Raw genomic sequence first — 57,671 nt, 5'->3', positions numbered from 1 at the left:
GTACGATGAGCCGCGCTCGGCGATCAGGCCGAACAGGGTGTAGAAGGCCGCAGCGGTGGCGATCATGGCAAGGATGGCGAACAGCCGGCTGTGGCGGTCGCGGAACCACAGCGGCGCCAGCACCACGGTGATGACCAGGGCCAGCACCGCGCCACGGCTCTGGCTAAGCACCGCGAAGGCCCCCAGGCAGGCCAGCGCCACCAGCCAGGCCAACTGCAGGCCGCGATGACGCGGCGGTTGGTAAAGCAGCAGCAGCGCGGCAGCGCCAATCACATAAGCGCCCAGGATCGGGTGCGAAATCTCGCCGATCCCCCCCAGCCGTACCGGCAGCGGGTTGCCCTGCACACCATAGAAGTTGATGATCGAGATCAGCGCAGCGAGGCCCAGCAAGCCGCTGCCAAACGCCAACAAGTGGCGAATTCGCTGCTGACCGCGCTGCGCCAACAGCGGGAATGCCATCAGAAACACCAGGATATAAATCAGCCGCTTAATTTCCCGCCCGGGCTCCTCGGACGGCGACCAGGCCAAACTGATCCCGCTCCAGGCCAGCAACAGCAGCACGCTCGCCCACAAGGCCGGCTGGCGCCGCCAAGCCTCAGCCAGCACCTGCCGGGCAGACCACGCCAACAGCAACGTCGGCAACCACAAGAACAGCACCAGCCCTTGCTGGTACAGCTTATTGCTGGGCGCCAGCGCAATCGCCGCCAAGAACCAGACCAGACCCAATCCTAACCAGGCGCGCGCCCAGTTTTTTTCATACAACATCCTTTCCCCCGATGAATCAAAGACACCATCCATGGTGCTACCGCATTATTTTCGGCATTATTGCCGGTCATTTTGCTCGCCAGACGACAAGGCCCTATTCATGCAATGCTCCCGGCTCACCCAGGTCGAATTCGATCAGCTGACACTAGGCGCACAGGTGCTAGAGGCAGACAGCCATGGCGCCAAAGTCTACCTGCTCGAGAATGGTAATTTCCTCAAGGTTTTTCGTCGTAAGCGACTGATTTCATCTGCGCTGTTGCGCCCCTACTCCCAGCGCTTCGTCGACAACGCCGCGCGCCTGGCGCAATTGGGCATTCCTACCCTCGAGGTGATCAGCCAGCACAAGCTTGACCTGCCCGGCAGAACGGCGGTGCTGTACCGCCCGCTGCCTGGGCGCACGCTGCTGCAAATGTCGCGCGACGCTGACTTCAGCTGGGACACTTACCTGCCGCGGTTGATCGAATTGATCCGCCAACTGCACCGCAGCGGTGTCTACTTCCGCTCGTTGCACCTGGGCAATGTCGTGGTCACCCCCGACCAGCGCCTGGGCTTGATCGACGTGGCCGACATGCGCTTCCTGCGCCCGCCGCTGTCTGCACGCATGATTCGACGCAACGTGCAGCACATGGTGAACTACATTCAGCGGGAGAACCTGGGTGACCGGTTCCCCCTCGCCGACTTCGAGGCCGCCCTGCTGGCCCGCTGACACTCAACCGCGCAGCAGGCTTTGCGACCCGTTTTGGAAAGCCTGCCAGGCCTGCTCCGGCGCCAATGCCTGGCGTTGCCGGGCAGCCAGCGCCGTGGCGCCGGGCACGCTGCAGCGTTCTATCGCCGCGGCCCAGGCAGACTGGTCAGCAATCGGCAGGTAGCCACCGGTGTCCAGCAACTGCTCACGGAAGACCAACAGGTCGCTGCAGACCACCGGCACATCGGCCATCACCGCCTCTTGCACGACCAACCCCAAGCCTTCTGACCGCGAAGGCACCAGTAGCCAGTCAAACGCGCGGTAGAGCTGCTGTAGGTCTTCACGGTGACCGCACAGGTGCACACGCCCGGCCAGGCCCAACTCGTCGATGCGCGCTTGCAGCACAGCATGCAAGGGGCCTTCACCGATGATTGCGAGTTGCAAATCAGGCTTGTGGATAGCGGCCTTGGCAAACGCCTCGATCAGCATTTCAAAGCCTTTGCTTTCGACCAGCCGCCCCACTGCACCCAACACCTGCCCATTGCCGGGCTGCAACGCCAGCGCTTGCCGGGCCTGCTCGCGGCTCAACAGCGGCTCGACGAACGCCCGTGGGTCCAGCGCCATGCGCAGGGTCTGTACGGGCCTGCCGAGATCACGCTCAAGGGCTTCGGCAAGCGTATGGGAAACCGCCGCAATGCTCAGGCGCTCGGCGGGCAGCGTGCGCAACAAGCGGATGTCGCTTGCCGTCAGCCGTGTCTTGCCATGGAACAGCACCTTGGCGCGTACGTTGGGAATCTGCTGCAACAGCGGCAGCACCAGCCTGGCGACACCGACACCATCGAGCAGCACGATTTCGGCCTGGGCCTCGGCCAGCGCCTTGCGCAGCCGCATGCGCAGCCACGGGCGCAGCAGGCGCCACAGGTGCCGGCCCTTGAGCGCACGCGGTGGCATGTGCCACTCCCGGGTCGAACCGAGCCCACAGCAAAGCCCGCTGCCTAATAGCAGCCAGTTGCTGATCCTGGCATCCGGGCCCGCATGAGACAGCACCTGTCGATGAACCTTGTGGATGGACATGTACGGCGAACCGCCTGCCCACATCATATTGACGATGTTCATGGGGTTAGCGCCCCTCTCCCGCTCAAGTCAGGTGGGACTGCGACTTCATTGAACAAAAATGGTGATACCCATGCCGATTACGGCACCCGCCACCAGCGTCAATGCCAGCTTTATTCGATCACGTTGACGACGTTTGGCCTTGCGCTCTACTTCTACCGGCAAGGTCACGTGATTACCAAATCCTGTGTGCAATACTGCATCACCCTCCAAGGTGACCGCTGTCAGATTTAACTCTGAATAGCGACGGGAAAGCGCCTTTTCTCCAGCATAGGCGGCAAATGGTGCACAGCGCTGATAATCGCTCAGACGACGCAGACCGGGGTTGAGCGAAAACGCTTGCCAGTCGGCCTTCTCGGACAGCAATGGATAGCACGGCACGCCCGCGATCACCTGGCGATCGCCCAGGTGGATGTAGGGGCTGTGCACGGCCAGGTCGTGGGCATGGCTGCGCAGCCAGACCTGCAGCAGGTTGGGGCTGACCTCCAGGATGGCTCGGGAATCTTCGACAAAGCCCTGCCGATAGAAATGCCAGTCATCCTCGCAGTGGAAGATGTAGGGCGTCTTGACGTGGCTATAAGCCAGGTCGATCGACGGCAGCTGGCCCAGTTTTGGCCGATTGACGAACACCGTGCAGTGCGGTTTCCAGTGCTCCGGCACTGCCCCATGCACGGCCTCGTCACCTGAATCTTCGGTGATGAAGACTTCGCGAATGGGCGCGGTGTTGTAGCGATCGAAACTCTCAAGGGTATCTTTGAGCAGATCGAACCGCCCACAACTTGTCACGACCAGCGTGACGTCACTCTCATTTGAAAAGCGCACCGGACTCCCTCCGCATTGCGACAATCGACTTCCAGCGCCCGCTCCGTAGGCACGAAAGCTCTTTTTAAATACCCAGCTTCAGGCGTAGCCGCTGCCAGGCAGACAACGGCGGATGAGGCCTGAGCGCAGGGCGCATGTGGTCGACGATGCTACGTCCAACTTCACCGAAACTGAAACGGGAAACCGCCAGATGGCGGCCATTTTCTGCAATCCGCTGTGCCAGCGCAGGGTCGGCCCGCAAACGGCCAAGCTTTTCCTGGAGGGTCGGAATGCTGTCGTAGAACACCACGTTGTGCATGTCTTGCAGGCCCAGGGCGCGATTTTCTTCCTCGCCCTGGTCGAACGCCAGCAACACACAGCCACAGGCCATGGCTTCGAAGTTTTTGATCATGTACTCGCCCATGCCGACGTCGGCACTGACGAAGAAACGAATACGGTTGAGCGTGTTGCAGTAGTCCTCGCCCGACTTGGTACGGGTCACTACCAGGTTCTCGACCCGCCCCAGCTCGTCCAGCAGCGCCTTGCGTCCACTGTAGGCAACGCTGTTGGTGCTGCCCACGAACGCCAGTTCGATGTCGCGCTCACGCCCTTGGTCGGTCAGCAGGTGCTCATCGTAGCCTTTGGGCACGAATACCGCGTCAAAGCCTTCCTGGCGCAGGCGCTCACTGACCATGTAGCCCGAGCTGATCACCCGCGCCCACGGCAGCTTGCGGTAATGCGCGCTGAACTTGCCGGTGTACTTGCAGGGGATGTAGTTCTGGTAGGCGTCGTGCTCGAGGATGACCAGGTTAGGCACCGTCTGGATGAACGCCACCTGGCGGATCTCCTGCTTGAAGCGCAGGAAGAACACGATGCGGTCATAACGCTCCACCTGCACTTCACGCTTGAAGTAGCGGCGCAGGTTACGCTGGTCTTCACTGGTCAGCCAGCGCAGGTCACATTCGCAGTTGGCCGCGACGCCATCGTACAGGCGGTCGAGAATCGCCCGCTGTTCCTTCTGCACCAGAAATAAGACTTTCATTGCGTTCCTTGGGCGCTCAGCGCCATCGCGGTCAACCAGGGGGCGCGCCTACAGCTCACGCTGCCAGAACAGTTCATGTCGGCGCACGGCCTTGCGGAAGAATTCGTTCTCGCCATAGGGCGACGGCCGGCGCCCGGCCAGCCAGCGTTGCAACAGGCGGCGCAGGCGGCGCTTGAACGGCGCCGGGGGCTGCAGGTCGTGCATCATGCCCAGGGCCATGGCCTTGTCGTGTTGGGTCGGCAGGCCCAGCACCAGCGCGCACGGCGCCCACGGCTGGTCGGCACTCAGTTGCGGCGGCAAGGCCACACCGTCGCCGCTGTCACCCATTGGCCAGCGGTCGTTGTCATGCAGGTGGTTGGCATAGCACAGCAGCGTTTGCGGCTGCCACTCCAGGCCCTGCAAGGCTTCCAGCACGGCCGCCTGGGCACAGATATGGTCGGGGTGCGGGTCGAGTTGCGGGTGCGGCATGACCAGCACTTCGGGCTTGGCCATGGCCAGCAACGCGCGCAGGTCAGCCAGCAGGTTGTGCCAGGTCGGCGCACCATCACTGTCGGCGGGCAGCGCGAATGGGTTGAACTGGCGGAACGGGCGGATATCGGCCATGTCGGCCTCGCGTGAAGCGGCCGGCACATCCGGCGCGGCCTGCATGGCCGGCAGTTGCAGGCAGAAGTAGCCCAACTGCACACAGCGCGATTCCGGCACGCCCGCCCAGCGCGGCACGGCAATGCTGTCCCAGGCACGCAAACGGCCTTTGAGCCGCGCCGCCTCGGCTTTGCCCAGGCCCATCTGTTGATAGTGCTCGGCTTCGATTTCGCCGGCAGTCAGGGTGACCACCCAGGTTTCGTCGGCTTGGCTGTACAGGCCATAAGCTGCCAGCTCAGCGTCATCGGCATGGGGCGCAATGACCATCACGCGACGGCGCTGCAACTCGACGCTGGGGGTTATCCACAGGCGCGGTTCGCCCTGCAGCCGGCAATGGCGGCCACGCATACGCAGCGTACCGGCCTGGAGCGGCGCGGCCAGGCCGGTCAGGTTGAGGAAGCGAACCCCGTCGACACCGCGCTCGAACGCCTGCCGGTCCATCAGCTCATCCGCCAACAGTTCCACCCGCGGGTCGAGAAACCGCCCCAACCAGGTGCTCTTTACCCGCAGCTCCAGGACCAGGGTTTCGTCGCCTTGCAGCGCTGCGTCGGCCTTCAACAGGCCGTTTTGCAGGCTGGCCGAGGCTGCGCGGGCCTGCTCACCGAAGTTGTAGGCATAGTCCTCGGTGGGCGCGTAGAACAGGTGGTCCGCGAACCAGGCCTCGTGGGCGGCCCACACCAGCGGCAGCAACAACAGCGGCAGCCACCACCAGGTGAATACACCCAGCCCGATCAGCGCGAGCAGGCCTGCAAGCAGGCCCAGGCGCTTGTTGCGCCGGTGGCGCTTGAGCAACTGCTGCTTGCGGCTCACGCCTGGAACACCGGCACGGGGTTGCACCAGCGGTCCTTGTACTCGCGGTCGGCGCGACCGAACGAGAACCGCAGGGGTTTGTTACGCGCCCGGGCGTCTTCCCAGGCCGCCTGGGTATTCAGGAAGCTCAGCACGCTCCCGGGGCTGAACGCCTTGGTTTCCGGGTCGACACCGCCATTGACGTACTCGACGCTGATCCACTCAGGCGCTTCGACGCGATACACCAACTGAATCGCGATGGGCTTGTCGTCGAGCAACAGCACCGAACCGATCAACAGCTCGCGCAAACGCTCGAGCACCTCGTCAATGCGCTCGGCACCGGTGGCCGGGAAGCCCCAGCGACGCTGGAACAGGTCACGGTACATGGCGGCAATCTGGCCGGCGTCAAAGTCACTGATCGGCCGCACCACCCCGCCCGCTTCTTCCAGCAAACGCAACTCGCGGCGCTGGTTGTAGCGAAACTTCTTCGACAGGTCCTCGTGGGCACGGGCCATGGCCAACTGCTCGGTCTGCGCCTTGAGCCCGGTGAAGCGGCCCTGGTTCAGCTCGGACAGGTAACGCGCGGCATGGCGCAGTGGCGCGCCAGCATCGGCGGCGGCCGGCAGGATGATCTCGGCGTTGCCGAGGTCGAACAGGCCTTTCTTGCCCGCACGCTTGAGCACGTCCTTGGACAGCGCCAGGTGGCGCCCCCACGTCGGGATCGCTGCCTTCAGCTCGCCGCCTTGCAGCCACCCCAGGTAGCGCACGGGAATTTGCGCCAGCTCGGCCAACTGCTCGACCACCAGCGGGTGCGTAGCCACGCTGCCGCCAAAACGTGCCCAGGCTTCGGCATACGCGTTGGCGTCGATGACTTGCCAACCGCGTTCGCGGAAGGCTTGGATATGATTGAGCATCACGCCTGCGCCACCAGGGCACGCACCTGCGGCAACTGCCAGAAGGCCTCGCGCACCGCCGGGTCAGAAAAGCGCTGGTGCAGGCGTTGCAGCATGTGCTCGGCGCACGCTTCGCGCTGCTGCTCATCCAGCGTGGCCATGTGCTTCAGGCCTTGGGCCAGCTGCCCAGCGTCACCGAGCGGGAACAGCACACCCACACCTTCGACCACTTCGCGGGCACCGCCGCAGGCCGTGGCCAGCACCGGTACGCCCGCCACCATGGCTTCAAGCAGGACCATGCCGAACGGCTCGTGGTCCGAACTCAAGGCGAACACATCGAACGCGGTGAAATAACGGCGGGCATCCGGCACCTGGCCGAGGAAGTCCACTTGCGCGGCGATACCCAGCTCGGCAGCCAGTGCCTTGAGCTCGGCTTCCAGGCGGCCTTTGCCCAGTATCGCCAGGCGCGCGCCAGCAGGCAGCCCCGGCAGCGCCTGGGCAAAACCGCGCAACAGCGTGGCCTGGTCTTTGTCTGGGTGCAGGCGGCCGACGTTGCCGACGATCCACGCCTGAGGGTCGAGGCCAAGAGCCTCGCGCGCTGCATCCCGAGGCACCAATGCAGCCTGCAGGGCCTCGATGTCGATACGGTTGTACAGGGTCTGGATACGTTCAGCCGGCCATGCGGGCAGGCAGCGGCGCATGTCGTCCCGCACCGCGTCGGAAACGCCGAGCAGGCTCAGGCGCTTGCTGAACAGGTTGGCAAACAGCCGCCGCCCTTTGCGCTGATAGTCGCCAAAGGCGTGGTGCACACCGATCACCGGCAGGCCGGTGCCCAACAAGGCGACATAAATCGGCTTGAACCGGTGGGCGATGCAGAAACTGAAATGGCGCTCAGCCGCAATCCGCCGCAAAGCACGGATGGCGCCAAGCTTCAGCCCACGCACGGCCTTGGAGCTGAACTCCAGGAACAGCACCTCGTCCGACGCGCAGCCGGCCGCGACTTGCGGGTCGGCGGCGCCGGTGAGAAACACTGTGGTGACCTGGTAGCCACGCCCCTGAAACAGGCTGGCGTACTGACGGGCACAGTCCAGAAACGGCCCGTCATAGCCATGGCAGAACTGCAGGATGCGCGGTTCAGAGCGGCTGGTCATACGCGGCCGCGCCGTCCTTCACTACCAGGATGTCTTCCATGATCAGGTACTGCAGGTCCGAGCCGAAGAACATGTTCAGGGCATCGGTCGGCGAGCAGATCATCGGTTCACCCCGACGGTTCAGCGAAGTGTTCAGCGACACGCCGTTGCCGGTCAGGTTTTCCAGCGCCTTCATCATGTCGTAGTAACGCGGGTTGTATTCGCGCTTGAGCACCTGGGCACGCGAAGTGCCGTCCTCGTGGACCACCTCCGGTACGCGGGTTTTCCACTCTTCAGCCACTTCGAAGGTGAAGGTCATGAACGGCGCCGGGTGATCGACCTTGATCATCTGCGGGGCGACGGTGTCGAGCATCGACGGGCAGAAAGGTCTCCAGCGCTCGCGGAACTTGATCTGGTGGTTGATGCGGTCAGCCACACCTTCTACGCTCGGGCAGCCGATGATCGAACGACCACCCAGGGCGCGCGGGCCGAATTCCATGCGGCCCTGGAACCAGGCCACTGGGTTGCCGTCGACCATGATCTTGGCGATCTGCTCGGGCATATTGTCGAGCTTGCGCCACTTCGGCTGGTCCGGGTGACGGGCACAGGCGGCGATCACGTCCTCGTTGGAGTACGACGGGCCGAGGTAGACGTGTTCCATCTTCTCGACCGGCACGCCGCGTGCATGGGACACATAGGCCGCGGCACCCACCGCAGTACCGGCGTCACCGGAAGCAGGCTGAACAAAAAGCTCCTTCACATCCGGGCGAGCGATGATCTTCTGGTTGAGCTTGACGTTCAGCGCGCAGCCGCCGGCGAAGGCCAGCTTGCCGGTCTGCTTCAAGGTATCGCCCAGGTAATGGTCGATCATCTGCAGGGCCAGCTTCTCGAACAGCGCCTGCATGCTGGCGGCGTAGTGGATGTACGGCTCGTCGGCGATGTCGCCTTCGCGCTTGGGGCCCAGCCACTCGATCAGCTTCGGCGAGAAGTAGAAGCCCTTGCCCTTCTCTTTATAGCGGCGCAGGCCGATGACGTTGGCGTATTCGGTGTTGATCACCAGTTCGCCGTTCTCGAAGCTGGCCAGGCGCGAGAAGTCATATTTGCTGGCGTCGCCGTACGGCGCCATGCCCATGACCTTGAACTCGCCGTCGAGCATTTCGAAACCGAGGAACTCGGTGATCGCGCCATACAGGCCGCCCAGGGAGTCCGGGTCGAAGAATTCCTTGATCTTGTGGATCTTGCCGTTTTCGCCATAGCCGAAGAAGGTCGTGGCGTACTCGCCCTTACCGTCAATACCCAGGATCGCGGTCTTTTCCTTGAAACCCGAGCAGTGGTAGGCGCTGGAGGCGTGGGCCAGGTGGTGCTCGACCGGTTCGATCTTGACCTTTTTCGGGTCGAAGCCCAGTTGCTCCAGGCACCAGACGATCTTCTTGCGATAGCGCTTGTAGCGACGATTGCCCATCAGGATCGCGTCGAGGGCGCGGTCCGGGGCATACCAGTAGCGCTTGGCATAGTGCCAGCGTGCCTTGCCGAACAGGCTGATCGGGGCGAACGGAATGGCTACCACGTCGACGTCGGATGGCTTGATGCCTGCCTGCTCCAAGCAGAACTTCGCCGACTCGTAGGGCATGCGGTTCTTCGCATGCTTGTCACGCACGAAGCGCTCTTCTTCGGCGGCGGCAATCAGCTTGCCGTCAATGTACAGGGCCGCGGAAGGGTCATGGCTAAGGGCGCCGGACAGGCCAAGAATCGTCAATGCCAAGGGATTAGCCTCTTCTTTCGGTAGAGATGCGCCAGCGGCCTCGTGGGCGGATGGCGGCTAAAGGGCGAGATTATAACGCAAACGTCACCGACTGCGCGGTAGATGTGGGAGCGGCCTTGCGTCGCGAAAGGGCTGCGCAGCAGCCCCCCGATTTCGGCATTTTTACACGATTACCGGGGCCGCTGTGCGGCCCTTTCGCGACGCAAGGCCGCTCCCACAGGGCCGCACAGAATCTGCTTATTCGGCGATCAGCCAGTCCATCCGGTAGCTACCCGCCGTCTGTGCCAGCTCTTTGGCGAGCCAGGGCAGCAGTTCCTTCAGCTCTTCCTCCAGCCCCCACGGCGGGTTGGCAATGGCCAGGCCAGAGCCGTTGAGCCCCTGCGGGCTGTCTTGGTGGTGCACATACAACTCCACGCGCAGCAACTTGGGCGCGCCAGTGCTGGTGAGGTCCTGATAGAAGCGGGTCAGCGAGCGCTGGTCCTTGATCGGGTACCAAATGGCCGCGACGGTTTGGCGCATGCGGCCGATCGCCTCTTTCATCGAAGTGGTGCAGCGCTTGAGCTCATCGGCCTGCTCGAACGGCGGGTCGATCAGCATGATCGCGCGCTTTTCCTGCACCGGCAGCAGGGCGCGCGGCACATGCCAGCCCTCGCCCAGGTGAACGAAGACGCGTGGGTCTTTCTTCATGTTCTCTTTGAGCAGCGGCCCGTCTTCGGGGTGCTTCTCGTTGAGCAGGGCGCGGTCTTGCTGACGCATCAGGCGGCGGGCCAGCTCTGGCGAACCCGGGTAGTAACGCAACTCGCCATCGGCATTGAGGCGCTTGATGATGCGCAGGTAATCGCCTGCCATGGCCGGCAGGTCGTCGCGGTCCCACAACCGGGCAACGCCTTCGAGGTATTCACCGGTGCGGGTCGCCTGGTCGCCCTGCAAGTCATACAGGCCAAGGCCTGCGTGGGTATCGATATAGGCGAACGGCTGCTCCTTGCGCGACATCAGGGCGATGAGGCGGGTCAGCACGATGTGCTTGAGGACGTCGGCGTGGTTGCCGGCGTGGAAGGCGTGACGATAGTTCATGGCAACTCCTGCGGGGGTGGCAAGTTTACCTTGCCTTGCAGGCGGAGTCAGGCCTGGCTGTCGATCGGCGGCGCCTGCTTCGCGGGCGCCGCCTGTTCAACGGGTATTACTTGTCAGCGTGATACGCCGCATCAGCCGTTTCGAAGCGCTGAACCATCGCCGTCGACGGGCTACCCAGCTTGCTCACCACGACGATGGCGATGCTGGCGAAGAGGAAGCCTGGGATGATTTCGTACAGCCCAAGGGTGTCGAATTGCTTCCACAGGATCACGGTCAACGCACCCACCACGATACCGGCAAGGGCGCCGTTACGGGTCATGCCTTTCCACAGTACCGAGATCAGCACCACCGGACCAAAGGCCGCACCGAAGCCCGCCCAGGCGTAGGCCACCAGGCCCAGCACGCGGTTTTCCGGGTTGGCTGCCATGGCGATGGCAATCAGGGCAACCGCCAGCACCATCAGGCGGCCGACCCACACCAGCTCACGCTGGGAAGCACCCTTGCGCAGGAAGGCTTTGTAGAAGTCTTCGGTCAAGGCGCTGGAGCACACCAGCAGCTGGCAGCTCAAGGTGCTCATCACCGCCGCCAGGATGGCCGACAGCAACACGCCCGCAATCCATGGGTTGAACAGGATCTTCGCCAGCTCGATGAACACGCGCTCGTGGTTCTCGGTGACCGGGCCTGCAAGGTCCGGGTTGGCCGAGAAGTAGGCGATGCCGAAGAAGCCCACGGCACAGGTACCGGCCAGGCACAGGATCATCCACGTCATGGAAATGCGACGGGCCTTGGCGATCGACTTGACCGAGTCAGCGGCCATGAAGCGCGCCAGGATGTGCGGCTGGCCGAAGTAGCCCAGGCCCCAACCCATCAGCGAGATGATGCCGATGAAGGTGGCACCTTTGAACATGTCGAAGTTGGCCGGGTTCTGCGCTTCGATGGCCAGGAAGGTGGTGTCGAAGCCACCGGTCGAGATCAGCACGATCACCGGGGTGAGGATCAGTGCGAAAATCATCAGCGAAGCCTGCACGGTGTCAGTCCAGCTCACCGCCAGGAAGCCACCGACGAAGGTGTAGGCGATGGTGGCGGCAGCGCCAGCCCACAGGGCCGTCTCGTACGGCATGCCGAAGGTGCTTTCGAACAGACGCGCACCGGCGACGATGCCCGACGCGCAATAGATGGTGAAGAACACCAGGATGACGATGGCCGAGATGATCCGCAGCAGGCCGCTCTGGTCTTCGAAGCGGCTGGCGAAGTAGTCCGGCAGCGTCAAGGCATCGCCGTTGTGCTCGGTCTGCACCCGCAGGCGGCCCGCAACGAACAGCCAGTTCAGGTAGGCGCCGACGGTCAGGCCGATGGCGATCCAGGCTTCGGAAAGGCCGGAGAAGTAGATGGCGCCCGGCAGGCCCATCAACAGCCAGCCGCTCATGTCGGACGCACCGGCAGAGAGCGCGGTGACCACGCTGCCCAGGCTTCGACCGCCCAGGATGTAGTCGGAAAGGTTATTGGTGGCGCGATACGCGGCGAAGCCGATCAGTACCATCGCAGCGATATAGATCACAAAGGTGATCGTTAGTGGATTGCCCATGCGTGTGCCCTGGCGTTTGTTGTTATTTCATGCACAACCGCAACGTGGCGGTTGCACCCAGGTGGCGAATGCTATGCAACATCGCAAACAGGGTGCAACCCTTTTTCCGTTTCAAGTTGCACCTACTCATGCATTTTCAGTTAAAGCCTCGTTCTTGCTCCTTTTTGGAGCAAAAACGGGATTTTTCAGACTAAATCGCCCCAGAAACAACCTTTAATTAAGTGTAGGAATGTTCGCCGGACGAGTTGCACCTTTTCCGTAAAAAAATCGGGTTGCACCTGGTTGCACCTGAATTGCCCTACAGCTACTCTTGGCGTCAGCTTAGGCCACAGCCGTGGCAATAATGAGGATAAGAAATGGCGACGACCACCCTTGGGGTCAAACTCGATGACCCTACCCGTGAGCGACTCAAAGCAGCTGCGCAGTCCATCGACCGCACGCCGCATTGGTTGATCAAGCAAGCGATCTTCAATTACCTGGAGAAGCTCGAGGGTGGTGCCACCCTGACCGAACTCAACGGTCATGCCAGCAACCTGGTCGACGATGCTGGCGAAGTCCAGCCGGACCATGCTCACCAATGCTTCCTCGAATTCGCCGAGAGCATCCTGCCGCAATCGGTACTGCGCTCGGCCATCACCGCCGCTTACCGCCGCCCCGAGCAGGAAGTCATTCCGATGCTGCTGGAGCAAGCTCGCCTCAGCGCGCCCCTGGCAGAGGCCACCAACAAACTGGCGGCCGGCATCGCCGAAAAACTGCGCAACCAGAAGAGCGCTGGCGGCCGCGCAGGCATCGTCCAGGGCCTGCTGCAAGAGTTCTCGCTGTCGTCTCAGGAAGGCGTGGCGCTGATGTGCCTGGCAGAAGCCTTGCTGCGCATCCCAGACAAGGGCACCCGCGATGCGCTGATCCGCGACAAGATCAGCACCGGCAACTGGCAGCCGCACCTGGGCAACAGCCCATCGCTGTTCGTCAACGCCGCCACCTGGGGCCTGCTGCTGACCGGCAAGCTGGTGTCCACCCATAACGAATCCGGCCTCACCTCGTCGCTCACCCGTATCATCGGCAAAAGCGGCGAGCCGATGATCCGCAAGGGCGTCGACATGGCCATGCGCCTGATGGGCGAGCAGTTCGTCACCGGTGAAACCATCGCCGAAGCCCTGGCCAACGCCAGCCGTTTCGAGGCCAAGGGCTTCCGTTATTCCTACGACATGCTCGGCGAAGCCGCACTGACCGAGCACGACGCACAGAAGTACCTGGCATCCTACGAGCAAGCGATCCACTCGATCGGCAAAGCCTCGCATGGCCGCGGCATCTATGAAGGCCCGGGCATCTCGATCAAGCTGTCGGCCCTGCACCCGCGCTACAGCCGCGCCCAGTACGAGCGCGTGATGGAAGAGCTGTACCCGCGCCTGCTGTCGCTGACCCTGCTGGCCAAGCAATACGATATCGGCCTGAACATCGACGCCGAAGAAGCCGACCGCCTGGAGCTGTCGCTCGACCTGCTCGAGCGCCTGTGCTTCGAACCCTCGCTGGCAGGCTGGAACGGTATTGGCTTCGTCATCCAGGCCTACCAGAAGCGCTGCCCGTATGTGATCGACTATGTCATCGACCTGGCCAAGCGCAGCCGCCATCGCCTGATGATCCGCCTGGTGAAAGGCGCCTACTGGGACAGCGAAATCAAGCGCGCCCAGGTCGAAGGCCTGGAAGGCTACCCGGTCTACACCCGCAAGGTGTACACCGATGTGTCCTATGTCGCCTGCGCACGCAAACTGCTGGCCGTGCCCGAAGCCATCTACCCGCAGTTCGCCACCCACAACGCCCACACCCTGTCGGCCATCTACCACATCGCCGGCCAGAACTATTACCCCGGCCAGTACGAGTTCCAGTGCCTGCACGGCATGGGTGAGCCGCTGTACGAGCAAGTGGTCGGCAAGATTTCCGACGGCAAGCTGAACCGTCCGTGCCGCGTCTATGCACCGGTCGGCACCCACGAAACCCTGCTTGCGTACCTGGTTCGTCGCCTGTTGGAAAACGGCGCCAACACCTCGTTCGTCAACCGCATCGCCGACCACTCGATCTCCATCCAGGAGCTGGTTGCCGACCCGGTCGCCAGCATCGAGCGCATGGCCACCCAGGAAGGCGGCATCGGCCTGCCACACCCGCGCATCCCGTTGCCGCGCGACCTGTACGGCACTGAGCGGGCCAACTCGGCCGGTATCGACATGGCCAACGAACACCGCCTGGCGTCGCTGTCCTGCGCCATGCTGGCCACTGCCCACAACGACTGGAAAGCCACCCCGCTGCTGGCCTGCGCCGCCAGCGAATCGGCTGCTGTGCCGGTGCTGAACCCAGCGGACCACCGCGATGTGGTCGGCCACGTCCAGGAAGCCACGGTTGCCGACGTCGACAACGCCATCCAGTGCGCCCTCAACGCCGCACCGATCTGGCAGGCCACCCCACCCGCCGAGCGCGCAGCGATCCTTGAGCGCACCGCCGACCTGATGGAAGCCGAGATCCAGCCGCTGATGGGCCTGCTCATCCGCGAGGCGGGTAAAACCTTCGCCAACGCCATCGCCGAAGTGCGCGAGGCCGTGGACTTCCTGCGCTACTACGCGGTGCAGGCACGCAACGACTTCAGCAACGACGCCCACCGCCCATTGGGCCCAGTGGTGTGCATCAGCCCGTGGAACTTCCCGCTGGCAATCTTCAGCGGCCAGGTCGCCGCTGCACTCGCCGCAGGGAACCCGGTACTGGCCAAGCCCGCCGAGCAAACCCCGCTGATTGCCGCCCAGGCCGTGCGCCTGCTGCTGGAAGCCGGCATTCCGGAAGGCGTCCTGCAACTGCTGCCAGGCCGCGGCGAGACGGTCGGTGCCGGCCTGGTCGGTGACGAGCGCGTCAAAGGCGTGATGTTCACCGGTTCCACCGAAGTGGCCCGCCTGCTGCAACGTAACGTCGCCGGCCGCCTGGACAACCAGGGCCGCCCGATCCCGCTGATCGCCGAAACCGGCGGCCAGAACGCGATGATCGTCGACTCCTCGGCCCTGACCGAGCAGGTGGTGATCGACGTGGTGTCCTCGGCCTTCGACAGCGCCGGCCAGCGCTGCTCGGCACTGCGCGTGCTGTGCCTGCAGGAAGACTCCGCCGACCGTGTGATCGAGATGCTCAAGGGTGCCATGGCCGAAAGCCGCCTGGGCAACCCCGACCGCCTGGCCGTGGACATCGGCCCGGTGATCGACGCCGAAGCCAAGGCCGGCATCGAGAAGCACATCCAGGGCATGCGTGAAAAAGGCCGCTCGGTCTACCAGGTTGCCATCGCCGATGCGGCCGAGGTCAAACGCGGCACCTTCGTCATGCCAACCCTGATCGAGCTGGACAGCTTCGACGAACTCAAGCGCGAGATCTTCGGCCCAGTGCTGCACGTGGTGCGCTACAACCGCCGCAACCTCGACCAACTGATCGAGCAGATCAACAACTCCGGTTACGGCCTGACCCTCGGCGTGCACACCCGCATCGACGAGACCATCGCCAAAGTGGTGGAGAACGCCAACGCCGGCAACATGTACGTCAACCGCAACATCGTTGGCGCAGTGGTCGGCGTGCAACCGTTCGGCGGTGAAGGCCTGTCCGGTACCGGCCCGAAAGCCGGCGGCCCGCTGTACCTGTACCGCCTGCTGTCGACCCGCCCGGCCGACGCCATTGGCCGTCACTTCCAGCAGCAGGATGGCGAAGGCAAGCCTGACCGCACCCTGCACGAGCAGCTGATCAAGCCGCTGCACAGCCTCAAGGCCTGGGCCGAGAGCAACCAGCAGGCCGACCTGGCTGCGCTGTGCACCCAGTTTGCCGGCCAGTCGCAGAGCGGCATCGCCCGCCTGCTGCCAGGCCCGACCGGCGAGCGCAACAGCTACACCATCCTGCCGCGCGAGCACGTGCTGTGCCTGGCGGACAACGAAGCCGACCTGCTGGCGCAGTTTGCTGCCGTCTTGGCGGTTGGCAGCTCGGCGGTATGGGCTGACGGCGAACCGGGCAAAGCCCTGCGCGCCCGCCTGCCGAAAGAGCTGCAGGCCAAGGTCAAGCTGGTAGCGGATTGGAACAAGGATGAAGTGGCGTTCGACGCCGTGATCCACCATGGCGATTCGGACCAGCTGCGTAGCGTGTGCCAGCAAGTGGCCAAGCGTGCCGGGGCGATCGTCGGTGTGCACGGTCTGTCCAGCGGCGACCACCAGATTGCGCTGGAGCGGCTGGTGATCGAGCGGGCGGTGAGTGTGAATACTGCTGCTGCGGGGGGTAATGCGAGCCTGATGACCATCGGTTGATGGCTGCGGGTTGCTGAAGAAGAAGGAGAGCTTAGGCTCTCCTTTTTCAATTCTAAAGGTTTGAATTGGAATCGATTGCAGCCAATGGCAAGAGCTGGGTTGAGGGTATGTTTGCGAAATGGACTACAGAATAGGATGAAAATCTGAGAACTTGCCGGCTTGAGCTGACAAATCCCTCCCTTGACGGTAGAGTGGCTCAAGCACCTTTCAGCCAATACCGCCTCAATGGAGGTCGACATGACTGCCAAAGCCCCTACAAAGCCCAAGGCTGATAATCCGCACGTTGAAGCTGCCCAGCGCATCCTTCAGCTGGCACAGATTCTTGCTGGCAACCCTGCAGAGGCGAAAGCTTTCCGTGCCAGGACAGGTGTCTTCACTACCAAGGGCGAGCTTAAGGCGAACTACAGGTAGATGTATCAGCAGCTTCCCTCATTTGTCCTCGGGTTCCACGGATGTGATCGCAAGATCGGAGAGGCAGTCTTGGCTGGCGATCAGATTTCGCCAAGCATGAATGAATACGATTGGCTCGGTGAGGGTGCGTACTTTTGGGAGAGCAGCCCCGAGCGCGCTCTTAGCTATGCTCGCCTCATCAAACAATACAAACGTGGCCAAGGATCAATTAAAGAACCCTACGTGGTCGGGGCTGTTATTGACTTGGGGCTTTGCCTGAATCATACGGAAGAAGGGGCGCTTTATCCAGGCACTTCATTTCGACAGGAAACACACATTCAACTTTGTGTGCGTGAAATTAATTGCATTAAGGGGTACTTCCGCCCTCTGAACGTCGACGGCACCCTATTGCAACCTTGAACCAGGGTTATGCTCTGCCTCCCCAAACGCACTGTGCGAGCCGCAGGACTTAAAGCGATCACTGTTCATTTAAGTCTCTGCCTGTTCCATACCATCAATTGAATCAATCATGGTAGCCACCCCTTCGAGCCAATCCTAGACTCGCCCCAAGCCCGCTCAAGGACCGCCCCCATGCCCGAGACCCTGCTCAGCCCTCGCAACCTCGCCTTCGAGCTCTACGAAGTCCTCGACGCCGAAGCCCTCACCCAGCGCCCGCGCTTCGCCGAGCACAGCCGCGAAACCTTCGACGCGGCGCTGACCACTGCCCGTACCATCGCCGAAAAGTACTTTGCGCCGCACAACCGCAAGGCCGATGAAAACGAGCCGCGCTACGTGGACGGCCGCGCCGAGTTGATCCCCGAGGTGAAGCCGGCCGTGGACGCCTTCCTCGAAGCGGGCTTTCTCAACGCCAACCGCGACTTCGAAGTCGGCGGCATGCAGTTGCCCAGCCTGGTCTCACAGGCCTGCTTCGCACACTTCCAGGCCGCCAACGCTGGCACAACCGCCTACCCGTTCCTGACCATGGGCGCGGCCAACCTGATCGAAAGCTTCGGCACCGACGAACAAAAACGCCTGTTCCTGCAGCCAATGATCGACGGCCGCTACTTCGGCACCATGGCGTTGACCGAGCCGCATGCGGGCTCGTCCCTGGCCGATATCCGCACCCGCGCCGAACCTGCAGGCGATGGCAGCTACCGGCTCAAAGGCAACAAGATCTTCATCTCTGGCGGCGACCACGATCTGTCGGAAAACATCGTGCACATGGTGCTGGCCAAGCTGCCGGATGCGCCTCCCGGGGTGAAGGGCATCTCGCTGTTCATCGTGCCCAAGTACCGGGTGAACCCGGATGGCAGCCGTGGCGAGCGTAACGATGTGCTGCTGGCTGGCCTGTTCCACAAGATGGGTTGGCGCGGCACCACCTCGACGGCGTTGAACTTCGGCGACAACGGCCAGTGCATCGGCTACCTGGTCGGCCAGCCGCACCAGGGCCTGGCCTGCATGTTCCAGATGATGAACGAGGCGCGCATCGGCGTTGGCATGGGCGCGGTGATGCTCGGTTATGCCGGCTACCTGTACTCGCTGGACTACGCGCGCCAGCGGCCACAAGGGCGGTTGCCAGACAACAAGGACCCGCACAGCCCTGCCGTGCCGATCATCGGGCATACCGACGTCAAGCGCATGCTGCTGACGCAGAAGGCTTACGTTGAAGGCGCCTTCGACCTTGGCCTGTACGCCGCACGCCTGTTCGACGACACCCAGACAGCCGACGACGAGAGCACTCGGCAACACGCCCAGGCACTGCTCGACCTGTTGACCCCGATCGTCAAATCCTGGCCATCGACCTTCTGCCTCAAAGCCAATGAGTTAGCGATCCAGGTCCTCGGCGGCCATGGCTACACCCGCGAATACCCCGTTGAGCAGTATTACCGCGACAACCGCCTGAACCCGATTCACGAGGGCACTGAAGGCATCCAGTCGCTCGACCTGCTCGGCCGCAAGCTTGCGCAAAACGGCGGCGCGGGGCTCAAGCAACTGATCCGCCTGATCGCCAGCACAGCCGAGCGCGCCAGCCACCACCCTGGCCTCGACACCCTGCGCCAGCCGCTGGAGCAGTTGGTCAATCGCCTGCAGGCCGTCACCCTTTCCCTGCTGGGTGACATGGCCCAGGGCAACGTCAGCACCGCCCTGGGCAACTCGGCCCTGTACCTCAAGGCCTTCGGCCACTGCGTGGTCGGCTGGCGCTGGCTGGAACAGGCGATCCACGCCGAACTCGGCCTGCTCAAAGGCAACGCCGACGACCGTGACTTCTACCTCGGCAAGCTGCAGGCCGCGCGCTACTTCCTGACCTGGGAAGTACCGGGCTGCCACAATGAGCTGGCATTGCTCGAGGTACGCGACGACACCTGTATCACCATGCAAGACGGGTGGTTCTAGCGACCAGCGCAGTGCCGCGCTCACGAGCGTCTATCTGTCACCCGTGTCGCTCAGCGCATTGGCAGACGTGGCCGACCTGCGCGGCTGGCGGGTGATGGCGATACCTGCCGCGACCACCGCAATGCCCACATAGGTTGTCCAATGGATCACGTCCCCGAACATCAACGCCGCCCATAACAACGTCACCGGTGGCTCGAGGTAGACCAGTGCCGAGACGCGGGTCGCCGAGAGCTTTGTCAGCAATATCCACAGGCTCAGGTAGGCAATGAACGTGGAGAACAGGGTCAGCCATGCGACCGCCGCCCAGACCTGTGTGCTGGCAGGCACTTCGATCAACCCCAGTGGCAAGCCTGCAGCCGTGAGCAGCAGCAGTGTCGCAGTCGATTGCAGAAACAACGGCATCAGCAGACCGTCCTTGCTGTGGTCCGTCGCCATGATCGATTGCCGACGCTGATACAGCGTGGCGATGGACAACGTGATGGCGGCGATCAGCGGCAGGGCATACAGCCAGAGGCCAAGCTGGCTCGCAGACAGGCTGTACTCTGCAAAAATGATCATGCTGACGCCGGCGAACCCCACCCCAAGCCCGAGCCATTCCTGCCGACCACTGCGCTCATGCTGGCTGTTGTTGCTCATCGATGCCGTGATCAATGGCTGCAGCGCACAAATGATGGCGGCAATCCCCGCCGGTAACCCGCCCCGGATGGCGATGTAGACACTGACCAGATAGGCAAACTGAGCCAGGAAACCAATGACGGCGTTGTAGCGTATCTGCGCCCACGTAAGCGCACGCAGCCGATGCACGACAAAAGGCAGCAGGCAGATGCTGACCAGCAGAAACCGCCAGAACAGCAGATTGATGGCACCCGCGTCCTCCGTGCCCAGCCGGGCACCAATAAAGCCCGAACTCCAGGAAAGGACAAAGATGACTTGCAGCAGGATCAGGTATGGCGCACTGCTTGGCATGTTCACGCCCCTGTGTGATGCAATTGCGCGAACGTAATCGGCTCGATGCCTATTCTTGAAAACTGACGGGCTGCTGATCGCTGCAAGGCCCAGCGCAACCCCAACCATTTAGGGATCGTCGCAGGGATGCCATCGTCGGAGGCCAAGTGCCAAAACCGGTTGGAGTCGTCACCAAAGTAGGGACAATGAAAGGACAGCACCAACGACATGCGTCGCCCGCTGACCACCGGGCGCACACCGTGGAACAATCGGCTGCCATAAATGAACAAGGCATCGCCAGGTGCGTCCAGGCGCGCATTTTCGAAGGTACGGTGATCCAGCGCATCAAAGCTGTCGACAGTGCCGTTATGGAACAGGAATTCGCCCCCGCTGTATTCGCAGGCCCCCGACAGCACGATGTTCAGCACGTAATTGGTGCCGTCTGTGTGCCACATGCCGAGTTGCTGCTGTTGCTCGACAGGCTTGGGGTAGAAATAGTTGACCTGCGAGCGCGCATTGACCATGGGGTAAGGCACCAACGGCACGCCTGCAATGCGCGAGACAGCTAACAGGAATGAGCGGCTGCACATCATGTCGTTGATGAACGATGATAAAGCCGTCACCCCTCGCGTACGCCGCGAAATGATCCAGTCGCTGTCACCCGCCCCCTCCTCCAGACGGCTGCAGATGCCTTGCAAGGCCGCAACGCCCTCGGGCGTGAACAGCCGATGCACAACCGCCACCCCGGTGATGCTGTCCGCTGCGATTTTGGCGTGCGGGCTGTCGGCATACCCAAGCTGCCCAAGTGTTCGGGTGTCGCTGAGGACGGGCCCCTGCTGGCAAAGCAAATCGTCCGACCAGGGCAACTGCTCACTGAGGCAGATAGGCGATGGCCGCGGCGTACGCTTCAATGTCGACTTGAGCGCCAGCTTCACGCGCCCTACGCCGCGTTCGAACAGGGGTAAGGTGTCTGAAGGATTCATGATGTGTCTGTCCCCGTAGAGTCACTACTGAAGGTACTTCGCGATCTGGTAGCGCACCGAGCCATCACCGCTGGCGAACTCGTCCACCACACTGCAGTTGCAATGCCGGGCCCTGATGCGACGGAACTGTTCGGGCGTGTACTTGAGGCAGATGTTGGTCAGCAGGTACCCACGTTGCTGCAGACGCTGCACAGGTTGCAGGGTTACCGCGACATGGATGGGTTCATCCTGAATGCGTAGCGGTACGAGCATGGCTTCATGCTCGCCCGAGGGGATGAAGCCTTGTTGAAGCGCGACCATTTGGGAGAACTGGAGCATGCAGGGGTTGGCGTAGAACTTGAGGATGGTACTTTCCAGGCCTTCGTCGTAGACCTGCATTTCCGAAAGGATGTAGGTGGTGTTACCTGCAAGGCTACGAATCAGCCGCCCAGTGCTCACGGGCAGCTCGTTACCCTCCTGAAACCCAAGCAGGGTGATGAGTGTGAGTTCCTGATCGTGACGCAAATCCTCATGGGTTACGGTGCGGTAATCAGCGGCGATGTAATTGAAACTGCCATCCTCGCGCACGATGGGCCCCACGGCATCGCTCATCGCGGCTTGCGAGGTCTGGTTGATATCGATGGCGGTGTAGCGGATGGAGCTGGACGTCTCGACCATTCGCTTCAGCAAGCAGGCGCTCTTGATCGGCTCCGGGCCCAGCTCCACATAGTGCACGCGGCGCCCACTGCTCAGCGCTGCCAACCGCTCGGCAACGTCGCCGATGACGGCCTTTAGCGCCCCCTGCCCCTCTGCATCAGCACAGAGCCCGCTCTGACCTACGCCTTGCTCATTCAAAGCGCGCATAAGCAGAAATATTTCGTGGTTGAAACGGTGGTCGCTTTCAGGTCCCGGCTCAGGCTGGGCCAATGTCGAGTACTTCTCGTGGTTCTCGACAGTCCATAGTCGTGCGTGCTGGTAAGCGGGGTTGCGCACGAGTGCATCTACCACGAAGTCGTTCAGGCTCATCCGTATCATTCCATTGCAATTCAGGGGGCATGCGGGCTTCGACCCCACAGTAAGAGTGGGTATAAAGGCTGTACAGTTGATTAAATCGAAGCGCTGGTTCGATCCGAACAAATCAGGTGGCTCCATGGGCAAAGGCCTCGACATCGATGTACTGAGAACCTTCCAGGCAGTGGCCCGGCTAGGCCGTTTCAAGGCGGCGGCCGACTACGTCCACCGCAGCCCATCGGCGGTGACGACGCAGATCCAGAAGCTGGAGGGAAAGATCGGGCAACAATTGTTCACACGCAGTAACCAGTCGGTGGAGCTAACCCCTGCGGGCCGTCAGCTGATGGGCGAAGCGACACGTTTCTTGATGGCTCACGACAGGCTACTGGCCACGCTGTCGCCACAGCAGATGACCGGCAAGGTGCGCATAGGCGTACCCGACGGTTATGCCGCCAACCTCATGAGCGACTTTCTACCGGTGTTCGTCGCCAATAACCCGAAGCTGGAGTTGGAGGCTGTAGCGCGTTCCAGCGCAGAGCTCATCGACCTGTTTGCGCGACAGCGGCTGGACCTGGCTGTAGCGGTCAGCAGTGACGACTGGCAGCAAGGCGAGTGGCTTCGCTCGACGCAGCCGCGCTGGGCCGCAGCGCCTGGATTCAGCCATGCCCCCAATCGCCCCTTGCCGCTGGCACTGCAGTTGAAGGGTTGCCCGTACCGGGAGGCGGCCTTGCAGGCACTGAAAGCCCACGGCATTGCGTACCGTGTGCTGCTGGAAAGCGCCAACTGGCACGCGGTACTGGCCTGCATGAGAAGTGGCCTGGCCGTGGGCATTGTCGAAGGGCTGGATAGCGCCGATACCTCACTCGCGTACGTGGAAGGGCTGGGCTTGCCCGACCTCGAAAAGCACCACGTCTACTTGCTAACGGACACCTCACACCATGTCGCAGCGCATCTGAATGCTATGTTGAAGGCCGCCATCCAGAAAGTGGGCGTAACAACGCCGCCCCATTGCTGGGAAGGCGGTGGTTGAACGGCCCGCGTTATTTCCTGACCAGGGAAGTACCTGGCTGCCATAATGAGCTGGCATTGCTCGTGGCCCGTGACGATACGGGCCTGAGCATGCGAGTGGCGTGGTTCTAGGGGGAGCCACCACTGACTCGGAGGTTCCCGCATGTTCGATTCCAGCGCCCTGTTGCGCCAGCGCTTTGCTGGGCTGCGCAGCACGGCCGAGTTGTTTTCCCTGCGTCATGTGAAGCAGTCGTACCAGGCATTGTCTGTGCGCCGCAATGTGGCCGAGCCGCCGTTCTTCAGCCAGGACGAGGGCGCCATGCTCACCGTGCGGGTCAACGGCGTTGAGGCCTATGCGGCCACCGCCGACCTGTCCCAACAAGGCTTGCAGCAGGCGCTCGAACGCGCCGAAGCGCTGGCCCGGCAGATCGCCAGGCATAGCCTGCTGGACCTGCGCGACCAACCGGTGACCAGCGCACGCCACGACCATGTCTCGCCCAACTTCGACCAGCCCCTGCCCAACCTCGCCGATTGCCTGGGCCTGCTCGCCGCCGAGTCGGCCAGCGTGCCCCAGGACAACCGCCTGGTGGATTGGCAGGCCGGCCTGGACATCACCCTGGTTGAACAAACCTACCTCAACTCCGCCGGCGCCGAGCTGCGCCACGCCCAGCGCTTCCTGTTCCCAGGCCTGAGCGTGACGGCCAGTGACGGCCAAGACAGCCAGAGCCGCAGCCTGGGCCGGGACAACTTCGGCCAGCAGGGGGGCTTCGAGGTCATCGAGCGCTGTGGCCTGGTCGGCGCCGCCCGGCGGGTCGCCGACGAGGCGCTGCAACTGCTGCTGGCACCCAATACGCCCAGCGGCCCGCGTGACCTGCTGCTGATGCCCGACCAGATGATGCTGCAGATTCACGAGTCCATCGGCCACCCGCTGGAGATGGACCGCATTCTCGGCGACGAGCGCAACTACGCCGGCACCAGTTTCGTCAACGCCAGTGACTTCGGCCACCTGCAATACGGCTCGAAGCTGCTCAACGTGACCTTCGACCCGACCATCGGCGAAGAACTCGCCAGCTACAGCTACGACGATGACGGCACCCAGGCCAGCAAGCAGTTCCTGATCCGCGATGGCGTGCTGCTGCGCCCGTTGGGCGGCGCCCTGTCGCAGTTCCGCTCCGGCCTGGACGGCGTGGCCAACAGCCGTGCCTGTGGCTGGAACCGCGCACCGATCGACCGCATGGCCAACCTCAACATCGAGCCGGGCGACCGCTCGCTGGCGCAGATGGTCAAGGGCATCGAGCACGGCATCCTGATGCGCACCAACCGCTCCTGGTCCATCGACGATGCCCGCAACAAGTTCCAGTTCGGCTGCGAGTGGGGCCAATTGATCGAAAACGGCGAGCTCAAGGGCATCGTCAAGAACCCCAACTACCGCGGCATCTCGGCGCAGTTCTGGCGCAACTTGTCCGCCGTCGGCGACGCCAGCACCTTCCAGGTGCTCGGTACGCCCAATTGCGGCAAAGGCGAGCCCAACCAGGTGGTGCGGGTCGGCCATGCTTCGCCGGCCTGCGTGTTCAGCCAGATCGATGTCTTCGGAGGCGACGCCTGATGAGCGCCACACCCCAACACCGTTTCGAAAGCCTGCTTGGCGCCCTGCGCGATGCCCTGCAGCCGGGCGAACAGTTCACCTTTGGCTACAGCGCCGAGCAGTCACAGTTCGTGCGCTTCAACCACGCCAAGGTGCGCCAGGCCGGCGAGGTGAGCCAGGCCAGTGTGCAACTGCGCCTGATCTGCGATGGCCGCCAGGCCGAGCAGTTGATTACCCTGGGCGATGATGCCGTGCTGGACCGCGCGCGCCTGGCCGATGCCCTGGGCCAACTGCGTCAGACCTTGCCCCTGCTGGCCGTCGACCCCTACCTGCGCCTGGACGAAACCCCGTGGAACAGCCACAGCCAGCAAGACCACACGCTGCCGGAACTGGATGAAGTGCTGGCCTTGATCGAACGGGAAGCCGGCGACCTGGACCTGGTCGGCATCTACGCCGCCGGGCCGATCTGTCGCGGCTTCGCCAGCTCGTTCGGGGCCTTTGGCTGGCACCAGGCCAACAGTTTCAACATGGACTGGAGCCTGTTTCACAGCAACGGCCAGGCCGTGAAAGCCAACTATGCCGGGCAGGCCTGGAGCGCTGACGAGTTCGTCGCGCGCCTGCGCCAGGCCCGCGAGCAACTGGCGTTCCTGGGCCGCCCCGCCATCACCTTGAAACCGGGCAGTTACCGCGCCTACCTGGCGCCAGCGGCCATGGACGAGATCGCCGGCATGCTGTGCTGGGGCGGGTTTTCTGCGCAGGCCCTGGCCACTGGCAACAGCGCCCTGCAGCGCCTGTATAACGGCGATGCCCAGCTGAGCCCGCTGGTCAGCTTCGACGAGCAGGTCAGCGGTTCGCTGAGCCCGGCGTTTTCGGATGAGGGGTCACCCCGCCTCGATGTGCCGCTGATCCAGCAAGGCCAAGCCGTGCAGCGCCTGATCAGCGCACGCAGTGCGGCCGAGTTCGCGCTGGTGGCGAATGGCGCCGACAGCTACGAGTCGCCCTGCGCCTTGAGCCTGGCGGCGGGCAAACTGGCCAGTGAAGCAATCCTCGAACGGCTGGGCACCGGGCTGTATATCAGCAACTTGTGGTACCTGAACTACTCGGACCTGCCAGCAGCACGCATGACCGGCCTGACCCGTTTTGCCACCTTCTGGGTGGAGAATGGCGAGATTCAGGGGCCGGTAAGCACCATGCGCTTCGATGACAGCCTGTACAGTTTGCTGGGCAGCCAGCTGGAGGACCTGACGCGTGAGCGCGAGATGATCCTGTCTACCAGTACCTATGGAAAGCGCAGTACTGGGTCGAGTCATTTACCGGGAGCATTGGTCAAAGGCCTGACCCTGACATTGTGATAGGCATTACCGGCCCTTTCGCGGGGCAAGCCCGCTCCCACAGAGATGTCACCCCATTCGAGGGCAGTGGAGATCCTGTGGGAGCGGGCTTGCCCCGCGAAGAGGCCGGCACTGACAAACGAGGACGTCATGCCCGAACGCACCCCGCTGGACCCCGTCACCGCCCGCTGGATCCCCTGGGTCGTGGCCATCGCTTTCTTCATGCAGTCCCTGGACGGCACCATTCTCAACACCGCGCTGCCGGCCATGGCACGCTCGCTGGAAGAGGACCCGCTGCGCATGCAAGGCGTGATCATCGCCTACATGCTCACCGTGGCCTTGCTGATTCCCGCCTCCGGCTGGATCGCCGACCGCTTTGGCACCAAACGCATCTTCTTCAGCGCAATCCTGTTATTCAGCTTCGGCTCGCTGTTGTGCGCCGCCGCCAACAGCCTGGGCTTTCTGATCCTGGCACGCGTCGTTCAAGGCCTGGGCGGTGCGCTGATGCTGCCGGTCGGGCGGCTGGTGGTGTTGCGCGCCTACCCCCGCACTGAGCTGGTGCGGATCATGAGCTTCATCACCATCCCCGGCCTGCTCGGCCCCCTACTCGGCCCAACGGTCGGTGGCTGGCTGGTGGAAATCCTCAGCTGGCACTGGATCTTCCTGCTCAACCTGCCGGTCGGTGCCATCGGCTGTTATGCCGTGTGGAAGTTCATCCCTGACCTGCGCGGCGCCGAGCGCACCAGCTTCGATGGCCCAGGCTTCCTCTTGTTCGGCGCGGCGATGGTGCTGATCACCATCGCCATGGAAGGCCTGGGCGAGTTGCACTTGCCGCACTTGCGGGTGATGTTGCTGCTGTTCGCTGGCATGGCCTGCCTGGCCGCCTACTGGCTGCGGGCCGGGCGCGATCCCGAGCCGCTGTTCTCGCCCAGCCTGTTCCGCGTGCGCACCTTTGCCATCGGCATCCTCGGCAACCTGTTCGCGCGCCTGGGCAGCGGCGCCCTGCCCTTCCTCGTGCCCTTGCTGTTGCAGGTGGCACTGGGATATTCGCCAGCCCAGGCAGGCATGAGCATGATCCCGCTGGCTGCAGCGGCGATGCTGGCCAAGTCCATCGCCCGGCCGCTGATCGAGCGCTTCGGCTACCGCATCATCCTCACCGGCAATACCCTGCTGCTGGGCCTGCTGCTGGCCAGCCTCGGCCTGGTCGACGAGCAGACGCCCTACGCCGTGCTGCTGATACAACTGGGCCTGCTCGGCGCCGTGAACTCCATGCAGTTCACGGCCATGAACACGGTAACCCTGATCGACCTCGACGATGCCAGCGCCAGCAGCGGCAACAGCCTGCTGTCGGTGGTCGCGCAACTGGCGCTGAGCCTGGGTGTGGCTTGCGCCGGTGCATTGCTGGGCGGCTTCACGGCGGCCGGCAGCGCCGAGGGGGTGGAAAGCACCTTGGGCGCCTTCCAGCTGACCTTCGTGACCATCGGCATCATGGCCATGCTGGCCGCAGCGATCTTCCTGCAACTGGCGCCGACAGACGGAAGGCGTGCCCGTCGTCCGGAACAACACATGGAGTCGTAGGGCGAATGGCCATGAGGCTGGTAGACTGTGCGGCATTTTTCGCTTCGCCACACAGGCCCGCCTCGTGACCACCGAATCCACCGCCTTTGCCACCCTGCCGCTGTCCGCCGCCATGCTGGCCAACCTGGACGCCCTCGGCTATGCCTCGATGACGCCGATCCAGGCCCAGAGCCTGCCGGTCATCCTCAAGGGCCAGGACCTGATCGCCCAGGCCAAGACCGGCAGCGGCAAGACCGCTGCGTTCGGCATCGGCCTGCTGAACCCGATCAACCCGCGCTACTTCGGTTGCCAGGCGCTGGTCCTGTGCCCGACCCGCGAGCTCGCCGACCAGGTCGCCAAAGAGTTGCGCCGGCTGGCCCGCGCCGAAGACAACATCAAGATCCTGACCCTCTGCGGCGGCGTTTCGCTCGGCCCGCAGATCGCGTCGCTGGAGCATGGTGCGCACATCATCGTCGGCACCCCGGGGCGCATCCAGCAGCACCTGGACAAAGGCACCCTGGTACTCGACGGGCTCAATACGCTGATCCTGGACGAAGCTGACCGCATGCTCGACATGGGCTTCTTCGATGCCATCGCCAGCATCATCGGCAAGACCCCGGCCCGCCGCCAGACCCTGCTGTTCTCGGCCACCTACCCGTCCGGCATCAAGCAGCTTGCCGCAGACTTCATGCGCAACCCGCAGCAGGTCAAGGTCGAAAGCCTGCACACCGACAACCAGATCGAACAACGCTTCATCGAAATCGACGCGCAACAGCGCCTCGAAGCGGTGACTCGCGTGCTCGGCCACTATCGCCCGCAATCGTGCGTTGCGTTCTGCTTCACCAAGCAGCAGTGCGAAGACGTGGTCGCCCACCTCACGGCCAAAGGCATCGTCGCCCAGGCCCTGCACGGTGACCTCGAACAGCGCGACCGCGACCAAGTGCTGGCCATGTTCGCCAACCGCAGCAGCTCGGTGCTGGTGGCGACCGACGTGGCCGCGCGCGGCCTGGACATCGACGGCCTGGACATGGTGCTCAACGTCGAGCTGGCGCGTGACGCCGAGATCCACGTGCACCGTGTCGGCCGTACCGGCCGTGCCGGCGAGAAGGGCGTTGCGGTCAGCCTGGTGGCCCCGGCCGAAGGCCACCGCGCCCAGGCCATCGAAGCGCTGCAGAAGAGCCCGCTGCGCTGGGACCAGTTGGACAGCCTGAAAAATAAAGGCGGCGAGCCGATGCTGCCGGTGATGAGCACCTTGTGCATCGCTGCCGGGCGCAAGGACAAACTGCGCCCGGGTGACATCCTCGGCGCATTGACCGGCGATGCCGGCATCCCGGGCAAGCAGGTGGGCAAGATCGCCATCTTCGATTTCCAGGCCTTCGTGGCAGTGGAACGAGCACTGGCCAAGCAGGCGATGCAGCGCCTGAACAGCGGCAAGATCAAGGGCCGCGTTCTGAAAGTCCGCATCATTTAAAAAACTTTTGGGGCCGCTTTGCGGCCCTTTCGCGACACAAGGCCGCTCCTACACGGGTTACGCGATCCCCTGTAGGAGCGGCCTTGTGTCGCGAAAGGGCTGCAAGGCAGCCCCAGCAATCTTCAAGAGGTAACCCGTGCACACCACCGACGTGATCATCCTCGGCGCCGGCGCCGCCGGCCTGATGTGCGCCCAGCTCAGCGCCCGCCGTGGCCGCCGGGTACTGCTGCTCGACCACGCCAACAAGCCAGGCAAGAAAATCCTGATGTCCGGCGGCGGGCGCTGCAACTTCACCAACATGTACACCGAGCCAGCCAACTTCCTTTCGCACAACGCGCACTTCTGCAAGTCGGCGCTGGCCCGCTACACCCAGTGGGACTTCATCGAGTTGGTGGCCAAGCATGGCGTGCCGTATCACGAGAAGAAGCTCGGGCAGCTGTTCTGCGACAACAAAGCCAGCGACATCCTCAACATGCTCCTGGCCGAGTGCGACGAGGCCGGTGCCGAGTTGCGCATGGACACCAGCATCTCGCACATCGAGAAAACCGAAAACGGCTACCTGCTGCAAACCAGTGCCGGGCAGTTCGCCTGCCAGTCGCTGGTGATCGCCACCGGCGGCCTGTCGATCCCGACCCTGGGTGCTACCGGCTTCGGCTACCAGGTGGCGCGCCAGTTCGGCCACACCCTGCTGCCGACCCGCGCCGGGCTGGTGCCCTTCACCATCACCGAGCCCCAACTCAAGGCACTGTGCACTGAACTGTCGGGCACCTCGCTGGACTGCACGGCCAGCTGCAACGGCACCAGCTTCCGCGAGAACCTGCTGTTTACCCACCGCGGCCTGAGCGGCCCGGCGATTCTGCAGATCTCCTCGTTCTGGGAGGCCGGCGACACGGTGGAGATCAACCTGCTGCCGGACCGCGATGCACTGACCTGGCTGCAACAGCAGCAGGCCGAGCGCGCCAACGCGGAACTGAAGACGGTGCTTGGCGAGGTGTTCACCCGCAAGCTGGCCAACCTGTTGGCCGAGCAGTGGTTCGAATCGAAGCCGATGAAGCAGTACACCCCGGCAGAACTGGCCCAGATCGCCGAAAAACTGGCAGCCTGGCAGGTGGTACCGGCTGGCACCGAGGGCTATCGCACCGCCGAAGTGACGCTGGGCGGCGTGGACACCCGCGAGGTGTCGTCCAAGACCATGGAGTCGCTCAAAGCCCCGGGGCTGTACTTCATTGGCGAGGTGCTGGATGTCACCGGCCACCTGGGCGGTTTCAATTTCCAGTGGGCATGGGCATCGGCTAACGCTGCGGCGCAGTTCGTGTAGAGTAGAATCCATTCAGCAGCACGGAACGCTTCTTGCTGGTCCGTGCGGCACTGTATTCATTCGATCACAGCCCAAGGCCATCATGTCATCGAGCTCGTTCCGTCAGTCACTGCGTCGCCTGTGGGGCCAAGACAAGTTCAGCTACAGCATCAGGGTTACGGTCGCCCTTACCGGCAGCATGGCCTTGTGCTGGTACCAGGATGAAATGGCCCTGCTGATCCCCTTGTTCCTGGGCATCATCGCCAGCGCCCTGGCCGAAACCGACGACAGCTGGCAAGGCCGGCTCAGCGCGCTGGCGGTAACCCTGGTGTGTTTTGCCATCGCCGCGCTGTCGGTCGAGTTACTGTTCCCCTACCCTTGGATCTTCGCCGGCGCCCTGGCCCTGGCGGCCTTCGGCCTGACCATGCTCGGTGCACTGGGCGAGCGCTATGGTGCGATCGCTTCAGCCACGCTGATTCTGTCGGTGTACACCATGATCGGCGTGGACCAACGCGGCGGCCAGGTGAATGACTTCTGGCACGAGCCGATGCTGTTGGTGGCGGGCGCGGCCTGGTACGGCCTACTGTCGGTGCTGTGGCAAGCGTTGTTCTCCAATCAGCCGGTGCAGCAAAGCCTGGCCAAACTGTTTTTCGAGCTGGGGCGCTACCTCAAGCTGAAGGCCAACCTGTTCGAACCCATCCGCAACCTCGACCTGGAGGCCCGCCGCCTGGAGCTGGCCCAGCAGAATGGCAAGGTGGTCGCGGCGCTCAACGCTGCCAAGGAAATCATCCTGCACCGGGTCGGCAACAGCCAGCCAAATTCCAAGGTCAGCCGTTACCTGAAGCTGTACTTTCTGGCCCAGGACATTCACGAGCGCGTCAGCGCCTCGCATTACCCGTACAACGCCCTGGCCGAAGCGTTCTTCCACAGCGACGTGATGTTCCGCTGCCAGCGCCTGCTGCGTCATCAAGGCTCCGCCTGCCAAGACCTGGCGCGCTCGATCCGCTTGCGCCAGCCGTTCGTGCTCGACAGCCGGTTTGCCGACACCCTCGAAGACCTCAACGCCTCCCTGGAGCACTTGCGCAACCAGAACAACCCGGCCTGGCGTAGCCTGCTGCGGTCGTTGCGGGCATTGGCGGCCAACCTTGCCACCCTCGACCGCCTGCTGGGCGCCGCCAGCAACCCGGACAGCCTGGCCGATGCCAGTGACAGCAGCCTGCTCGACCGTTCGCCACGCTCGCTGAAGGATGTGTTGAGCCGCCTGCGCACCCAGCTCACGCCGACCTCGCTGCTGTTCCGCCACGCCCTGCGCCTGTCGCTGGCACTGTCGATCGGCTACGGCATGGTGCATTTGATTCACCCGACCCAGGGCTACTGGATCATCCTCACCACGCTGTTCGTCTGCCAGCCCAACTACGGCGCGACCCGGCGCAAGCTGGTGCAGCGGGTGTTCGGCACGGCCATCGGTTTGACGGTCGGCTGGGCCCTGTTCGACCTGTTCCCCAGCCCGATCATCCAGTCGATGTTCGCCGTGGTCGCCGGGGTGGTGTTCTTCGTCAACCGCACCACCCGGTACACCTTGGCAACTGCAGCGATCACCTTGATGGTGCTGTTCTGCTTCAACCAGATCGGCGACGGCTACGGCCTGTTCCTGCCGCGCCTGTTCGATACCCTGGTGGGCAGCCTGATCGCCATTCTGGCGGTGTTCCTGTTCCTGCCCGACTGGCAAGGCCGGCGCTTGAACAAGGCGCTGGCCAACACTTTGGCCTGCGCCAGCGTGTACCTGCGCCAGATCATGCAGCAGTATGCCCACGGCAAACGCGACGACCTCGCCTACCGCCTGGCCCGCCGCAATGCCCACAACGCCGATGCGGCGCTGTCGACCACGCTGGCCAACATGCTCATGGAGCCGGGGCACTTCCGCAAGGAAGCGGACGTTGGCTTCCGTTTCCTGGTGTTGTCGCACACGCTGCTGAGCTACCTCTCCGGGCTCGGCGCGCACCGCGACACCGCCTTGCCGGCGGAGGTGCAGGAGCAGTTGATCGAGGGCGCGGGGCAAAGCCTGGCCAACAGCCTGGATGAAATCGCCAATGGCCTGGCGGCGCGGCTACCGGTGGCGATCCACAGTGATGCCGAAGAAGCGCTGGCCAACGACCTGGAACAGATGCCGGAAGAGCTGGATGAGCACCAGCGGTTGGTGCAGACTCAGCTGGCACTGATTTGCAGGCAGTTGGGGCCATTGCGCACGCTGGCAGCGCACCTGGTCAAGGAAAGCGCTCCAGCCTAAATGCTATGTGGCCTGTGGCGGCCTCTTCGCGGGTGAACCCGCTCCCACAGGGGGTGTGTATCGCTTGTGTGGGAGCGGGTTTACCCGCGAAGAGGCCAGCACGGGTATTAGAGATCAAAAGCCATGCTGGCGTAACAAGCGCGCATAACTGCCATCAGCTTTCATCGCCGCAATCGCCTGTTCGAACCGTTCGACAATCTGCTGGTGTTGCGGGTGTTTCAGGCTGACCAGAATATGCAGGCTGTTCTGCGCCAGTGGCGGGTCGATCAGTTCCACACCATCACGCACCGCCTGCGGTTCGCGCTGCAGGTTGTAACGGGCCACGTATTCATCTTCTACCGCCAGGTTCACCCGGCCTGCCGCCAACATGCGCACGGCTGACGAGAAGTTGCGCACAGGCACCTTGTGCAAGCGGGTATCGCCGTCGAAATCGGGCGAGTAGGCATAGTCGCGCACCACGGCAATGCTGTAGGGGTACAAATCGGCAGCATGCTGATAGTCAAACGCCTCACCCTTGCGCTTGAGCAAGCGGATGCGGTTAGTCAGGTAAGCGTCGGAAAACTGACCAATGCGCGCACGCGCGTCGTTGCGCCAAGCATTGATCAGCACGTCGTAACGCCCTTCGCTGACGCCCATCAACGCCCGCGCCCAGGGCACTTCTTCGAACGCGCTGGTGTATCCGGCCCGGGCCAGCGCAGTGGTGACGATGCTGGTCGCCAAACCGCCGCCGGGCATGCTGGTGTCGGTAAACGGTGGCCAGTTGTCCGCCACAAGCCGCAGCTTGCCGTGACCCTGGGCGGGCGAGGCCAGCATCACTGCCAGCAACCCCAGAACACAAAGCAGTGGCCGCATGCTCAAGTCCTTTCGCAATGGAGGGCACACACTGTGTAGGCGGTCTTCACCACAACTGCCGCTGAGCGTACACAAAGCTGCAGCCGAAGGCAGCGGACAATAGTGTCATTTTGCCTCTATTTTGGCCGAAGACTGCATGACACCGCCTGCAGCAATCAGCCACTCGTCGGTAGCCTTGGGATTTGCGATGATCGACGGATCATTCAAGGAGTTCCTGCCCATGTCCATCGACTGGCTTTGCAAGCACCACACTGATCTCGGCAAGGAGCAGCTCTATGCCATCCTGCAGTTGCGCACTGAAGTGTTCGTGGTCGAGCAACGCTGCAGCTACCAGGAAGTCGATGGCCAGGACCTGACCGGCGACACCCTGCACCTGATGGCCTGGCAAGACGACAAGCTGGTGGCTTACCTGCGCCTGCTCGACCCGCAATCCCAAGGGGGCGATGTGGTCATCGGCCGCGTGGTCACGTCACCTGCGGCGCGCGGGCTCAAGCTGGGGCATGCGTTGCTGCTCAAAGGGCTGGAGGCGGCCGAGCATTGCTGGCCGGGTACGCCGGTGTACCTGTCGGCGCAGGCGCATCTGCAAGGGTTTTATGCAGGGCATGGGTTTAAGGCGGTGGGTGAGGAATACCTTGAGGATGACATTGCGCATATCGGTATGCGTAAAGGCTGAGAAAGCCCGGGGCACTGTGGGAGCGGGCTTGCCCCGCGAACACCGGCGAAGCCGGTGCCATGCACCGCGTAGCCCCATTCGCGGGACAAGCCCGCTCCCACAATGATCATTGGTCTCTGCGCGGCAGCGCAACGCCAAGAAGCTGGGCAATCTCCCACAGGACGACTTTAGAGCACGTCAGGGATACCCCAGCACTTCGCGGATCTGACGCAAATGCCGAATGATCCACTGCTTGTCGATCGCGCCCCAGTCATGAATGCGGTAATGCCCGGCATGATTGCGCGCGCCTTCCTGCTGCTCGAACTCACAGACGATGTCCAGGTCGGCCAAGGCGGCGATGGTGTCCTGGGCCGTGCGGCGTGGCATGCCGGTGGCCTCCATCAGCGCCGGCACGCTGGTCGCGGTCTGGCTGTCGATCAGCCAGGCCACGTACAGGCGGCGGTAGAAGCTGCTCTTGGTCTTGCTCACTTCCATGCTGCGTGGTCCTTAACAGTTGCCCGGCAGCTCCCGATAGGTCAGGTAGACGCGCAGGTCGAATTCCAGTTGATGGTAGTCCGGCTCCATGTGCTGACAGAGCTGGTAAAACGCCTTGTTATGGTCGCGCTCACGCAGGTGCGCCAACTCGTGCACCACGATCATGCGCAAAAACTGCGGCGCAGCCTCCTTGAACAAAGCGGCGATGCGGATTTCCTTCTTCGCCTTCAGCTTGCCACCCTGCACCCGGGATACCGCAGTGTTCAGCCCCAACGCACGGTGGGTCAGGTCCAGGCGGTTGTCGAACAGCACCTTGTCCAGGTTAGGCGCACTGCGCAGGTACTGCTGCCGCAACGCCTGGGCATAACCGTACAGCGCCTTGTCGCTCTGCACGTCATGGCGGTCGGGGTAACGACGCTGCAGGTACTCGCCCAGGCGGTCGCTGTCGATCATCTGCCGCACCTGCTCTTGCAGGTGCGGGGGGTAGGCTTGCAGGTAACGTAATACGGTCATGGCAGTGCATTCGGCGTGACGAAGGGCGATTCTAGCCAATCATGGCCGAGGCCAGGAGAAAATCGCCGGGAAGCCGCTGGCATCCGCTGCGGTCATGGGGTGCGCTACCAGAAAACCCTGCACGTAGGCGCAACCGTTTGCCTTCAGCCACGCAGCCTGGGCCGGGGTTTCTACACCTTCGGCGATCACTGTGATGCGGTAGTCGGCACACAGGCCCACCACGCTGCGCACCAGCGCGGCGTCCACGGCAGAGTCCGGCAGGCGTGCCACCAGGTGGCGGTCCAGCTTCAGGGTATCGATCGGCAAGTCCCGCAGCATGCGCAACGAGCAGTCACCTGCGCCAAAATCATCCAGCGCCACCCGCACGCCCAGCTCACGCAGGCGGTGTATCTGCTTCACCGCCGCGTCGATGTTGTACATCAGCGACGTCTCCGCCACCTCGACTTCGAGCTGCGCGGGGTCAAGCTGGTAGTCCAGGATCACCCGCTGCAGCTCCTCGACCAAGCCCGGCATGACGAACTGGGCACGGCTCAGGCTGATACCCAGCACCAGGTCGCGAGGGAAACGATCGCACCAGGCCTGGCGCTGCGCTGCCCCCTGGCGGTAGATCCAACTGGCCAGGCGGTTGATCAGCCGGGCCTCTTCCAGCAAGGGTATGAACAGCCCCGGCGGCACATCGCCAACGCTGGGGTGCTGCCAGCGCAACAACGCCTCGAAACCGCGCAAGTGGCCATCGGCGAAACCCACCTGGGGTTGATACACCAGGCTGAAGTCTTGCTGTTCGATCGCTGCCCGTACACCGTCTTCAAGCATAAGCCGCGAACGTGCGCGGCCATTGAGCTCGTGGTCATAGAAGCGGTATTGCTGGCGGCCAGCCTGCTTGGCCGCGTACATCGCCGCATCGGCTGCGCGCAGCAGGCCCTCGACGGTGGCACCGCAGTCGGGGTAGGTGGCGATACCAATGCTGACCCCAAGGCACACATCCAGCCCTTCCACCTGCTGGCTGATGGAGATGCGCTCGAGCAAGCGCTCGGCGTAACGCCCGGCCTGCTCGGGGTAAGGCAAGCTGTCGAACAACGCCGTGAACTCATCACCACCCATCCGTGCCAGCAGCGCCTCGCTGCCCAGGCAATCCTTGATCTGCTCAGCGACCCAGCGCAGCACGCGATCACCCGCCTCATGGCCCAACGAGTCGTTGATCCGCTTGAAGCCATCCAGGTCCATGTACATCAGCGCCTGCGCCTTGTCCGAGCGCTCGTTGCGCAGCAGCACGCCCTCAGCGGCCTGGTAGAAACCGCGGCGGTTGAGCAGGCCGGTCAGCGGGTCTGTCACCGCTTGGTACTCAAGCTGTTGGTGGAGGTTGCGCACCACCGACATGTCCAGCACTGTCACCACCATCGCCTGCTGATCGGCCGGCAGGGGTGCACACGACAACGCGACCGGTACCAGTTCGCCCCCCAGGGTGCGTAACTGGGCATCGTGCACGCGGAAAATCCGCCGCCCCAAGTAGGCCTGGTAGAAGTCCGACTCGCTCCACAGGTTGGCGTTGGCCATTTGCACCAGGTCAAGCAACTGGGCGCCCTGCAACTGCTCCACTGGCGCTGCCAGCAAGCGTGAAATGGCTGGGTTGGCGAAGCTTATGGTGCCGGCGGCATCTACCACCAGAATCCCTTCGGCGGCGTTTTCCAGAATCGAAGCGTTGAACGCCCTGGCCGTTTCCAGCTCGCGGGTCAGTTGCTGCAACATGCGCCGGTTGCGTTGCTGATCGAGCAGGGCCTGGACCTTGGGCTTGAGAATCTGCGGGTCGAACGGCTTGAACATGTAGTCCACCGCGCCACTGGCGTACCCCTTCAGCACGGCGGCATCGGACTGTTCGTTAGCGGTAAGGAAGATGATCGGGGTCAGCCGCGTGCGCTGGCTGCCGCGCATCAGCCGGGCGACTTCGAAGCCGTCCATTTCTGGCATCTGTACGTCCAGCAAGACCAGGTCGACGTCGTGTTCGAGCAAGGCACTCAGGGCTTCCACCCCCGAACTTGCGGTCAATACTTGCCAATCCTGCCGGGCCAGCAAGGCCCGCATACTGATGAGGTTCTCGGGGTAATCATCTACCACCAGTAGAACCGAGCTGCCACCATCCCGTGGCTGTGGTTGAAGGTGAGCGCCATCCATGCTGCTTCTCTATTGTGTGACCGACTTCAAATCACGATTGGATCCGATAAGTACTCTAGACCCGGGCCTGTAACTCGCAATGCAATCAGAACGCTATCAGTGCATAAACTGTACGGTAGCCGACTAACGGTTGCTCTGCCGTGAATAGCCGTTATCGCAGGCATAAAAAAACCCGCATCTCTGCGGGTTTTTCAGTACTACCAGCGAATCAATTGACCTTGGCGGCCAATTCACCTTTCAGGTAACGCTGGAACATGCCTTCCAGGGAGATCGGCTTGATCTTGGAGGCATTGCCGGCGGTGCCGAAGGCTTCGTAACGGGCGATGCACACGTCACGCATGGCTTTGACGGTTTCACCGAAGAACTTGCGCGGGTCGAACTCGCTTGGGTTCTGGGCCATCAGGCGACGCATGGCACCGGTGGAGGCCAGGCGCAGGTCGGTGTCGATGTTGACCTTGCGCACGCCGTGCTTGATGCCTTCGACGATTTCTTCAACCGGTACGCCGTAGGTTTCTTTGATGTCGCCGCCGTACTGGTTGATGATCGCCAGCCACTCTTGCGGTACGGAAGAAGAACCGTGCATCACCAGGTGGGTGTTAGGGATGCGCTTGTGGATTTCCTTGATACGGTCGATCGCCAGCACGTCACCGGTCGGTGGCTTGGTGAACTTGTAGGCGCCGTGGCTGGTGCCGATGGCGATGGCCAGGGCGTCGACCTGGGTCTTCTTGACGAAGTCGGCGGCTTCTTCCGGGTCGGTCAGCATTTGGCTGTGATCCAGCACGCCTTCAGCACCGATACCGTCTTCTTCACCGGCCATGCCGGTTTCCAGCGAACCCAGGCAGCCCAGCTCGCCTTCTACCGAAACGCCGCAGGCGTGCGCCATGGCAACGGTCTGCTGAGTAACGCGGACGTTGTACTCGTAGTCGGTTGGGGTTTTGCCGTCTTCACCCAGCGAGCCGTCCATCATGACCGAGCTGAAACCCAGCTGGATCGAGCGCTGGCACACGTCAGGGCTGGTGCCGTGGTCCTGGTGCATGCACACCGGGATGTGCGGGAACTCTTCGATCGCAGCCAGGATCAGGTGGCGCAGGAAGGGCGCACCGGCGTATTTACGGGCACCTGCCGAAGCCTGCACGATGACCGGAGAGTCGGTCTTGTCGGCGGCTTCCATGATTGCGCGCATTTGCTCGAGGTTGTTGACGTTGAAAGCTGGAACGCCGTAACCGAACTCGGCGGCGTGGTCCAGCATCTGGCGCATGCTAATGAGTGCCATTGTGTATCTCTCTCCCGACAAGCGTCGTTTGTTTCGTGCAAGCCTGCCGCAGGGGCGGTTGCTGTTCAAGTAGTGTGGGCCACCTGGGCGGCCCGGCCAGTCACGGTGCCTTGCAGCCCCGCCCTATCAGATCGTTGGTTGCCACCCAGTACACCAGGCCTTCTTCGCCTTTGGTGTGGAAGGCCAGCACGCCATCGCTGTACATCGCGCCCGACGCGCTCGGCTCGGATTTGAGCCGGTAGACCTGGTCGCCGCCGCCAAGGCGTACGTCGACCGAATCTTGTTGTGCATCCGCGAAGCGCCACAGCACTTCGGTCTGGGTGTCACAGACCCAACGGGTCCAGTTGTCTGCCGGGGCGGGTTGCGCCGGCTGCAGCAGTGAGCATCCTGCCAGTGTCGCCAGGGCCGCGATGGCCATAAGCGCTTTCATCTCATTACTCCGCCAGGGACTGCTTTGCAGCCCCAGTGTTGAAGACCTTCAAACCCAGCTTAGGTGCCCGAGAACCCGATCAAGGGCAACCAGGCGCCTTGTGCTGGTGGTCTTCGTCATACTTTTCCAGGCCATCCGGACCCAGGCGCTTGTTGATGACCGGTACGGTCTCAGCCTGCCATTCGGACTGGTAGCAGCCGCCCTTGGGCGACCGCGACGCGGCTTCATCCGAAGACGGGCTGCTGGAGCACGCGCTCAGCATCCCGGCCAGAATCATCACAGGCAATTGCTTGACCATCAGGTCGCTCCCTTTGCCAAGCGCCAACGTCATCAGGCCTTGGCCCGCTCTTCCAGAATTGCCACAGCCGGCAGGACCTTGCCCTCGACGAACTCGAGGAACGCGCCACCACCGGTAGAAATGTAGGAGATATCGGCGCCAACGCCATATTTGTCGATCGCCGCCAGGGTGTCACCACCGCCCGCGATGGAGAACGCGGCGCTTTCTGCGATGGCTTTGGCCAGCACTTTGGTGCCGTTGCCGAACTGGTCGAACTCGAACACACCAACCGGGCCGTTCCACAGGATGGTCTGCGACGACTTCAGCAGCTCGGCGAAGTTGGCAGCGGTTTGCGGGCCGATGTCCAGGATCATGTCGTCAGCGGCAACGTCGGCAATGGCCTTGACGGTCGCTTCGGCGCTTTCGGCGAATTCCTTGGCAACCACCACGTCGACCGGCAGCGGTACGTTGACCTTGGCAGCGATGGCCTTGGCGGTGTCGACCAGGTCAGGCTCGTACAGCGACTTGCCGACGGGGTGGCCAGCAGCCGCCAGGAAGGTGTTAGCGATGCCACCACCGACGATCAGCAGGTCGCAAACGGTGCTCAGGCTGTTCAGCACGTCGAGTTTGGTCGACACCTTGGAGCCAGCGACGATGGCCGCCATCGGCTTGGCCGGGGCTTTCAGCGCCTTGCCCAGGGCATCCAGCTCGGCGGCCAGCAGTGGGCCAGCAGCGGCGACTTTGGCGAACTTGGCCACGCCATGGGTCGAACCCTCGGCGCGGTGGGCAGTGCCGAACGCGTCCATCACGAACACGTCGCACAGGGCAGCGTATTTCTGCGCCAGCTCGTCGGCGTTCTTTTTCTCGCCCTTGTTGAAGCGCACGTTCTCGAACAGCACCAGGTCACCGGCCTTGACCTCGACACCTTCCAGGTAGTCGGCGATCAGCGGCACGTCACGGCCCAGGGCCTTGCTCAAGTAGTCGGCGACCGGCTTGAGGCTGTTCTCGGCAGAGAATTCACCTTCGGTCGGGCGGCCCAGGTGCGAGCAGACCATTACCGCTGCACCCTTTTCCAGGGCCAGCTTGATGGTCGGCAGCGCTGCCAGGATACGCGCGTCGCTGGCTACCACACCGTCCTTCACAGGCACGTTGAGGTCTTCGCGGATCAGTACGCGTTTACCTTGCAGGTCGAGGTCGGTCATCTTCAACACGGTCATGAATGCAGTCCTTCAGGGCTGTTTGTTGCGGGTTGGTTGAACGACGTGCAGATAGTGTTCGGCAACGTCGAGCATACGGTTGGCGAACCCCCATTCGTTGTCGAACCACGCCAGCAGGTTTACCAGGCGGGGGCCGGAAACACGGGTCTGGCTGGCATCGACGATCGCCGAATGCGGGTCGTGGTTGAAATCACAGCTGGCGTGGGGCAGCTCGGTATAGGCCAGCAATCCTTTGAGCGGGCCCTCCAGCGCAGCCTCACGCAGCACCCGGTTGACCTCGGCGGCGCTGGTGTCGCGGGCGGTCTGCAGCGTGATGTCCAGGCATGAGACGTTGACGGTCGGCACGCGTACCGCTTTGGCCTGAATTCGCCCGGCAAGTTCCGGCAGCAGCCGCTCGATGCCGCGCGCAAGGCCCGTGGACACCGGGATCACCGACTGGAACGCAGAGCGCGTACGGCGCAGGTCTTCGTGGTGGTAAGCGTCGATCACCGGCTGGTCGTTCATCGCCGAGTGGATGGTGGTGATCTGCACGTATTCGATGCCGAACGCCTGGTCCAGCACGCGCAACAGCGGCACGCCGCAGTTGGTGGTGCAGGACGCGTTGGACACCAGGCGCTCGTTGCCGGTCAGGCATGCCTGGTTGATGCCGTAGACCACCGTGGCGTCCACGTCCGCCTCACTGGCCATGGGCTGCGAGAACAGCACCCGTGGCGCGCCGGCATCAAGAAAACGCTGGCCATCGGCGCGGGTGTTGTAGGCGCCGGAGCACTCCAGCACCAGGTCGATGTCCAGGGCGGCCCAGTCGATGCCTTCTGGGGTGGCGCTGCGCATCACCTTCACGCAGTCGCCGTTAATATGCAGACAGTCGCCGTCGACCCTCACTTCACCGGGGAAACGCCCGTGGGTGGAGTCGAAGCGTGTCAGGTACTCGAGGCTGGCCTGATCGGCCAGGTCGTTCAACGCAACAATCTCGAAACCGGCCTTCGCCCCCCGCTCGAACAACGCGCGCAGGACACAGCGGCCGATGCGGCCATAACCGTTGAGTGCAACTTTGTAGGGACGCGGGTGGGGCATAGGTGGCTCTTGAAATCCGTCGGTTGAAAGGGGCCGCCTTACGGCCCATTCGCGGCACAAGGCCGCTCCCACAGGGTACTGCGGCGTATGCAGATCCTGTGGGAGCGGCCTTGTGCCGCGAACGAGGGCCAAAGGCCCTCGCTTTGCCTGTATCAGTCTTCCAGCAGCTCTTCGGCGGTGCCCAGGATGTTCTCCAGGGTGAAGCCGAACTCTTCGAACAATGCAGAGGCCGGGGCCGACTCACCGTAGGTGGTCATGCCGATGATACGGCCTTCCAGGCCGACGTACTTGTACCAGAAGTCGGCGTGGGCAGCTTCGATGGCGATGCGCGCACCCACTTCCAGTGGCAGTACAGACTGCTTGTAGCCAGCGTCCTGGGCGTCGAACACGCTGGTGCAGGGCATGGAAACCACACGGACCTTGCGGCCTTGCTCGCTCAGCTTGTCGAAGGCCTGAACCGCCAGGCCCACTTCGGAACCGGTGGCGATCAGGATCAGCTCTGGCTCGCCAGCGCAGTCCTTGAGGATGTAACCACCGCGGCTGATGTCAGCGATCTGCTGGGCGTTACGGTCCTGATGCTGCAGGTTCTGACGCGAGAAGATCAGCGCCGATGGGCCGTCTTTACGCTCCAGGGCGTTTTTCCAGGACACGGCCGATTCGACCGCGTCAGCTGGGCGCCAGGTGTCCAGGTTCGGCGTGCTGCGCAGGCTGGTCAGCTGCTCGATCGGCTGGTGAGTCGGGCCGTCTTCGCCCAGGCCGATGGAGTCGTGGGTGTAGACGTGGATCACGCGCTGCTTCATCAGGGCCGACATGCGCACTGCGTTGCGGGCGTATTCCATGAACATCAGGAAGGTCGCGCCGTAAGGCACCAGACCGCCGTGCAGGGCAACGCCGTTCATGATCGCGGTCATGCCGAACTCGCGCACGCCGTAGTACACGTAGTTGCCGTTGGCGTCATGGGCTTCGACGCCTTTGCAACCTTTCCACAGGGTCAGGTTGGAACCGGCCAGGTCAGCCGAACCGCCGAGGAACTCAGGCAGCAGCGGGCCGAAGGCGTTCAGGGCATTCTGGCTGGCCTTGCGGCTGGCAATGGTCTCGCCTTTGGCAGCGACTTCGTTGATGTAGGCCTGGGCCTTCTCGGAGAAGTCGGCCGGCAGCTCGCCGCTGTCACGGCGCTTGAACTCGGCAGCCAGCTCTGGGAAAGCAGCGGCGTAGGCGTCGAAGCGCTGGTTCCACTCGGCTTCAGCCTTGGCACCGGCGGCCTTGGCGTCCCACTCGGCATAGATGTCGGCCGGGATTTCGAACGGGCCGTGGTTCCAATTCAGTTCTTTGCGGGCCAGGGCGATTTCGTCGTTGCCCAGCGGTGCGCCGTGGCAGTCTTCCTTGCCCTGCTTGTTCGGCGAACCGAAGCCGATGATGGTCTTGCAGCAGATCAGGGTCGGCTGCTCGCTTTTGCGTGCAGTCTCGATCGCAGTCTTGATTTCGTCGGCGTCATGGCCGTCGACGTTGCGGATCACTTGCCAGTTGTAGGCTTCGAAACGCTTCGGCGTGTCGTCGGTGAACCAGCCTTCGACTTCGCCGTCGATGGAGATGCCGTTGTCGTCATAGAAGGCAATCAGCTTGCCCAGGCCCAGGGTGCCGGCCAAAGCGGCGACTTCGTGGGAGATACCTTCCATCATGCAGCCGTCGCCGAGGAACACGTAGGTGTTGTGGTCGACGATGTTGTGGCCGTCACGGTTGAACTGTGCGCCCAGGACTTTTTCCGCCAAGGCGAAGCCCACGGCGTTTGCCAGGCCTTGGCCCAGTGGGCCGGTGGTGGTCTCTACGCCTGGGGTGTAGCCGTATTCCGGGTGGCCCGGGGTACGGCTGTGCAGCTGGCGGAAGGCCTTGAGGTCGTCGATCGACAGGTCGTAGCCGGTCAGGTGCAGCAGCGAGTAGATCAGCATCGAGCCGTGGCCGTTGGACAGCACGAAGCGGTCGCGGTCGGCGAAGCTTGGGTTGCTCGGGTTGTGCTTCAGGTAGTCACGCCAAAGCACTTCGGCGATATCCGCCATGCCCATAGGGGCACCTGGGTGGCCGCTGTTAGCCTTTTGCACGGCATCCATGCTGAGGGCACGAATGGCGTTGGCACGTTCACGACGGCTGGGCATCGCTGATCTCCTGGGGCTGAAAGGTTGTGATACGAAAAAAGGCGGCCATTTTCGCCCACTGGGGGGCTGGGGGCAAACATTTAAGCGTCAAGCGGCACGCTTTAAGCGGCAAGGTGCATGCAGCCATGGGCTTGGGCCGCTCTATCCTTGCAACTCATCGCCAATATCAAAACTTTTTGATATTGGCCTTGCGGGTGCCACGATGCCTGTCTAGACTGCCGCCCCATGAACCTCCGTGCGCAATCGATCCCTCAGCGAAGCGACACCCTGGCCGCCCTGTGCAAAGCCAGCGGCGATGCGCTGCGCCTGAATGTTTTGCGCGCACTGGCCAGCGATTCGTTTGGCGTGCTCGAGCTGGCGCAAATCTTCGACATCGGCCAGTCCGGCATGAGCCATCACCTGAAGGTGCTGGCCCAGGCCGAGCTGGTGGCAACCCGGCGCGAGGGCAACGCGATTTTCTACCGCCGTGCCCTGCCCGACAGCCTACGCCTGGGCGGGCGCCTGCACACGGCGTTGCTCGAAGAAGTCGACGACCTGACCTTGCCACCCGCAGTGCAGGCGCGCATCGCCCAGGTGCAGCAGCGCCGCGCAGCCACCAGCCAGGACTTTTTCCTGCGCGTGGAAGAAAAATTCCGCGCCCAGCAAGACCTGATCGCCGGCCTGCCGCAGTACCGCGAAAGCCTGCTGGCGCTGCTCGACAAGCTGAACTTCGCGCCCACCGCCAGCGCGCTGGAAGTAGGCCCCGGCGACGGCGGCTTCCTGCCGGACCTGGCACGGCGCTTCGCCACGGTGACTGCCCTGGACAACAGCCCGACCATGCTCGAGCTGGCCCGCCAGGTCTGCCAGCGTGAGCGCCTGGACAACGTGAACCTGCAGTTGGCCGATGCACTGAATGCAACGGATGTGGCAGCCGACTGCGTTGTGCTGAACATGGTGCTGCACCATTTCAGCGACCCGGCCCTGGCCCTGCGCCAGCTGGCCAAACGGGTGAAAGCGGGCGGCAGCCTGCTGGTCACCGAACTGTGCAGCCATGACCAGGGGTGGGCGCGCGATGCCTGCGGCGACCTCTGGCTGGGCTTCGAGCAGGACGACCTGGCCCGTTGGGCCAATAGTGCCGGGCTGGTCCCCGGGGACAGCCTCTATGTGGGCTTGCGCAACGGTTTCCAGATACAGGTCCGCCATTTTCAGCGGGCGACTGGCGACATACACCATCGGTAAATTTTAGGAACCCTTCGAGATGAGCGAATACTCCCTTTTCACCTCCGAGTCCGTGTCCGAAGGGCATCCGGACAAGATCGCCGACCAGATTTCGGACGCTGTCCTTGATGCCATCATCGCTCAGGACAAATACGCCCGCGTGGCCTGCGAAACCTTGGTCAAGACCGGTGTCGCGATCATCGCTGGCGAAGTGTCCACGTCCGCCTGGGTCGACCTCGAAGAACTGGTACGTAAAGTCATCATCGACATCGGCTACAACAGCTCCGACGTCGGCTTCGACGGCGCCACCTGCGCGGTGATGAACATCATCGGCAAGCAGTCCGTGGACATCGCCCAGGGCGTCGACCGCTCCAAGCCGGAAGACCAGGGCGCTGGCGACCAGGGCCTGATGTTCGGCTACGCCAGCAACGAAACCGACGTGCTGATGCCTGCACCGATCTGCTTCTCGCACCGTCTGGTAGAGCGCCAGGCCGAAGCGCGCAAGTCGCGCCTGCTGCCGTGGCTGCGCCCGGACGCCAAGTCGCAGGTCACCTGCCGTTACGAAAATGGCAAGGTAGTCGGCATCGACGCGGTGGTCCTGTCGACCCAGCACAACCCTGAGGTCTCGCAAAAAGACCTGCAGGAAGCGGTGATGGAGCTGATCGTCAAGCACACCCTGCCGGCCGAACTGCTGCACAAAGATACCCAGTACCACATCAACCCGACCGGCAACTTCATCATCGGTGGCCCGGTGGGTGACTGTGGCCTGACCGGCCGCAAGATCATCGTCGACTCCTACGGCGGCATGGCCCGCCACGGTGGTGGCGCGTTCTCCGGCAAGGACCCGTCCAAGGTCGACCGTTCCGCCGCCTACGCCGGTCGCTACGTGGCCAAGAACATCGTCGCCGCCGGCCTGGCCGAGCGTTGCGAGATCCAAGTCTCCTACGCCATTGGCGTAGCCCAGCCGACCTCCATCTCGATCAACACCTTCGGTACCGGCAAGGTCTCCGACGACAAGATCGTCCAACTGGTGCGCGAGTGCTTCGACCTGCGTCCGTACGCAATCACCAAGATGCTCGACCTGCTCCACCCGATGTACCAGGAAACCGCGGCCTACGGCCACTTCGGCCGCACCCCGCAGCAGAAGACAGTCGGCGACGACACCTTCACCACCTTCACCTGGGAACGCACCGACCGCGCCCAGTCGCTGCGTGACGCTGCCGGCCTGTAAGTTTCCTACAGCGCTGGACGAAAGCCCCTGCCGAGCAATCGGCAGGGGCTTTTTTGTGACATATCGGCTGACAACTGTTCACGGCAATTGGCGCCCAGCCTGCCTAGGCTGAGGGTTCCCACCCGCCATGCAAGGATGCTGGCCATGCCGTTCATGCTGTTGTTCGCACTGCTGCTATCGCTACATGCCTCGCTGGCGCACGCCAGCCCCTGCCCCGACTGGGACGCCAAACAAGCCAACGCCGAGGTCACCCACCTTCGCAGCACGATTGCCCAATGGGACGACGATTACCATCGCCTGGGCATCACCCAGGTGGCAGATGAACTGTATGACCAGAGCCGACAACGCCTGGAACACTGGCAGCAATGCTTCGGCCTGCAGGCGCAACCCGCGCCACTGGCCACGGCGCGCGGCCCGATTACCCACCCCGTCCCGCATACAGGCGTCGACAAGCTGGGCGACGAGCAGGCCGTCGGCCGCTGGATGGCCGGCAAAGCTGGCCTGTGGGTGCAGCCGAAGGTCGATGGGGTGGCCGTTTCCCTGCTCTACCAACAGGGGCAACTCGTACAGTTGCTGAGCCGGGGTGACGGGGCCCAGGGGCACGACTGGAGCCGCCACATCCCGCACCTCGGTGCCATTACCCAGCAACTGCCCCAGCCCCTTGATCTGGTGTTGCAGGGTGAACTGTATCTGCGCCTGGACCAGCATGTGCAAGCCCAGGCGGGCAGCGCCAAGGCACGGGGCTCCGTGGCAGGGCTGCTCGCCCGCAAGCAGCTCAGCGCTGAACAAGGCGCCAGCATCGGCCTGTTCGTCTGGGATTGGCCACAGGGCCCCAGCAGCCAGGCCGAGCGCCTGTCGCAGCTGGCCCAACTGGGCTTCCCCGACAGCCAGCGCTACAGCATTGCCATCGACTCCATCGCCGATGCCGCACACTGGCGCCAGCACTGGTACCGCTCACCCCTGCCCTTCGCCACCGATGGCGTCATCCTGCGCCAGAGCAGTCGGCCACCCGCCGAGCGTTGGCAGGCCAAGCCGCCCTACTGGCTGGCAGCTTGGAAATACCCCTACACCCAAGCCTTGGCCCAGGTGCGTGAGGTACGCTTCCGGGTCGGTCGCACAGGCAGAGTCACGCCGGTGCTGCGCTTGCACCCGGTCAAACTGGACGACCGGCTGATCACACAGGTCAGCCTGGGCTCACTGGCACGCTGGCAGCGCCTCGACATTGCGCCGGGTGATCAGGTAGCAATCAGCCTGGCCGGCCTGACCATTCCGCGTTTCGAGCACGTGGTGCACCGCGCGGTCCAACGCCAGCCGGTTGCAGCGCCGCAACCGGGGCGCTACCACCCCCATAGCTGCTGGCACGCAGACGACGGTTGCGACGAGCAGTTCATTGCGCGGCTTACGTGGCTCAGTGGCAAGCAGGGGCTGGCAATGCCGCGCACCGGGCCAGGTACGTGGCAACGCCTGGTCGGGGCTGGGTTGGTCACTTCGATGACGGATTGGCTGCAACTCGATGCTCAGCGCCTGGGCCAGGTACCGGGCATCAGCGACGCCACCGCCACGCAACTGCTGCACGCCTTCGAAGGCGCCCGATTACAGCCCTTCTCCCGCTGGCTGCGCGCGCTTGGCGCACCCGCACCGGGTGGCATGCAGCTCGACGGTGACTGGGCGCAGCTGTCCTCGCGCACGGCCGGTGACTGGCACGCCATGCCAGGTATCGGCGCGGCGCGCGCGCGTCAGCTTGAAGCGTTTTTTACGGCCAACGAAACTCAAGCTATTGCGGCGCAGTTAAACGAGGCCGGCGTAAACGCGTTCCAAATCAGCAACAAACCGCTCGCGCAATGATTTTTTACCAAATCCCACGCAGGGAAAGTCTGAGTTTCGGCCATAAAAAACCAACAAGGGTTTCTAAATAGGAAAAACCAAGGCAGGATTTCCCCCAACTTTTCTGCCCCGCCCCGTTCAGGAGGCTTTTCATGAAACGTATTTCGACTCTTTTCTTGCTCGCAACACTGGGCCTGGCTGCTGGCGCCGTGCAGGCTGCCGAGCCGGATGCCGGCCTGACTGGCTGCGCGGCCAAACGCAGCGCCATCGAGAACCAACTGAAGATTGCCCGCGAACACGGCAACAGTGATCAGGTTGCGGGGCTCGAGCAGGCACTGGAAGGTGCAAAAAACTGTACAGAAACCAGCCTGCGCAAAGAGCGTGAACAAAAGGTGCTGGATGCGCGCCATGAAGTCGCGCAACGCGAAAAAGACCTGAAGAAAGCCGAAAAGAAAGGCGATGCTGAAAAGATAAACAAGCGTAAAGACAAACTCGCCGAGTCGCGCAAAGAACTGCAGGAAGCGGTCGACGAACTCGACCGCTGAGGTGCAGCGTCCGTGAGCGCCTTATCGCCGGCAAGCCGGCTCCCGCAGGTACTCCACTGCTCTCAAGGGCTGTGTGTTTCCTGTGGGAGCTGGCTTGCCGGCGATAAGGCCCTCACAGGCGATCAATGATTGCGGAATTCGGTATGGCAAGCCTTGCACGCTGCCTCGACCCTGTCCATCGGTCCCTTCAACTGCGCCGCCTCCAGCGGCTGGCCCCGGGTAGCATCGACCAATTCACCGGTCACGCCCTCCAGTTGCCGGGCAAGGTCATGGAACCGCGCCTGACGCTCCCACACCTCCGCTCGCGCGCTGCTGTCACCGCCATCGCGCGCTTGGGGGAAGTGCTGCCACGGCTGGTGCGACAGGCTGTCGAGCTTCACGGCCCCTTCGGAGAACTTCACCCCGTCGAACGGCAAACGGCCGCGCAGCATGCCACCCAGGTCCTCGCTGGTCTTGAGCATGTCCTTGAAGATCACCTTGCGCTGGCCCAGCGGCGAGTTCGGGTCCACACGGTCACAGGCACTCAGAGTAAGGGCTGCGAGCAGAACAACGGTCAATCGCTTGAACATCACGGTCACTACGGCCTACGAGAATGGGCGGCCAGTATCGCTGGCCAAGGGCCAAAGACCAATAGCCACATAAAACACAGGGGTGAATCTTCATGTTCTCCCTGACAGGAATCCCCATATGAAATCTGCCCTGCGCCACCTGGCCTGGACACTCCCGGCGCTGGCCCTGCTGGCCGGCTGCAACGGCGGCGAGAACGCCAAACCTGAGCCCCATGCCATTGCCACCTATGCCAACGCCACCTGGCAGGACCTGCCCAGCGTCAGCGACACCGACCTGGTTGCCGGCTTCCACGCGTGGCGCAATGGCTGTGAAAAACTCAAGCGCGACGCCGTCTGGGCCACCACCTGCGAGGCCGCAGCCAGCGTGCCGGACGATGCTCTGCAAATACGCGCCTTCCTGCAGCAAAACCTGCAGGTCTATGGCCTGCGCTCGGCCGAGAACAACGCCAACGGCCTGATCACCGGCTACTACGAGCCGGTCTACCCCGGCAGCCTGAAACCGACCGAAACCAACCACGTAGCGGTGTACGGCGTGCCCGACGACATGATCGTGGTCGACCTCGCCAGCGTGTACCCAGAGCTCAAGGGCAAGCGCCTGCGCGGGCGACTCGATGGCCGGGTGCTCAAGCCTTACGACACGGCCGAAGTCATCAACCGTGAGGGCGTAAAAGCCCCGGTGCTGGCTTGGCTGACCGACCCGATGGACTTGCAGTTCCTGCAGATACAGGGTTCGGGCCGGGTACAACTGGAAGATGGCCGCCAGCTGCGCCTGGGCTACGCCGACCAAAATGGCCACCCCTACCGGCCGATCGGGCGTTGGCTGGTGGAACAGGGCCAGTTGAAGAAGGAAGACGTGAGCATGGGCAGCATTCATGCCTGGGCCCAGGCCAACCCGCAGCGGGTACCAGAGCTGCTGGCGAGCAACCCCAGCTACGTGTTTTTCAGCACCCGTCCCGACAGTAACGAAGGCCCGCGTGGCTCGCTCAACGTGCCACTGACGGCCGGCTACAGCGTGGCGATCGACCGCAAGGTGATTCCGTTGGGCAGCCTGCTCTGGTTATCCACTACGCGCCCGGATGGTACCCCGGTGGTGCGGCCGGTAGGGGCTCAGGATACCGGGGGTGCCATTGCCGGTGAGGTACGTGCAGACCTGTTCTGGGGGACTGGGCCAGAAGCAGGTGAGCTGGCCGGGAACATGAAGCAGCAAGGGCAGATCTGGATGCTGTGGCCTAAAGGCAAACCGCTGCCTGAAGTACCGAAAGTCCCTTGATCGGGGCTGGGTTCTTCGCGGGGCAAGCCCGCTCCCACAGTAATCGTGCTAACCCTGAAGAATGCACGATCCCCTGTGGGAGCGGGTTTACCCGCGAAGAGGGCAACTCGGTTTCAGACGGAAACCACGAAAAACGCCACGATCAACGCCAACCCGGCAAACCACACCACTGACCGCAATGCCGCCCAGTCCGCCAGGTAGCAGATGATGTAGAGCAACCGGCTGGTGATGTACATCACGCCCAGCACGTCCTGCGTCACTTGCTCGGCATTGCCGACGATATCTGCCACCAGCACGGCCGCCGCAAACGCGGGAAACGCTTCGTAGCTATTCTGCTGCGCCGCATGGGCTCGGCGTGGCAGGCCCGATAGCGTGTCCAGGAAGGCACGCGGATCGTGATTGTCCTTGAGGCCGAAGCGACCACTGCTCACTTTGGCGATCAATGCACAAAGCGGCGGCAATACCAGGGCAATCAGGATGCACCACAGGGCAACGGTCATGGACAGCACTCCTTGTTCAATCGAAAGGTTAGAGCTTCATTACCAGCATGCCTGCCAGCACCAGCCCGCAAGCTAGGAGTCTTGGCCCGCCAAAAGGTTCTTTGAGGTAGCGCATACCCAACAGCACCACCAGGATCACGCTCAATTCCCGCAGCGCCGCCGCCTCGGCCACCGACCCCAGGTGCATGGCCCACAGCACCAGGGCATAACTGAACAGCACGCAAAGCCCTACGGCCAACCCCAGCCGCCATTGGGTTCGCCAGAACAGCACAAACGGTGCCCGGCGCGCCACACTGGCGAGCAGCGGGAAAGGCCAGGCACTGAGCAAGGTCAGCCATACCAGGTAGTCCCAAGGCTTGCCCCACAGCCGCACCGCCTGGCCGTCGAACCAGGTGTAGCAACCGATGCACAGGCCAATCAGCGCCACCACGGGCAACATCGACCAAGGCAGCCGATCACCACCGCCCCCCTGCCACAGTAGGCACGCCATACCGCACGGAATGAGCAGGATGCCGATGATCTGCTGCTGGCTCAGCGATTCCCCGGCAAAGGCCAGGGTCAAGCCCAGCACCACCAGCGGCGACAGCCCGCGCATCAGAGGATAGACCAGCCCCAGGTCGCCAACCCGATAGGCCTGGATCAGCAGATAGCGGTACAACTGTTCGGCCAGCGCCGAGGCGATCAACCAGGGCCAGATTTCAGCGGGAGGCACCTCGACAAAGGCCACGGCCAGCACGGCAAAAGCCAGCGCGACCGTGTCCATGCTGGCAATCACCAACAAGCGCTCGCCGCTGAATTTGATCAGGGTGTTCCAGGTCGCATGCAGGAGGGCGGCGACCAGTACCAGGGAAGTTGCCAACACGCCTTCAGGTCCTTGTGACGTTATTGAGGCACGAATATATCGTCTTCAGTCTGGTGTGCGTATGTCGGAAGATTTTCAGCGTTTACGAGATCGAGCGCCGCGCGGGCGGCGCTCGATCTCAAAACCATCGCACAACTCAAGCCCTACACATGAACGATCCCAACAATTCCGGTCAAAGGTGTGCCCCGAAGCCCTCGCCAGGTCATCAAAGAACTGCCCGAGTCATTCGGGTACGATTTGGAAGCCACTGTTACAGGATTTGGGATGCTTGAATTAGTTGCCGCGTTTATCTGCCTCACCACCCTTCTCACCTACGTCAACTACCGCTTCATCGGCCTGCCACCCGCCATTGGCGTGATGGTCACGGCACTGCTGTTCTCGTTGATGCTGCAAGGGCTTAGCCTGATTGGCTTCCCTGGCCTCGAAGAGCGCGTCGAAGGCCTGATGAACCAGATCGACTTCAACGATTTGCTGATGCACTGGATGCTGGCATTCCTGCTGTTCGCCGGCGCCTTGCACGTCAACCTCTCAGACCTGCGCAGCTATCGCTGGCCGATCGGCCTGCTGGCGACCATCGGCGTACTGATCGCCACCGTGGTGATCGGCTACCTGTCGCACTGGGTGTTCGCGATGTTCGGCTGGCAGGTTCCGCTGATCTACTGCCTGCTGTTCGGCGCGCTGATCTCGCCCACCGACCCGATTGCTGTGCTCGGCGCATTGCGGACCGCCAATGCCTCCAAGCCGCTGAAAACCACCATCGTCGGCGAATCGCTGTTCAACGACGGCACCGCGGTCGTGGTGTTCACCGTGCTGCTGGGCATCATCCAGCTCGGCGAAACCCCCAGTGCCTATGACACGGCGGTCCTGTTCGCCCGCGAGGCCATTGGCGGCGTGGTGTTCGGCGGCGTGATCGGCTACGCCACCTACCGCATGATCAAGAGCGTCGAGCAGTACCAGGTCGAGGTCATGCTGACCCTGGCACTGGTCATCGGTGGCTCGGCAATGTGCTACGAACTGCACGTTTCTGCACCGATCGCCATGGTGGTCGCCGGCTTGATCATCGGCAACTTGGGGCGCAACCTGGCGATGAACGACATGACCCGTCGCTACATGGACGGTTTCTGGGAATTGATCGATGACATGCTCAACGCCTTGCTGTTCGCGCTGATCGGCCTTGAGCTGCTGCTGCTGCCGTTCAACTGGATGCACCTGGCGGCCGGCGGTGTGCTGGCACTGGCGGTCCTGCTGTCGCGGCTGCTTACCGTGGCCCCGGCTATCTTGCTGCTGCGCCGCTGGCGGAGTGTGCCGAAAGGCACCGTGCGGGTACTGACCTGGGGCGGCCTGCGCGGCGGCGTGTCGGTAGCGCTGGCACTGTCGCTGCCGCTGGGTGAGGAACGTGACCTGCTGCTGTCGATCACCTACATCGTGGTGTTGTCGTCGATCCTAGTGCAGGGGCTGAGCATCGGGCGGGTGGTGCGCAAGGTTAGTGCCCAGCCCTGAAAACAAGGGGGCCGCTTTGCGGCCCCAAAATGCCTACTCGACTGCCGAGTCCGGGAACTGGTCCTGGACGTATTTGATCTCGGTGCGCCCGTGAGCCGCGGGCATGCCATCTTCGCCGAGGTTGACGAACACCATCTTGTCGACGGTCAGGATGCTCTTGCGGGTGATCTTGTTGCGCACTTCGCACTTGAGGGTGATCGAGGTGCGGCCGAATTCAGTGGCGGTGATGCCCAGTTCGATGATGTCGCCCTGGCGTGAGGCACTGACGAAGTTGATCTCCGACATGTACTTGGTCACCACACGCTGGTTGCCCAGCTGGACGATGGCATAAATCGCCGCTTCTTCGTCGATCCAGCGCAACAGGCTGCCACCGAACAGGGTGCCATTGGGGTTGAGGTCTTCGGGTTTTACCCATTTGCGGGTGTGAAAGTTCATCGGTACTCCTAACCTGCTTGGCTAACGTGCATTCATGATGGCAGAGCGGCCGTCGCCGCTCCATTGAACATCGACTATCGTCTCGATTAATCGACAGAAAACCTTGGGCGAAGGTCCCTGTCGCGGCTATAATCCTGCCGCTTCACTTGGCCACCCGCAGCGGTGGCCATGCCCGCCACCTGTCCGAGGGGCGCTGCAGCAGGCTAGGCCTGTCAGGCTCGGATGGGGCGTTGTCCGCTCCTGCGGACGCTCAACGCACAACGGCGCCCATTCGCACACTACGAATGGAGGCTCTCATGAGCGCTGTAAACACGCCTGCTGGTTTTACCGATTTCAAAGTCGCTGACATCTCCCTGGCTGCCTGGGGCCGTCGCGAAACCATCATCGCCGAATCGGAAATGCCTGCACTGATGGGCCTGCGTCGCAAGTACCTGACCGAGCAACCGCTCAAGGGTGCGAAGATTCTGGGCTGCATCCACATGACCATTCAGACTGCCGTGCTGATCGAAACCCTGGTTGCCCTGGGTGCCGAAGTGCGCTGGTCGTCCTGCAACATCTTCTCCACCCAGGACCAGGCCGCTGCCTCCATCGCTGCCGCCGGTATCCCGGTGTTCGCCTGGAAAGGCGAAACCGAGGAAGAGTACGAGTGGTGCCTGGAGCAGACCATCCTCAAGGATGGCCAGCCATGGGACGCCAACATGATCCTCGACGACGGCGGCGACCTGACCGAACTGCTGCACAAGAAGTACCCAGCCGTTCTGGACCGCGTCCACGGTGTCACCGAAGAGACCACCACCGGCGTGCACCGCCTGCTGGACATGCTGGCCAAGGGCGAGCTGAAAGTCCCGGCGATCAACGTCAACGACTCGGTCACCAAGAGCAAGAACGACAACAAGTACGGCTGCCGTCACAGCCTGAACGACGCCATCAAGCGTGGCACCGACCACCTGCTGTCGGGCAAGCAAGCCCTGGTGATCGGCTACGGTGACGTGGGCAAGGGCTCGGCCCAGTCCCTGCGTCAGGAAGGCATGATCGTCAAGGTCACCGAAGTTGACCCGATCTGCGCCATGCAAGCCTGCATGGACGGCTTCGAGCTGGTCTCGCCGTTCATCGACGGCATCAACAACGGCACCGAGGCCAGCATCGACAAAGCGCTGCTGGGCAAGATCGACCTGATCGTCACCACCACCGGTAACGTCAACGTCTGCGATGCCAACATGCTCAAGGCCCTGAAGAAGCGTGCCGTGGTCTGCAACATCGGCCACTTCGACAACGAGATCGACACCGCCTTCATGCGCAAGAACTGGGCCTGGGAAGAGGTCAAGCCGCAGGTGCACAAGATCCACCGCACCGGCGCTGGCAGCTTCGACCCGCAAAACGACGACTACCTGATCCTGCTGGCCGAAGGCCGCCTGGTGAACCTGGGTAACGCCACCGGTCACCCAAGCCGCATCATGGACGGTTCGTTCGCCAACCAGGTGCTGGCACAGATCTTCCTGTTCGAGCAGAAGTACGCCGACCTGTCGGCCGAGAAGAAAGCCGAACGCCTGACCGTAGAAGTGCTGCCCAAGAAGCTCGACGAAGAAGTGGCCCTGGAAATGGTCCGCGGCTTCGGCGGCGTGGTCACCCAGCTGACCCAGCAGCAAGCCGACTACATCGGCGTGACTGTCGAAGGCCCGTTCAAGCCACACGCGTACCGCTACTAAGCGGCAAGCGCCCGGCGGCATGCCGGCGGGCGCTTGTAGTCGTTTAATCTTGATCGATGCCCAAGCCAGGCCGGCCCCCACCGCCCTGGCTTTTACTTGCAGCGTGCGGCTCATGGCCTGCAGCTGAGGAAACAGAGATGTCACAAGAACGCCGCTACAGTTTCGAATTCTTCCCGACCAAGACCGATGCCGGTCACGAAAAGCTGATGGGCGTTGCCCGCCAGCTGGCCACCTACAACCCCGATTTCTTCTCCTGCACCTACGGTGCCGGCGGCTCTACCCGCGACCGCACACTGAACACCGTGCTGCAGCTGGAGAGCGAAGTGAAAGTGCCTGCCGCACCGCACCTGTCGTGCGTCGGCGACACCAAAGAAGAGCTGCGCGCCCTGCTTGCCGAATACAAGGCTGCTGGCATCAAGCGCATCGTTGCCCTGCGTGGCGACCTGCCTTCCGGCATGGGCATGGCCAGCGGCGAGCTGCGCTACGCCAGCGACCTGGTCGAATTCATCCGCCAGGAAACCGGTGATCACTTCCACCTGGAAGTGGCGGCCTACCCCGAGATGCACCCCCAGGCCCGCAACTTCGAGATCGACCTGGCCAACTTCGTGCACAAGGTCAAGGCCGGTGCCGACAGCGCCATCACCCAGTACTTCTTCAACGCCGACAGCTATTTCTATTTTGTCGAGCGTGCGCAGAAACTGGGCGTCGATATCCCGGTGGTGCCCGGCATCATGCCAATCACCAACTACAGCAAGCTGGCCCGGTTCTCCGACGCCTGCGGCGCCGAGATCCCGCGCTGGATCCGCAAGCAGCTGGAAGCCTATGGCGACGACACCGCCAGCATCCAGGCCTTCGGCGAAGAAGTAATCACCCGCATGTGTGAACAACTGCTGCAAGGCGGCGCACCGGGCTTGCACTTCTATACGCTGAACCAGGCCGAAGCGAGCCTGGCGATCTGGAACAACCTGAAGCTGCCTCGCTGAAATTTTTTGGCAATATCTGATTAAGAAATGATTAAGGCTTTGGTCATAGACTAAGGCCTTATTTATTTTCGGGTTATACAGGTCTTGCCTGACATGCAGCATCCCCAGCCATCGTGCCCTCAGCTCGTCTACCTGGCTTTCGGCCCGGCCACCTACCATCAGGAAGCCTGCTTCAGCATCGTCAGTGCCCTTGCCCACCTGGACGTGTCGGCAGGCGAGGCGCTGGATATTCAGGTCTACACCGACAACCCCGCGCCCTATGCCAATCTGCCGGTCACACTGCACCTGCTCGACGACGCCACGCGCGCGGCGTGGAATGCCCCGCATGGTTATCACTTTCGCAGCAAGCATGTGCTGCTGCGTCAGGTGCTGACGCAGCATGCAATGGCGGTGCTGATCGATACCGACACCTTCTTCCGTCAGTCACCGATGCGGCTGTTCCAGCGTGTCGCGCCTGGCCATCTGCTGTGCAACGCCATCGGCGGGCGCTACGGCGCCAACCAGAAATGCCTGCTGTACAAGAACCTGCTGTCCGTCCTCCAGGCCCAAGACCTGGCCGATTGCCAGATGCCGCTGATCAACTCGGGCGTGATCGGGCTCACCGCCGAAGACGCGCAGGCACTGGACCACTCCATCGCCATGATGGACCAGTTCTACCCACTGGCCCGCGAGGCCTACACCCTCGAAGAGTTCTGCCTGGCCGTGGCGGCCTACCGCAAACTGCAGCTGGCCGAGTGCACCGACGTCATCCACCACTACTGGAGCCGCAAGGCCCAGTTCCGCGCCAAGATCCAGGCCTGGCTGCGCAAACACGGCGATGCTCCGTTGAGCGAAGCTGCACTGGCCGATGTCGCGCGGGTCAACGATCAACTGCCGCGGCCGCCGACCCTGCATCGGCTGGGCTACAAGGCGTTAAGCCTGACCCTGCCCAGCCATGAGCGGCAATTTGCCCGCGAATTGCTGTATGGCAGCTACCCCTACCCCAACGAGTTCGACCGGGCCTGTGCATCGGCCTGGTGGGACAAAGCCTTGGAGAATTTCAATGCGCGCAACGGCCGCATCCAGCCCGAACAGCTGCGCCAGTGCCTGCGCCAGCCGGGCCTGCGCCTGTCGCTCGG

The 57,671-nt window shown here is 62.9% G+C and carries 49 protein-coding genes, 1 pseudogene and 1 riboswitch (2 of these 51 only partly in view); of the genes and pseudogenes, 23 read left to right on the top strand and 27 right to left on the bottom strand.

The features are described from left to right. Window positions 1–765, bottom strand: partial view of an O-antigen ligase gene (locus MFF34_RS18525; protein ID WP_238215725.1) — the 5' portion only. It extends 411 nt beyond the left edge of the window; 765 of the gene's 1,176 nt are visible here — the first part of the coding sequence; it begins with the start codon at window positions 763–765; the stop codon falls past the left edge of the window. A 100-nt stretch (window positions 766–865) separates the two neighbouring features. Between MFF34_RS18525 and MFF34_RS18520 the strand changes: the two genes are divergently transcribed. Then, entirely contained in the window at window positions 866–1,471 is a 606-nt protein-coding gene (locus MFF34_RS18520; protein ID WP_027592492.1) for a hypothetical protein, read from the top strand. Window positions 1,472–1,474: 3 nt separating this feature from the next. Here the strand turns inward: MFF34_RS18520 and MFF34_RS18515 are convergent, their stop codons facing one another. From MFF34_RS18515 to putP, 9 genes are all read right to left on the bottom strand, one after another. After that, window positions 1,475–2,566, bottom strand: coding sequence for a glycosyltransferase (locus tag MFF34_RS18515; RefSeq protein ID WP_238215723.1), 1,092 nt, complete (start codon window positions 2,564–2,566; stop codon window positions 1,475–1,477). A gap of 45 nt (window positions 2,567–2,611) precedes the next feature. Then, window positions 2,612–3,385, bottom strand: coding sequence for a glycosyltransferase family 2 protein (locus tag MFF34_RS18510; RefSeq protein ID WP_027592490.1), 774 nt, complete (start codon window positions 3,383–3,385; stop codon window positions 2,612–2,614). A 64-nt stretch (window positions 3,386–3,449) separates the two neighbouring features. Beyond that, window positions 3,450–4,406 carry a glycosyltransferase gene (locus MFF34_RS18505; RefSeq protein ID WP_085272293.1) on the bottom strand — a complete coding sequence of 319 codons (957 nt, stop codon included), beginning with the start codon at window positions 4,404–4,406 and terminating at the stop codon, window positions 3,450–3,452. Between the two features lie 48 nt (window positions 4,407–4,454). Then, on the bottom strand, window positions 4,455–5,858 hold the full coding sequence (locus MFF34_RS18500; protein ID WP_238215779.1) for a PIG-L deacetylase family protein: 1,404 nt from the start codon (window positions 5,856–5,858) through the stop codon (window positions 4,455–4,457). Then, window positions 5,855–6,751: an antimicrobial resistance protein Mig-14 gene (locus MFF34_RS18495; RefSeq protein WP_027592487.1), complete on the bottom strand. Its 897-nt coding sequence runs from the start codon at window positions 6,749–6,751 to the stop codon at window positions 5,855–5,857. Before MFF34_RS18495 ends, MFF34_RS18500 begins: the two co-directional genes overlap by 4 nt. Beyond that, window positions 6,751–7,881: a glycosyltransferase gene (locus MFF34_RS18490; RefSeq protein ID WP_085272290.1), complete on the bottom strand. Its 1,131-nt coding sequence runs from the start codon at window positions 7,879–7,881 to the stop codon at window positions 6,751–6,753. Before MFF34_RS18490 ends, MFF34_RS18495 begins: the two co-directional genes overlap by 1 nt. After that, the gene (locus tag MFF34_RS18485; RefSeq protein WP_027592485.1) at window positions 7,865–9,622 is read right to left on the bottom strand and encodes a carbamoyltransferase; all 1,758 of its coding nucleotides are present in this window, start codon (window positions 9,620–9,622) and stop codon (window positions 7,865–7,867) included. The genes MFF34_RS18490 and MFF34_RS18485 overlap by 17 nt, the downstream gene beginning before the upstream one ends. Before the next feature lie 237 nt (window positions 9,623–9,859). Further along, window positions 9,860–10,696, bottom strand: a complete 837-nt coding sequence (locus MFF34_RS18480) for a 23S rRNA (adenine(2030)-N(6))-methyltransferase RlmJ (RefSeq protein WP_238215721.1) — start codon at window positions 10,694–10,696, stop codon at window positions 9,860–9,862. Between the two features lie 106 nt (window positions 10,697–10,802). Further along, window positions 10,803–12,281, bottom strand: a complete 1,479-nt coding sequence (gene putP / locus MFF34_RS18475; RefSeq protein ID WP_238215719.1) for a sodium/proline symporter PutP — start codon at window positions 12,279–12,281, stop codon at window positions 10,803–10,805. Between the two features lie 356 nt (window positions 12,282–12,637). Here putP and putA point away from each other — a divergent pair, with 356 nt between their 5' ends. The 4 genes from putA to MFF34_RS18455 all read left to right on the top strand — a co-directional run bounded on the left by putA (window position 12,638) and on the right by MFF34_RS18455 (window position 19,375). Then, entirely contained in the window at window positions 12,638–16,591 is a 3,954-nt protein-coding gene (gene putA / locus MFF34_RS18470; protein ID WP_099430604.1) for a trifunctional transcriptional regulator/proline dehydrogenase/L-glutamate gamma-semialdehyde dehydrogenase, read from the top strand. A gap of 237 nt (window positions 16,592–16,828) precedes the next feature. After that, window positions 16,829–17,002 carry a hypothetical protein gene (locus MFF34_RS18465; RefSeq protein ID WP_238215717.1) on the top strand — a complete coding sequence of 58 codons (174 nt, stop codon included), beginning with the start codon at window positions 16,829–16,831 and terminating at the stop codon, window positions 17,000–17,002. Window positions 17,003–17,071: 69 nt separating this feature from the next. Continuing rightward, complete coding sequence (locus MFF34_RS18460) at window positions 17,072–17,401, top strand: hypothetical protein (RefSeq protein ID WP_238215715.1); 330 nt, start codon at window positions 17,072–17,074, stop codon at window positions 17,399–17,401. A gap of 171 nt (window positions 17,402–17,572) precedes the next feature. Then, the gene (locus MFF34_RS18455) at window positions 17,573–19,375 is read left to right on the top strand and encodes an acyl-CoA dehydrogenase (protein WP_238215713.1); all 1,803 of its coding nucleotides are present in this window, start codon (window positions 17,573–17,575) and stop codon (window positions 19,373–19,375) included. A gap of 30 nt (window positions 19,376–19,405) precedes the next feature. Here the strand turns inward: MFF34_RS18455 and MFF34_RS18450 are convergent, their stop codons facing one another. From MFF34_RS18450 to MFF34_RS18440, 3 genes are read right to left on the bottom strand one after another with little or no spacing between them, the layout of a single operon-like run. Next, window positions 19,406–20,341: a DMT family transporter gene (locus MFF34_RS18450; protein WP_238215711.1), complete on the bottom strand. Its 936-nt coding sequence runs from the start codon at window positions 20,339–20,341 to the stop codon at window positions 19,406–19,408. A gap of 2 nt (window positions 20,342–20,343) precedes the next feature. After that, window positions 20,344–21,303, bottom strand: coding sequence for a 2OG-Fe(II) oxygenase (locus MFF34_RS18445; protein ID WP_238215709.1), 960 nt, complete (start codon window positions 21,301–21,303; stop codon window positions 20,344–20,346). A gap of 24 nt (window positions 21,304–21,327) precedes the next feature. Next, a complete protein-coding gene (locus MFF34_RS18440; protein WP_238215707.1) occupies window positions 21,328–22,308 on the bottom strand; it encodes a hypothetical protein in 981 nt (326 codons plus the stop codon). A gap of 124 nt (window positions 22,309–22,432) precedes the next feature. Here MFF34_RS18440 and MFF34_RS18435 point away from each other — a divergent pair, with 124 nt between their 5' ends. From MFF34_RS18435 to yccS, 8 genes and pseudogenes are all read left to right on the top strand, one after another. Continuing rightward, window positions 22,433–23,323: a LysR substrate-binding domain-containing protein gene (locus tag MFF34_RS18435; RefSeq protein ID WP_238215705.1), complete on the top strand. Its 891-nt coding sequence runs from the start codon at window positions 22,433–22,435 to the stop codon at window positions 23,321–23,323. Further along, window positions 23,320–23,433: pseudogene (locus MFF34_RS28360) on the top strand (hypothetical protein); the annotation flags it as partial. The gene MFF34_RS18435 and the pseudogene MFF34_RS28360, both read left to right, overlap by 4 nt. A gap of 31 nt (window positions 23,434–23,464) precedes the next feature. Beyond that, a complete protein-coding gene (locus MFF34_RS18430; protein WP_238215703.1) occupies window positions 23,465–24,907 on the top strand; it encodes a TldD/PmbA family protein in 1,443 nt (480 codons plus the stop codon). After that, window positions 24,907–26,238 (top strand): TldD/PmbA family protein, encoded by a 1,332-nt coding sequence (locus tag MFF34_RS18425; RefSeq protein ID WP_238215701.1) that lies wholly within the window; start codon window positions 24,907–24,909, stop codon window positions 26,236–26,238. Before MFF34_RS18430 ends, MFF34_RS18425 begins: the two co-directional genes overlap by 1 nt. Window positions 26,239–26,367: 129 nt before the next feature. After that, window positions 26,368–27,795 carry a multidrug transporter subunit MdtD gene (mdtD, locus tag MFF34_RS18420; protein ID WP_099430611.1) on the top strand — a complete coding sequence of 476 codons (1,428 nt, stop codon included), beginning with the start codon at window positions 26,368–26,370 and terminating at the stop codon, window positions 27,793–27,795. A gap of 112 nt (window positions 27,796–27,907) precedes the next feature. Beyond that, complete coding sequence (gene dbpA, locus MFF34_RS18415) at window positions 27,908–29,245, top strand: ATP-dependent RNA helicase DbpA (RefSeq protein ID WP_238215777.1); 1,338 nt, start codon at window positions 27,908–27,910, stop codon at window positions 29,243–29,245. A 136-nt stretch (window positions 29,246–29,381) separates the two neighbouring features. Next, a complete protein-coding gene (locus tag MFF34_RS18410) occupies window positions 29,382–30,563 on the top strand; it encodes an NAD(P)/FAD-dependent oxidoreductase (RefSeq protein ID WP_099455527.1) in 1,182 nt (393 codons plus the stop codon). An 82-nt stretch (window positions 30,564–30,645) separates the two neighbouring features. Then, entirely contained in the window at window positions 30,646–32,829 is a 2,184-nt protein-coding gene (gene yccS, locus MFF34_RS18405) for a YccS family putative transporter (protein WP_238215699.1), read from the top strand. Window positions 32,830–32,943: 114 nt separating this feature from the next. Here the strand turns inward: yccS and MFF34_RS18400 are convergent, their stop codons facing one another. Then, on the bottom strand, window positions 32,944–33,681 hold the full coding sequence (locus MFF34_RS18400) for an ABC transporter substrate-binding protein (protein WP_238215697.1): 738 nt from the start codon (window positions 33,679–33,681) through the stop codon (window positions 32,944–32,946). A gap of 220 nt (window positions 33,682–33,901) precedes the next feature. Here MFF34_RS18400 and MFF34_RS18395 point away from each other — a divergent pair, with 220 nt between their 5' ends. Next, window positions 33,902–34,354 (top strand): GNAT family N-acetyltransferase, encoded by a 453-nt coding sequence (locus MFF34_RS18395; protein ID WP_027592469.1) that lies wholly within the window; start codon window positions 33,902–33,904, stop codon window positions 34,352–34,354. 177 nt (window positions 34,355–34,531) lie between these two features. Here MFF34_RS18395 and MFF34_RS18390 read toward each other — a convergent pair whose 3' ends face one another. The 9 genes from MFF34_RS18390 to tkt form a co-directional block, all read right to left on the bottom strand. Next, window positions 34,532–34,828, bottom strand: a complete 297-nt coding sequence (locus MFF34_RS18390; protein ID WP_003249396.1) for a helix-turn-helix domain-containing protein — start codon at window positions 34,826–34,828, stop codon at window positions 34,532–34,534. A gap of 12 nt (window positions 34,829–34,840) precedes the next feature. Further along, window positions 34,841–35,341 (bottom strand): M48 family metallopeptidase, encoded by a 501-nt coding sequence (locus tag MFF34_RS18385; protein ID WP_238215695.1) that lies wholly within the window; start codon window positions 35,339–35,341, stop codon window positions 34,841–34,843. Window positions 35,342–35,380: 39 nt separating this feature from the next. After that, a complete protein-coding gene (locus MFF34_RS18380; RefSeq protein WP_238215694.1) occupies window positions 35,381–37,510 on the bottom strand; it encodes a bifunctional diguanylate cyclase/phosphodiesterase in 2,130 nt (709 codons plus the stop codon). Window positions 37,511–37,718: 208 nt separating this feature from the next. Further along, window positions 37,719–38,783: a class II fructose-bisphosphate aldolase gene (fba, locus tag MFF34_RS18375; protein ID WP_008093958.1), complete on the bottom strand. Its 1,065-nt coding sequence runs from the start codon at window positions 38,781–38,783 to the stop codon at window positions 37,719–37,721. A gap of 100 nt (window positions 38,784–38,883) precedes the next feature. Further along, a complete protein-coding gene (locus tag MFF34_RS18370; protein WP_027592466.1) occupies window positions 38,884–39,213 on the bottom strand; it encodes an MliC family protein in 330 nt (109 codons plus the stop codon). Window positions 39,214–39,292: 79 nt separating this feature from the next. Further along, window positions 39,293–39,544, bottom strand: a complete 252-nt coding sequence (locus MFF34_RS18365; protein ID WP_099430618.1) for a hypothetical protein — start codon at window positions 39,542–39,544, stop codon at window positions 39,293–39,295. Continuing rightward, window positions 39,544–40,707, bottom strand: a complete 1,164-nt coding sequence (locus MFF34_RS18360) for a phosphoglycerate kinase (RefSeq protein ID WP_027592464.1) — start codon at window positions 40,705–40,707, stop codon at window positions 39,544–39,546. Before MFF34_RS18360 ends, MFF34_RS18365 begins: the two co-directional genes overlap by 1 nt. A 12-nt stretch (window positions 40,708–40,719) precedes the next feature. Beyond that, the gene (gene epd, locus MFF34_RS18355; RefSeq protein WP_186677283.1) at window positions 40,720–41,781 is read right to left on the bottom strand and encodes an erythrose-4-phosphate dehydrogenase; all 1,062 of its coding nucleotides are present in this window, start codon (window positions 41,779–41,781) and stop codon (window positions 40,720–40,722) included. A gap of 152 nt (window positions 41,782–41,933) precedes the next feature. Beyond that, window positions 41,934–43,931: a transketolase gene (gene tkt / locus MFF34_RS18350; protein WP_238215692.1), complete on the bottom strand. Its 1,998-nt coding sequence runs from the start codon at window positions 43,929–43,931 to the stop codon at window positions 41,934–41,936. Window positions 43,932–44,156: 225 nt separating this feature from the next. Here tkt and MFF34_RS18345 point away from each other — a divergent pair, with 225 nt between their 5' ends. The 4 genes from MFF34_RS18345 to MFF34_RS18330 all read left to right on the top strand — a co-directional run bounded on the left by MFF34_RS18345 (window position 44,157) and on the right by MFF34_RS18330 (window position 48,728). Then, window positions 44,157–45,149 (top strand): metalloregulator ArsR/SmtB family transcription factor, encoded by a 993-nt coding sequence (locus MFF34_RS18345; RefSeq protein ID WP_027592461.1) that lies wholly within the window; start codon window positions 44,157–44,159, stop codon window positions 45,147–45,149. A gap of 19 nt (window positions 45,150–45,168) precedes the next feature. Next, complete coding sequence (gene metK, locus MFF34_RS18340) at window positions 45,169–46,359, top strand: methionine adenosyltransferase (protein ID WP_027592460.1); 1,191 nt, start codon at window positions 45,169–45,171, stop codon at window positions 46,357–46,359. A gap of 144 nt (window positions 46,360–46,503) precedes the next feature. Beyond that, window positions 46,504–48,204, top strand: a complete 1,701-nt coding sequence (ligB, locus tag MFF34_RS18335; protein WP_238215690.1) for an NAD-dependent DNA ligase LigB — start codon at window positions 46,504–46,506, stop codon at window positions 48,202–48,204. Window positions 48,205–48,335: 131 nt separating this feature from the next. Beyond that, the gene (locus MFF34_RS18330; protein WP_027592459.1) at window positions 48,336–48,728 is read left to right on the top strand and encodes a DUF1090 domain-containing protein; all 393 of its coding nucleotides are present in this window, start codon (window positions 48,336–48,338) and stop codon (window positions 48,726–48,728) included. A 122-nt stretch (window positions 48,729–48,850) separates the two neighbouring features. On the opposite strand, the gene MFF34_RS18325 is transcribed toward MFF34_RS18330, so the two are convergent. Beyond that, window positions 48,851–49,297 (bottom strand): cytochrome c, encoded by a 447-nt coding sequence (locus MFF34_RS18325; RefSeq protein ID WP_238215688.1) that lies wholly within the window; start codon window positions 49,295–49,297, stop codon window positions 48,851–48,853. Between the two features lie 118 nt (window positions 49,298–49,415). On the opposite strand from MFF34_RS18325, the gene MFF34_RS18320 reads away from it, so the two are divergent. Continuing rightward, entirely contained in the window at window positions 49,416–50,567 is a 1,152-nt protein-coding gene (locus MFF34_RS18320) for a murein transglycosylase A (protein WP_238215686.1), read from the top strand. 113 nt (window positions 50,568–50,680) lie between these two features. Here the strand turns inward: MFF34_RS18320 and MFF34_RS18315 are convergent, their stop codons facing one another. Further along, window positions 50,681–51,067 (bottom strand): MAPEG family protein, encoded by a 387-nt coding sequence (locus tag MFF34_RS18315; protein ID WP_099455537.1) that lies wholly within the window; start codon window positions 51,065–51,067, stop codon window positions 50,681–50,683. Between the two features lie 28 nt (window positions 51,068–51,095). Then, window positions 51,096–51,929, bottom strand: a complete 834-nt coding sequence (locus MFF34_RS18310; RefSeq protein WP_099430625.1) for an EamA family transporter — start codon at window positions 51,927–51,929, stop codon at window positions 51,096–51,098. Between the two features lie 264 nt (window positions 51,930–52,193). Between MFF34_RS18310 and MFF34_RS18305 the strand changes: the two genes are divergently transcribed. Then, window positions 52,194–53,429 (top strand): sodium:proton antiporter, encoded by a 1,236-nt coding sequence (locus MFF34_RS18305; protein WP_238215684.1) that lies wholly within the window; start codon window positions 52,194–52,196, stop codon window positions 53,427–53,429. 33 nt (window positions 53,430–53,462) lie between these two features. Here MFF34_RS18305 and MFF34_RS18300 read toward each other — a convergent pair whose 3' ends face one another. Further along, a complete protein-coding gene (locus MFF34_RS18300; protein ID WP_027592453.1) occupies window positions 53,463–53,864 on the bottom strand; it encodes an acyl-CoA thioesterase in 402 nt (133 codons plus the stop codon). A 179-nt stretch (window positions 53,865–54,043) separates the two neighbouring features. Continuing rightward, a riboswitch (S-adenosyl-L-homocysteine riboswitch) is annotated at window positions 54,044–54,140 on the top strand. Window positions 54,141–54,160: 20 nt separating this feature from the next. Between MFF34_RS18300 and ahcY the strand changes: the two genes are divergently transcribed. From ahcY to MFF34_RS18285, 3 genes are all read left to right on the top strand, one after another. After that, window positions 54,161–55,570: an adenosylhomocysteinase gene (ahcY, locus tag MFF34_RS18295; RefSeq protein ID WP_099430626.1), complete on the top strand. Its 1,410-nt coding sequence runs from the start codon at window positions 54,161–54,163 to the stop codon at window positions 55,568–55,570. Window positions 55,571–55,707: 137 nt separating this feature from the next. Beyond that, the gene (metF, locus tag MFF34_RS18290; RefSeq protein WP_027592451.1) at window positions 55,708–56,553 is read left to right on the top strand and encodes a methylenetetrahydrofolate reductase [NAD(P)H]; all 846 of its coding nucleotides are present in this window, start codon (window positions 55,708–55,710) and stop codon (window positions 56,551–56,553) included. 93 nt (window positions 56,554–56,646) lie between these two features. Next, window positions 56,647–57,671 carry the 5' portion of a hypothetical protein gene (locus MFF34_RS18285; RefSeq protein ID WP_238215682.1) on the top strand. Its footprint extends 52 nt past the window's final position, so 1,025 of the gene's 1,077 nt are visible here — the first part of the coding sequence; the start codon lies at window positions 56,647–56,649; the stop codon falls past the right edge of the window.

Source organism: Pseudomonas sp. PAGU 2196 (assembly GCF_022179005.1).
Lineage (GTDB): Bacteria > Pseudomonadota > Gammaproteobacteria > Pseudomonadales > Pseudomonadaceae > Aquipseudomonas > Aquipseudomonas kermanshahensis.
Note: the sequence above shows the minus strand (reverse complement) of the source record. Positions and strands in the feature narration are given on the sequence as shown.

What these genes read in the sequence shown, in the direction of transcription:
- putP (WP_238215719.1), bottom strand. Translation starts at nt 12,281, where the DNA reads ATGGGCAATCCACTAACGATCACCTTTGTGATCTATATCGCTGCGATG.
- MFF34_RS18425 (WP_238215701.1), top strand. Translation starts at nt 24,907, where the DNA reads ATGAGCGCCACACCCCAACACCGTTTCGAAAGCCTGCTTGGCGCCCTG.
- ligB (WP_238215690.1), top strand. Translation starts at nt 46,504, where the DNA reads ATGCCGTTCATGCTGTTGTTCGCACTGCTGCTATCGCTACATGCCTCG.
- MFF34_RS18450 (WP_238215711.1), bottom strand. Translation starts at nt 20,341, where the DNA reads ATGCCAAGCAGTGCGCCATACCTGATCCTGCTGCAAGTCATCTTTGTC.
- MFF34_RS18465 (WP_238215717.1), top strand. Translation starts at nt 16,829, where the DNA reads ATGACTGCCAAAGCCCCTACAAAGCCCAAGGCTGATAATCCGCACGTT.
- ahcY (WP_099430626.1), top strand. Translation starts at nt 54,161, where the DNA reads ATGAGCGCTGTAAACACGCCTGCTGGTTTTACCGATTTCAAAGTCGCT.
- MFF34_RS18315 (WP_099455537.1), bottom strand. Translation starts at nt 51,067, where the DNA reads ATGACCGTTGCCCTGTGGTGCATCCTGATTGCCCTGGTATTGCCGCCG.
- MFF34_RS18345 (WP_027592461.1), top strand. Translation starts at nt 44,157, where the DNA reads ATGAACCTCCGTGCGCAATCGATCCCTCAGCGAAGCGACACCCTGGCC.
- MFF34_RS18385 (WP_238215695.1), bottom strand. Translation starts at nt 35,341, where the DNA reads ATGACCGTATTACGTTACCTGCAAGCCTACCCCCCGCACCTGCAAGAG.
- putA (WP_099430604.1), top strand. Translation starts at nt 12,638, where the DNA reads ATGGCGACGACCACCCTTGGGGTCAAACTCGATGACCCTACCCGTGAG.
- fba (WP_008093958.1), bottom strand. Translation starts at nt 38,783, where the DNA reads ATGGCACTCATTAGCATGCGCCAGATGCTGGACCACGCCGCCGAGTTC.
- MFF34_RS18300 (WP_027592453.1), bottom strand. Translation starts at nt 53,864, where the DNA reads ATGAACTTTCACACCCGCAAATGGGTAAAACCCGAAGACCTCAACCCC.
- MFF34_RS18490 (WP_085272290.1), bottom strand. Translation starts at nt 7,881, where the DNA reads ATGACCAGCCGCTCTGAACCGCGCATCCTGCAGTTCTGCCATGGCTAT.
- MFF34_RS18395 (WP_027592469.1), top strand. Translation starts at nt 33,902, where the DNA reads ATGTCCATCGACTGGCTTTGCAAGCACCACACTGATCTCGGCAAGGAG.
- MFF34_RS18320 (WP_238215686.1), top strand. Translation starts at nt 49,416, where the DNA reads ATGAAATCTGCCCTGCGCCACCTGGCCTGGACACTCCCGGCGCTGGCC.
- mdtD (WP_099430611.1), top strand. Translation starts at nt 26,368, where the DNA reads ATGCCCGAACGCACCCCGCTGGACCCCGTCACCGCCCGCTGGATCCCC.
- metF (WP_027592451.1), top strand. Translation starts at nt 55,708, where the DNA reads ATGTCACAAGAACGCCGCTACAGTTTCGAATTCTTCCCGACCAAGACC.
- MFF34_RS18455 (WP_238215713.1), top strand. Translation starts at nt 17,573, where the DNA reads ATGCCCGAGACCCTGCTCAGCCCTCGCAACCTCGCCTTCGAGCTCTAC.
- MFF34_RS18330 (WP_027592459.1), top strand. Translation starts at nt 48,336, where the DNA reads ATGAAACGTATTTCGACTCTTTTCTTGCTCGCAACACTGGGCCTGGCT.
- MFF34_RS18480 (WP_238215721.1), bottom strand. Translation starts at nt 10,696, where the DNA reads ATGAACTATCGTCACGCCTTCCACGCCGGCAACCACGCCGACGTCCTC.
- epd (WP_186677283.1), bottom strand. Translation starts at nt 41,781, where the DNA reads ATGCCCCACCCGCGTCCCTACAAAGTTGCACTCAACGGTTATGGCCGC.
- MFF34_RS18325 (WP_238215688.1), bottom strand. Translation starts at nt 49,297, where the DNA reads ATGTTCAAGCGATTGACCGTTGTTCTGCTCGCAGCCCTTACTCTGAGT.
- MFF34_RS18365 (WP_099430618.1), bottom strand. Translation starts at nt 39,544, where the DNA reads ATGACGTTGGCGCTTGGCAAAGGGAGCGACCTGATGGTCAAGCAATTG.
- MFF34_RS18435 (WP_238215705.1), top strand. Translation starts at nt 22,433, where the DNA reads ATGGGCAAAGGCCTCGACATCGATGTACTGAGAACCTTCCAGGCAGTG.
- MFF34_RS18445 (WP_238215709.1), bottom strand. Translation starts at nt 21,303, where the DNA reads ATGAATCCTTCAGACACCTTACCCCTGTTCGAACGCGGCGTAGGGCGC.
- MFF34_RS18400 (WP_238215697.1), bottom strand. Translation starts at nt 33,681, where the DNA reads ATGCGGCCACTGCTTTGTGTTCTGGGGTTGCTGGCAGTGATGCTGGCC.
- MFF34_RS18370 (WP_027592466.1), bottom strand. Translation starts at nt 39,213, where the DNA reads ATGAAAGCGCTTATGGCCATCGCGGCCCTGGCGACACTGGCAGGATGC.
- MFF34_RS18360 (WP_027592464.1), bottom strand. Translation starts at nt 40,707, where the DNA reads ATGACCGTGTTGAAGATGACCGACCTCGACCTGCAAGGTAAACGCGTA.
- MFF34_RS18430 (WP_238215703.1), top strand. Translation starts at nt 23,465, where the DNA reads ATGTTCGATTCCAGCGCCCTGTTGCGCCAGCGCTTTGCTGGGCTGCGC.
- yccS (WP_238215699.1), top strand. Translation starts at nt 30,646, where the DNA reads ATGTCATCGAGCTCGTTCCGTCAGTCACTGCGTCGCCTGTGGGGCCAA.
- MFF34_RS18520 (WP_027592492.1), top strand. Translation starts at nt 866, where the DNA reads ATGCAATGCTCCCGGCTCACCCAGGTCGAATTCGATCAGCTGACACTA.
- metK (WP_027592460.1), top strand. Translation starts at nt 45,169, where the DNA reads ATGAGCGAATACTCCCTTTTCACCTCCGAGTCCGTGTCCGAAGGGCAT.
- MFF34_RS18380 (WP_238215694.1), bottom strand. Translation starts at nt 37,510, where the DNA reads ATGGATGGCGCTCACCTTCAACCACAGCCACGGGATGGTGGCAGCTCG.
- dbpA (WP_238215777.1), top strand. Translation starts at nt 27,908, where the DNA reads ATGCTGGCCAACCTGGACGCCCTCGGCTATGCCTCGATGACGCCGATC.
- tkt (WP_238215692.1), bottom strand. Translation starts at nt 43,931, where the DNA reads ATGCCCAGCCGTCGTGAACGTGCCAACGCCATTCGTGCCCTCAGCATG.
- MFF34_RS18440 (WP_238215707.1), bottom strand. Translation starts at nt 22,308, where the DNA reads ATGAGCCTGAACGACTTCGTGGTAGATGCACTCGTGCGCAACCCCGCT.
- MFF34_RS18495 (WP_027592487.1), bottom strand. Translation starts at nt 6,751, where the DNA reads ATGCTCAATCATATCCAAGCCTTCCGCGAACGCGGTTGGCAAGTCATC.
- MFF34_RS18505 (WP_085272293.1), bottom strand. Translation starts at nt 4,406, where the DNA reads ATGAAAGTCTTATTTCTGGTGCAGAAGGAACAGCGGGCGATTCTCGAC.
- MFF34_RS18390 (WP_003249396.1), bottom strand. Translation starts at nt 34,828, where the DNA reads ATGGAAGTGAGCAAGACCAAGAGCAGCTTCTACCGCCGCCTGTACGTG.
- MFF34_RS18305 (WP_238215684.1), top strand. Translation starts at nt 52,194, where the DNA reads ATGCTTGAATTAGTTGCCGCGTTTATCTGCCTCACCACCCTTCTCACC.
- MFF34_RS18515 (WP_238215723.1), bottom strand. Translation starts at nt 2,566, where the DNA reads ATGAACATCGTCAATATGATGTGGGCAGGCGGTTCGCCGTACATGTCC.